The organism is Streptomyces sp. TP-A0356 (assembly GCF_001417775.1).
In the GTDB taxonomy this organism is placed as follows: Bacteria; Actinomycetota; Actinomycetes; order Streptomycetales; family Streptomycetaceae; genus Streptomyces.
This window is the reverse complement of the sequence record NZ_BBZJ01000022.1, coordinates 226626-283311: the sequence shown is the minus strand read 5'-3', so window position 1 is coordinate 283311 and position 56686 is coordinate 226626. Positions and strand designations below refer to the sequence as shown.

The window sequence follows — 56686 nt, the reverse complement described above, 5'->3', positions numbered from 1 at the left end:
GGCAACCTTAAGGCTGCCTCGTCCGAGGCGCCTGGCTCTTGCCCCCAACCGGCCTGTTCCCGCAGGCCAGTTGGGGTGTGAGAGGCCATGGCTTGCATATGGCATATGCCGCACGAATCGTGTGGAATATGCGGTTCCGGGGGGCGTATTCCGTGGTAATGCCGCGAGCAGCGCGCTGGACGGCCATGATGGTTGCATGGCGGGGCTGGAGGGTGTCGAACAGCCGCGGCGGCACGCGAGTGCGACCGCGGCACGCTGGTCGCCTGCGGTCGAGGACGAACGGGCGCTCAAGGCACTGGAGTTGTTCGGGAATCCCGCGGACGAAGAGGTTCCACTACCGTCCCGGCCCGAGTCGGCGGCCACCGCGCGCCGACTCGCCCAGGTCGTCATCCTGCGTCACTGGAAGCTCACCCCGAGGATGACCGAGGACGCGGTTCTGCTGGTCTCCGAACTCGTCGGCAACGCCGTGCGACACACCGGCGCACGCGTCTTCGGGTTACGTATGCGCCGTCGCCGGGGGTGGATCCGCATCGAGGTCCGCGACCCCTCCCGTGGACTGCCCTGTCTGATGCCGGTTCAGGAGCTCGACCTGAGCGGCCGTGGCCTCTTCCTCGTCGACAGACTCGCCGACCGCTGGGGCGTCGACCTGCTGCCGCGCGGCAAGACCACTTGGTTCGAGATGCGGGTCGCCGACCGTTGACCGCGCGACGTCGTGCGACCCGCGCCCTCCGTCTTCGGCCCAATCGTCGATTTCCGCGCCGTCCCGCCCTTAAATAGGGAGGGTGACCACGCCCGTCCCTTCCTTCCCACCGGACCACGAGGAGGGCGCCGCGAGGGCGGTGCCCGACCGCCGCACGGCGCTGCGCGCGGGCGCCGGGCTCGCCGCCGCCGGTGCCTTCGCCGCCGCCTGTGCCCCCTCCGGTGGCGTCGTCCATCCGGCCATCCCGTCCCGCACCGCCGGCCCGCGCGGCTCGCGTTCGCCGATCGCCGCGCCCGTGCCCCGTGCCTTCCCCCAGCAGCCCGCCCAGATCGCCAACGGCCCCCGAGACCGCAAGCAGGTGGCCCTGACCTTCCACGGCCAGGGCGACCCCTCCTACGCCGTGTCGATCCTCGACACGGCCGAGAAGGCGGGCGCGAAGATCACCGTGCTCGCGGTCGGCACCTGGCTCGACCAGCACCCCGAAGTCGCCCGCCGCATCGTCGACGGCGGCCACGACCTGGGCAACCACACCCTGCGCCATGTCGGCATCAACAGCATGTCCGAGGCGGACGCGCTCGCGGAGATCCAGGGCTGCGCCGATCGGCTGCGGCGGCTGACCGGATCCATCGGCGCCTGGTTCCGCCCCTCCCGTGCCCCGCGCGCCACCCCGCTCGTAGAGCGGCTGGCCCGTCGCGTCGGCTACCCGCACGTCCTGTCGTACGACGTCGACTCGCTCGACTACACCTCGCCGGGCGCGCCCGCGGTCACCCGCAAGGTGATGGGCGAGGTCCGTGGCGGGTCGGTGGTGAGCCTGCATTTCGGATACGCGGACACGGTCACCGCCCTGCCCTCCCTCCTGCACGAACTCGACCGCCGTGGTCTGACCGCGGTGACCACCACGGAGTTGCTGAGCTGATGCCCCTCACGACCGTCACGCGCGTACTGATCGCCGGCCTCGCTCTCGCGGCGCTCGCCGGCTGCAGCAGCGGATCCCCCCACAAGGACCAGGCGCTCGGCTCCAAGGCTCCCCTCAACCCCACCCAGCGGGCCGACCCCGCGCTGCCGGGCATGCCGCCCGTGCTCGACCGCAACGACGTCTACGCGGCCGACCGGCCCGGTCAGCTCTCCCCGGTGGTCAAGGACTTCCCCTCCCGGGTCTACGTCCCCAACACCATCTCCAACACCGTGTCCGTCATCGACCCGAAGACGTACGAGGTCATCGAGACGATCCCGGTCGGCCACCAGCCCCAGCACGTCGTGCCGTCCTGGGACCTGAAGACGCTGTGGGTCAACAACGACCTCGGCAACACCCTCACCCCCATCGACCCGAGGACCGGCAAGGCGGGCAAGCCGGTCGACGTCCATGACCCGTACAACCTGTACTTCACGCCGAACGGCAAGTACGCGATCGTGATGGCCTCCAAGGACCGCCAGCTGGTCTTCCGCGACGCGCACAGCATGAAGGTGGCCAAGGCCGTGCCGGTGAGGTGCTACGGCGTCAACCACGCCGACTTCTCGCTGGACGGCCGCTACTTCATCGTCTCCTGTGAGTTCAGCGGTGAACTGCTCAAGGTCGACACCGAGAAGATGGAGGTGATCGGCCAGCAGAGGCTGCCGGTCCACGGCGCCATGCCGCAGGACGTCAAGGTCTCCCCGGACGGCAAGAGGTTCTACATCGCCGACATGGTGGCCAACGGGGTGTGGATCCTGGACGGCGACACCTTCGGCAAGCCGGACTTCCTGCCCACCGGCAAGGGCGCGCACGGCCTCTACGTCAGCCGCGACTCCCGCGAGATGTACGTCTCCAACCGGGGCGAGGGCACCATCTCCGTCTTCGACTTCAAACAGGACCGGCTGACCAAGAAGTGGCGCCTGCCGAACGGCGGCAGCCCGGACATGGGCGGCGTCTCGGCCGACGGCAACGTCCTGTGGCTGTCCGGTCGTTACAACTCGGAGGTGTACGCCATCGACACCCGGACCGGCAAGCAGCTCGCCCGCATCAGGGTGGGCAGCGGCCCGCACGGCCTCGCCGTCTATCCGCAGCCGGGCCGCTACTCGCTGGGACACACGGGCGTCTTCCGCTGAGGTAGAGGCAGCGGTGGGCATAGTGGGACGGGTCTGGCGCACGACCTGCGGCACGCTCCACCGCAGCGACAGCCGCTCCCCGGCCACGATCTTCGCCGAGGGATGACGAGCGACTGCCGGGGCAATCCTTCTGCGAGCCGTGGCACTGAGCCGGCGCGGCGCTAGGCGATGAGCAGCGCCTCCGCCCCCACGGGCACGTAACCCGCGGCCTGGAACGCCCGCAGACTGCGGGCGTTCCCCGGCGAGATCTGGGCCCACACGGGCTCGGCGGCGATATGCCGGGCGGCCGTCACCAGCCGGCGCCCCAGCCCCGTGTGCCGTACCGCCTCATCAACCTCGACCGAGACCTCCAGCCGCCCGGCGACTCCGCGCCCCATCACCACCACACCGCCCTGCGCCGTCCACGCACGCACGTCGTCGCGCCGCTTCCGGGCATGGGCGACCCGGGAATGACCCGGATCCTCGATCTCCTCCAGCGCGAACGGCGGCCGACCGGGCAGGGGAGGGGCGACCAGCAGCGCGTCGATCGTGTCGTGCCTGCGCCCCGTCCGTTCCATGAAGGCCGTGACGAACCGTGGGTTCATCGTCGCGGCGAGCGCGTCGCAGCCGGCCGTCCCGACGGCCTCGGCCACCCACCGGGGATCCTCGTCCGTGAACACCACGGAGTGCGCCGTGAAGGCGACGACCCCCGCGTCCCGATGGGAATGCTGGGGCACGACGGTCGTGCCGCCGTCCGCCGGCGGGAAGAGCCCCCGTGCCGCCGCATCCAGAATGTCCCGCAGGGTCTCCGGCATGGCGCCCCGCCCCCCTCACTTGAGTCTCCACCCACTGGAAGGCCCAGACTCGCAGACATGATCGAAGACGGCACCCGCCTGTTCACCATCGGCGAGCTGGCCCGGACCTGCGGCCTGACGGTCCGCACCATCCGCTACTGGTCCGACGAGGGCGCCCTGCCCCCGGTGGCCCGCTCCTCGGGTGGCTACCGGCTGTACGACGCGGAGTCCGTGGCCCGCCTCGAACTGATCCGCACCCTGCGCGAACTGGGCCTCGGCCTGGACGACGTCCGCAGGGTGCTGGGCGGCGAGACGACCGTCGCCGAGCTGGCCGCCACGCATGTGGCGGCCCTGGACGCGCAGATCCGCGCGCTGAGGGTGACCCGGGCGGTGCTGTCGACCGTGGCGCGACGCGGTTCGACCGCAGAGGAGATGACGTTGATGAACAAGTTGGCGCGGCTGTCGGCCGCCGAGCGGCGGCGCATCATCGAGGACTTCATGGCGGAGATCTTCGAGGGCGTCGACACGGTGGACCCCGATATCCGCAACCGGCTCCGGTTCGCCGCGGCGCAGCTGCCCGACGACCCCACGCCCGAGCAGGTGGACGCCTGGGTGGAGCTCGCTGAGCTGATCCAGGACCCCGACTTCCGCGCGCTGATGCGGAAGATGATCGTGTTCAACGCGACCGACCGGGGACCGGATGTCCCGGCGGGGTCCTCCCTCTGGTTCATGAGCCGTCTGGTGCAGCTCGCCGGACAGGCGCTGCGGGAGGGCGTCGTCCCCGAGGCGCCTAAGGCCGATGAGGTGCTGCGCCAGTTGCTCGGCGACGCCGACCGGGCCGCCGTACTGGAGCGTCTGACGGCGGCGTCGAACCAGCGGGTCGCCCGCTACCGTCAGTTGACGGCCCTGGTGAACGGCCTTGAACCGCCGCCCGCGCCCGACGAGGAGCTCGCCTGGGTGGTCGCTGCGCTGCGGGCCTGGCCGGACCGCTAATCTGACCTGCGTCAGTGCGACGGCAAGACACGAGGAACGCGACACAAAGGGGCGGATCGGTGGCGGACATCGAGGAAGCACGCAAGCAGTTCGAGCGGATCGATGCGGACGGTGACGGATTCATCACCGCCGCCGAGTTCAAGTCCGCCCTGGCCCAGGGAGGCGACTGGAACGTCACCGAGGCGGTGGCCGAGTCCATCATCAGGACCCGTGACCTCAACGGCGACAAGGTGCTGTCGTTCGACGAGTTCTGGACCTACCTGAACAAGTGACGCGAACGCATGCGTGACGCGTGAAGGGGCGCCCGCCTCCGGGAGGCAGGCGCCCCTTCGCCATGTCCGCCGCCGGACCCGCACACGGCACAGACGCCGGCGCGCGGCGACGTAGGCTTCCGGCCCGTCGTCGGCGAGGTCCTCGACGGTCTGGACCACATCCGGGACGCCCACCGTCTGTTGGAGTCCAACCGGCACACGGGCAAGATCGTCGTACGGCTCTGACGGCCGTCAGCCGTTCGGCGCAGAGCCGGAATAGAGCGGGACGGTCCGGGGGTTGGTGTTGCGCACCTGCGGAGCCATCGGGCCCCGCGCGACACCGACCCCCGAAAGGCGAGGCGAGTCACATGAAGATCGGCATCATCGGCGCGGGCAACATCGGCGGCAACCTCACCCGGCGGCTCACCGCCCTCGGCCACGACGTCTCCGTCGCCAACTCCCGCGGCCCGCACACACTCACCGCACTGGGCGAGGAGACGGGCGCGACCCCCGTGCGGGTCGAGGACGCGGCCCGTGGCGCCGAGGTCGTCGTGATCGCCATCCCCGTCAAGGCGGTGGCGGACCTGCCCTCCGGACTGCTCGACGGGGCGGCCGAGGGCGTCGCGGTCATCGACACCGGCAACTACTACCCCCAGCGGGACGGAAGGATCGCCGGAATCGAGGACGAGGGCCTCACGGAGAGCCGCTGGACCGAGCGGCAGATCGGCCATCCCGTCGTCAAGGCCTTCAACGGCACCTACGCGCAGGACATCCTGGACGGTCCCCGCCCGGCCGGTGCCCCCGACCGCATGGCGCTCCCGGTCGCGGGCGACGACGAGACGGCCAAGCGGCGGGTACGGGCCCTGATCGACGAACTCGGCTTCGACACGGTCGACGCCGGCGGCATCGACGACTCCTGGCGCCAGCAGCCGGGCACCCCGGTGTACGGCCTGCGGGCGGGGCTCGACGCCGTCACCAAGGCGCTGGCGGAGGCGTCACCCGAGCGCAGCGCGGACTTCCGCGCATAGCGGCCGCCGGCTCAGGTGCTGGAGGCCCACTGCCGCAGCGCCGCCCCGCTGGCGAAGTTCGCGACGTCCTTGTCGATGGGGTCGGAGGTGTACTGGTGGAAGCGCCACGCCGCCTTGATGCGGGGCTGGCCCGCGGTGACGTAGTCGGCGATCCACAGGCCGTCTCCGGCGTACGACGTGGTGTCGATGGTGAGCCAGAAGGTGCGGTTGGTGTAGAGCACCACGCGGTGGTGCGGCCGCAGTTGCTTCACCGTGCGGATGAAGCTGTCCTTCTCGGCGTTGCTCGCGTGCGTGCCGTCGCCGGTCGTCTCCCAGTCCACGGCCAGCAGGTCGCCCGCCCGTTCGGGGGCCTTGCCGACGAAGTACTCGGCCTGGGCCGTGATGTTGCCGGGCCACAGGAAGTGGTAGAAGCCGACGACGCAGCCGGCGTCCCGGGCGGCCTTCGTCTGGGCGGTGAGTTTGGGGTTCACATACGAACGCCCCTCCGTCGCCTTGATGAAGACGAAGGAGAGGCCGCTCGTGTCGTACGCCGATGACTGGTACGGGCTGACGTCGACGCCGTGCAGCATGGGGGCTCCCTGATGTGCTCGTGGGGGGCAGGGATGGATGCCTGTCTCACCTTGGCACGGGTGATATGCCCCCTGAGCGCACAGGTCAGCCCCTGTCAGCCGTCGAACTGAGAACCGAGGCCGACTTCGCCGCCCAGTCGGAGGTGATCACGCTGGCGTGGTGGGCTGCCAGCAGCGACAGCCGGGCCGCCACCTCCGCGTCCGTCGGGTTCGTGGACGAGATCGCCGGCGACACCCCCGCCGCGTCCGTCATGATCAGGATGTAGTGGCCGGCGTCGTACCAGGACGTGTCGTAGCCGTTGTTGACGTACGTCGCCGCGTCGCCGTCGAAGAAGACGAACCACGGGCGGATCGAGGCGTCGTAGCGACTGGTGCGCGGATCGCCGGAGGCGGCGCCCAGGACGGCCGGGAACGCCTGGGCCTTGGAGATGTTCCCCGCGGCGTACAGGTCGCGCAGGTGGTCGCCGTACTCCTGGTCCGTCCAGTAGTGGTCGAACGGGTTGTTCATCTCCACGGTGCCGGGGATGAGTTCGAAGATGACCTTGCCCTTGAGGGCGTCCCGGGAGGGCCAGGCGTTCGCCTTCGCGGCCGAGTCGAGCGTGGAGTACGTGGAGCCCAGCAGGTCGGACGGCTTGTAGACCATGTTCCCGAGCTTCGAGGACACCAGTGCGTCGAACGCACCTGGTCCGAGACCGCGGTTGTTGTTGAATCCGGCCTTCATCTCCACCTTGAAGACGATCGGCCGGTGGTCGGGGTGCAGTTGGTGCCAGGCCGCGATGTTGTCGAGGCAGCTGCCGAGGTCCTGGTCGCGGGCCTTGCTGTACAGCTCGCCCGGGGTCTTCGCGGCCTCGCAGTTGTTGTCGTTGCCGAACGGATTGCTGTGGCTGACCCGCCAGCGCTTGCTGATGATGTCGGTGTAGACGTCCAGTTCCAGCAGTGAGGCCCCAGAGTCCAGGGCCTGAGCGAGGTAGGTGTACTTGTTCTTCTCGTACGCGTTGTGCGTCCCGATCGCGGTCACGTCCGAGAACGTGGGCGCCGCCGCGTGGGCGTTGCCCGGTACCGCCACCAGCATCGCGGCGGCGCCCAGCAGCGCCGCTAACCGTCTCATTGCCCGCACGTCTCAACTCCCCTTGTCCGTCGCCGAGTTGGCGGCAGCCTAGGGGTGATGGATTACCGTGCGGTAGCCCCAGGGGGAACATCGGCACCCCGTGCGGGATGCGGGCGCTTGCGTCCCCTCAGCACTCGATGATGTTGACGGCCAGCCCGCCCCGTGCCGTCTCCTTGTACTTCACGCTCATGTCGGCGCCGGTCTCCTTCATGGTCTTGATGACCTTGTCGAGGGAGACCTTGTGGGAGCCGTCGCCGCGCATCGCCATCCGTGCCGCCGTGACGGCCTTGACCGCCGCCATGCCGTTGCGCTCGATGCACGGGATCTGGACCAGACCGCCGACCGGGTCGCAGGTCAGGCCGAGGTTGTGCTCCATGCCGATCTCGGCGGCGTTCTCGACCTGTTCGGGGGTGCCGCCCAGCACCTCCGCCAGCGCCCCCGCCGCCATCGAGCAGGCCGAGCCGACCTCGCCCTGGCAGCCGACCTCCGCACCGGAGATGGACGCGTTCTCCTTGAAGAGCATGCCGATCGCGCCGGCGGCGAGCAGGAAGCGTACGACCCCGTCCTCGTCCGCGCCCGGCACGAAGTTGACGTAGTAGTGCAGGACCGCCGGGATGATGCCCGCGGCGCCGTTCGTCGGGGCCGTGACCACCCGGCCACCCGCGGCGTTCTCCTCGTTCACGGCCATCGCGTAGAGCGTGATCCACTCCATGGCACGGCCCAGCGGGTCGCCCTCGGCGCGCAGCTGGCGCGCGGTGACGGCCGCGCGGCGACGCACCTTCAGGCCGCCCGGCAGGATGCCCTCCCGGGACATTCCGCGCGACACGCACGCCTGCATGACCCGCCAGATGTCCAGCAGCCCGGACCGTATGTCCTCCTCCGTGCGCCACGCCCGTTCGTTGTCCAGCATCAGCGCCGAGATCGACAGACCCGTGTCCCGCGTCAGCCGCAGCAGCTCGTCGCCCGTGCGGAAGGGGTACTTGAGCACCGTGTCGTCCAGCTTGATGCGGTCCTCGCCCACCGCGTCCTCGTCGACGACGAAGCCGCCGCCGACCGAGTAGTACGTCTTGGTGAGCAGCTCGGTCCCCGAGGCGTCGTACGCCCACAGCGTCATGCCGTTCGCGTGGTACGGGAGCGTCTCGCGGCGGTGCAGGACCAGGTCGTCGTCGAAGGAGAACGCGATCTCGTGGTCGCCGAGGAGCCGGATCCGGCCGGAGGCCCTGATGTCCTCCACCCGCTGGTCGGCGCTCTCCACGTCCACCGTGCGCGGTGAGGCGCCCTCCAGGCCGAGCAGCACCGCCTTGGGCGTGCCGTGGCCGTGACCGGTGGCGCCCAGGGAGCCGTACAGCTCCGCCCGGACGGACGCGACCGCATCCAGCAGGCCCTCGTTGCGCAGCCTGCGGGCGAACATGCCTGCCGCGCGCATCGGGCCGACCGTGTGGGAGCTGGACGGGCCGATGCCGATCGAGAACAGGTCGAAGACCGAGATGGCCACGGTGACTCCTCAATACGGGGTGGTGCGGGGGGTGGGGCGCCGCGCACACCTTCCAGTGTGCGCGGCGCCCCGAAGGGACTTACTTGGTGAGACCCGGGTACAGCGGGTGCTTGTCGGCCAGGGCCTTCACCCGGGCCCCCAGGGCCCCCGCGTCGTACGACGGCTTCAGCGCCTCGGCGATGATGTCCGCGACCTCGGCGAAGTCCTCGGCCGTGAAGCCGCGGGTCGCCAGGGCGGGCGTGCCGATGCGCAGGCCCGACGTGACCATCGGCGGGCGGGGGTCGTTCGGGATCGCGTTGCGGTTGACCGTGATGCCGACCTCGTGGAGGCGGTCCTCGGCCTGCTGCCCGTCCAGCTCGGAGTTGCGCAGGTCGACCAGGACGAGGTGCACGTCGGTACCGCCGGACAGGACGTCCACACCCACGGCCTTGACATCGTCCTCGACCAGGCGCTCGGCGAGGATCCTGGCACCCTCCAGGGTCCGCCGCTGCCGCTCCTTGAAGTCCTCCGAGGCCGCGACCTTGAAGGCGACCGCCTTGGCCGCGATCACGTGCTCCAGCGGACCGCCCTGCTGCCCCGGGAAGACCGCGGAGTTGATCTTCTTGGCCAGCTCGGCCGTCGAGAGGATCACGCCACCGCGGGGGCCGCCCAGCGTCTTGTGGGTCGTGGTGGTGACCACATGGGCGTGCGGGACCGGGTTGGGGTGCAGGCCCGCCGCCACCAGACCGGCGAAATGCGCCATGTCGACCATGAGGTACGCGCCGACCTCGTCCGCGATCCGGCGGAAGGCGGCGAAGTCGAGCTGACGCGGGTAGGCCGACCAGCCCGCCACGATCAGCTTCGGCCGGGACTCCTTGGCCAGGCGCTCCACCTCGTCCATGTCCACGACACCGTCGTCGCCGACGTGGTAGGCGACCACGTTGTAGAGCTTGCCGGAGAAGTTGATCTTCATGCCGTGGGTCAGGTGCCCGCCGTGCGCGAGGTTCAGACCCATGATCGTGTCGCCGGGCTGCAGCAGCGCGAACATCGCGGCCGCGTTGGCCTGCGCGCCCGAGTGCGGCTGCACATTGGCGTGCTCGGCGCCGAAGAGCTCCTTGACGCGGTCGATGGCGATCTGCTCCACCACGTCGACGTGCTCACAGCCGCCGTAGTAGCGGCGGCCCGGGTAGCCCTCGGCGTACTTGTTGGTGAGGACCGAGCCCTGGGCCTCCATGACCGCGACCGGGGCGAAGTTCTCCGAGGCGATCATCTCGAGGGTGGACTGCTGGCGGTGCAGTTCGGCGTCGACGGCCGCGGCGACGTCCGGGTCGACCTCGTGCAGAGGCGTGTTCAGAAGCGACATGCGACGACTCCTCAGCCGGCGGAAAAGGTGGTGTACTCGTCGGCGGAGAGCAGGTCGTCCGGCACCTGTGCGACGCGTACCTTGAACAGCCAGCCGCCCTCGAACGGGGCGGAGTTCACCAGCGACGGGTCGTCGACCACGTCCTCGTTGATCTCCGTGACCTCGCCGGTGACGGGGGAGTAGAGGTCGCTGACCGACTTGGTCGACTCCAGCTCGCCGCAGGTGTCGCCCGCGGTCACCGTGTCACCGACCTCCGGGAGCTGGACGAACACGACATCGCCGAGCGCGTTGGCCGCGTGCTCCGTGATGCCGACCGTCGCGACGCCGTCCTCGGCGTCCGACAGCCACTCGTGCTCCTTGCTGTAGCGCAGCTGCTGGGGGTTGTTCATGGCCTGAATTCTCCTGTACGCGGGTCAATGGTGGTGAATGAGGGACTGCGGAGACGCTCGTGAGCAGGGAGGACGTGCGCGGGGTCACGTCCGGCCCGCGCTCAGTGTCTACTTCTGGCGCTTGTAGAACGGCAGCGCCACGACCTCGCAGGGCTCGTGGCTGCCCCGGATGTCCACCCCGACCCCGGGCGTGCCCGGCGCGGAGTGCGCGGCGTCGACGTACGCCATCGCGATCGGCCTGCCCAGCGTGGGGGAGGGCGCGCCGGAGGTCACCTCGCCGATCACCTCGCCGCCCACGACGACCGCGTACCCGGCGCGCGGGACGCGCCGGCCCTCGGCGACCAGACCGACCAGGACGCGCGGCGGGTTCTGCTCGGCGCGGGCGGCGGCCTCACGCAGGGCCTGGCGCCCCACGAAGTCGCCCTCCTTCTCGAACTTCACCACCCGGCCGAGCCCGGCGTCGAAGGGGGTCAGGGAGGTGCTGAGCTCGTGCCCGTACAGCGGCATGCCCGCCTCCAGGCGGAGCGTGTCCCGGCAGGACAGCCCGCAGGGGACGAGACCGACGGGCGCGCCCGCCTCGGTGAGCGCCTGCCACAGCTTCTCGGCGTCGGGCGGCGCGACGAACAGCTCGAAGCCGTCCTCGCCGGTGTAGCCGGTGCGCGCGATCAGCGCCGGGACGCCGGCGACCGTGCCGGGCAGACCCGCGTAGTACTTCAGACCGTCCAGGTCGGCGTCGGTGAGGGACTTCAGGATGCCGGGGGACTCGGGGCCCTGGACGGCGATCAGCGCATAGGCGTCCCGGTCGTCGCGCACCTCGGCGTCGAAGCCGGAGGACCGCTCCACCAGCGCGTCCAGCACCACCTGGGCGTTGGAGGCGTTGGCGACGACCATGTACTCCCGCTCCCCGAGGCGGTAGACGATCAGGTCGTCGAGGATGCCGCCGTCCTCCCGGCAGATCATCGTGTAGCGGGCGCGGCCGACGCCGACGGAGGCGATGTTGCCCACCAGGGCGTGGCCGAGGAGCCGGTCCGCCTCGGGTCCGGTCACGGTGATCTCGCCCATGTGCGAGAGATCGAAGAGGCCCGCCTTCGTGCGGACGGCCACGTGCTCGTCGCGTTCGGAGCCGTACCGCAGGGGCATGTCCCAGCCGGCGAAGTCGGTCATCGTCGCGCCGAGCGAACGATGCAGGGCATCGAGCGCGGTACGGCGCACAGGGGGGCTACTGCTCATCGGTGGTGCTCCCAGGGCAGGACGGGCGAGGTCGTTCCTCCCCATCTGTCATCGGAACCTGAGAGGTTCGCCGTGACTCCCGTGGCGGGTGGTCACGGCTTGCACCTTGGGTGGAGCCACCGGAGGCGGCCCGCTTTCCAGATGTGCCTCGCCCGCGCGGTATCGGGGCCTGAGAGATTCAAGGGAGGGACTTGCTCCTTCGGCGTCCGGGCGGCACGTACGCACGTACGTACCCGGAACTCTCCCGCGCGGATTCAAGCGGCCGGTATGCAGTTGGCGCGCACATCATCGCACGCATCGCCCGATCGTGGCAGGCCGCATCCGTAACCGGTCTGTGGCGGTTCGAGGACGAAAACGCGAGACCGTCACATTACCTTCTCTTTACATTCGGCGGGGATGGGGACTACCTGAACCCAGGGAACCAGGGGAGGGCGATGACGGTGAACAGGACCACGGCGTACGCCACGAGCGCGGGCATCGCGGTGCCCCAGCGGCCGGGATCCCCGGCGCGCGAGGCCTGCGGACCACCGCGGCCGGCCGTGGTGCGCGACCTGCGCGACCGCCGGGGCCGCAGTCCGCACGGGCTCAGCTTCGGCGCGAGCGACCTCGTCGTGATCACCGGTCTGCCCGGCAGCGGCAAGTCCACGCTCATGCGGCGCGCCGTCCAGGGCGTCCGGGTCGACTCCCAGGACGCCCGCGACCGCTGGGACGCGCGCCTGGCCCGTTTCCTTCCGTACGCGGTCTACCGCCCCCTCGTCCGCCTCGCCCACTACGCGGGCCTGTGCCGCGCCCTGCGCACCGGCACCGGAGTCGTCGTGCACGACTGCGGTGCGCAGAGCTGGGTGCGCGGCTGGCTGGCCCGGGAGGCCCGCCGCCGTGGCGGCACGCTCCATCTGCTCCTGCTCGACGTCACCCCCGAGACGGCCCTGGCGGGCCAGCGCCGACGCGGCCGGGGCGTCTCGCGGTACGCGTTCCTCAGGCACCGCCGGGCGACCCGGGGCCTGCTGCGCTCGGTCGAGGGGGGCACCCTGCCGGAGGGCTGCGGTTCGGCGGTGCTGCTCGACCGGGACGCGGCGGACGCGCTGCGCCGCATCGACTTCGCGGGCTGAGTGACCCCGCGCGTACACCCGTTAGCCTTTCAGCCACAGCAGTGGTTCTGAGCAGACGGTGAGCAGATGGACTTCCCGGCGGACCTTCCCGCGGACTTCCCCGCACAGGCACACCCCCATCCGCACGGCGGATGGCCGGGCAACGAACTGGAGGAGGTGCTCTCCGCCTCCCTCGGCGTCCCCTCGGCCGGCGGCCGGATCATCGAGGTCCTCGGCCGCAGCTTCCTGTGGGTGCCGCTGCCCAACGACGGCGGCCCGCACAGCGGTCCCCTTGACCTGCCGACCCTGGAGATCGAGGGCCAGGCGTACGTCCCGGTGTTCAGCTCGGAGGAGCAGTTCCGCCGGGTCGTCGGCAACCACATGTCGTACACGATCGCGCCCGCCGTCGAGTTCGCCCAGGGGCTGCCGCCGCAGGTCGGCATCGCGGTCAACCCGGACGGCGTGGTGGGCGTCCCGCTGCCCCCGGAGGCGGTGGCCGAGCTGTGCCGGGCCGGGCGCACCCCGCTGGACGGGGCCGCGAGCGGCGGCCGGGTCCGCCTCTTCGAGCCCGACTGGCAGGACGATCCGGTGGACTTCCTCGCCGCCGCGTCGGCCGAGTTCGCGGCGACCGGCGTGGTGCTCAGCGCGCGGCGCTGCCTGGCCGCGATCGAGACCGCCGAACCGGTGATGTTCATCGGCGTCGAACTCTCCTCCTGGGAGGCCGACGCGCGCACACTCCCGCTGGACGCGCTCGGCCGGGCGCTCGGCAGGGCGCCGGTGGGCACCCCCGTGAACATGGTCTTCATGGACGCGGCCCAGGACCCGGTGGGGGACTGGCTGCGGGCGCGGGTGCGGCCGTTCTACCAGCAGGGCCACTGAACCGCCCGGGACCGGGGCGCGCCACCCCCGGGTGATCCCGGGGCGGCGCGCGTCAAGCCGCTGTCGGTGGGGCGCCTTAACCTGGTTTCATGGCCGGGGCGGGGCAAGCCCGTCTCCGGTCGGGGGTCCGGCACGCGGCGAAGCCGCCGGGGCTTCCCGGACAGGGGAGAATGGCTCGGTCGGGGTGGTGCGGCTGGAATCCGCCCGCAACGCACCGGAGAGGTCCATCGGGGTTGTCAGGTCTGTCGTGAAGGGGCGGTAGAGGGTGAGCGCGTCGGGCACGGCCGCGGCCGGGCAGGTCGAGCACATGCTGCGCCAGGTGACGCCCGGGCGTCACGACGCCTACGAGGCGCTCCTTCGCGCGCTCGCGACCCCGTCGTCCGGCCAGGTCTGGATGCTGCTCTGGCACGGCCAGGCCGGCTCGCCCGACGCCCAGTACGGCACCATGGAGGTGGCCGGCTACGGCTACGCGCCCTGCGTCACCTCCGCCCAGGAACTCTCGGCCAGCGGCTGGAACCGTTCGTACGAGGTGGTCGACGGCCTCGACGTGGCCCGCACCCTCTACCCGGACCACTACGGCCTGTGGCTGAACCCGCACGCGCCGGGCGGCGGCGTCGGAATCCCCTGGCTGGATCTGCGCCGTATCGCCACCGGACTGGAGCGCCAGCCGGCGGGGCCGCTGAGGCTGTCCGAACCGGCCGTCCAGATCCCGCAGTTCTACGCCCTCCTCACGCAGAACGCACACCGCACGCCCGCCGTGCGCTCGCTGCGTCGCGCATGGGTGCACCCCGCTCTCGGCGCGCCCTACCTGGCGATCGGCCTCGACGTGTACGACACCTCGCCGCCCGCCGTCGACTCGGTGCGCGCGATGATGCAGCAGTCCATCGGTGCCGTCCCCGAGGGCCTGCCCGTGTCGACCGTCGCGATGTCCGACGAGTACGACCCGGTGGTGATGTGGCTCCGCGCCAACGCCCGCCCCTTCTACGACCGTGAGGCCCACGCGGCCCCCGCCCAGGCCCCCGCGATCGGCGGATACGGCTACCCGCCGGCCCGCGGCGCCTACTGACCCCCGGAGCACGGGGAACGGGACCGGCCGCCGGGGAAGGTCCGTCTGCCCTGTCGGTGCGGGGGAGTTCCTCTCCGCGCGTAGATAGGCCCTGAACATCCGTTCTGCCCCCATACGCACCCTTGTGTCCCAACTCCCTCGCGTCCGACGGCTGTTACCCCGTGTTCGGATAACGGAATCCCCCAGACAGCATCACGGTTGCGCATACTTTCGCCGTCAGATCTGGCACGTGATCGAGGACTCACTGAAGACTCGCCTGTCAGACACGGGGTCGTCGATCCTGTGAACGCGTCGAAGTCGACGGATCAGCCGGAAGTCGGGCCGCATCATCTGCGGCGGGCCCCGGCACGCAAGCGAACCAGGCCGCGCACAGCGGCGGCGTACGCCGGTCACCACCGGCGAGAGGGGTCGGGTCACTGTGACCGCACCGATCGAGACCACCGGGGCGGCAGCCGAGGCGCAGCCGGAGGCTGTGCTGGCCGGTGTCGGCAAGGGGCAGATCGAGGGCCGTTCCCTGGGGCAGATCGCCTGGTCCCGGTTCAAGAAGGACAAGGTGGCGGTCGCCGGCGGTGTCATCGTCGTGCTGCTGATCGTCATCGCGGTGCTGTCCCGGCCGCTCCAGCACCTCCTCGGACTGGACCCGAACGCGCTCCACCAGGACCTGATCGACTCCAGCACCACGCTGCCGAAGGGCGGCTGGGGCGGGATGACGGCGGATCACCCGCTCGGGGTGGAGCCGAAGTTCGGGCGCGACATCCTCGCCCGCATCCTGGAGGGCTCCTGGGTCTCCCTTGTCGTCGCCTTCGGCGCCACCGTCCTGTCGAACGTCATCGGGGCCGTCCTGGGCGTCGTCGCCGGCTACTACGGCGGACGGGTCGACTCGGTCATCAGCCGTCTGATGGACACCTTCCTCGCCTTCCCGCTCCTGCTGTTCGCCATCGCCATCTCGGCGACCCTGCAGGGCGGCGCGTTCGGCCTCGACGGACTCCCGCTGCACATCAGTGTGCTGATCTTCGTCATCGGCTTCTTCAACTGGCCCTATCTGGGCCGCATCGTGCGCGGTCAGACGCTGACCCTGCGCGAGCGCGAGTTCGTGGACGCCGCCCGTGGCATGGGCGCCCGCGGCCCGTACATCCTCTTCAAGGAGCTCCTGCCCAACCTGGTCGGCCCGATCATCGTGTACTCCACGCTGCTCATCCCGACCAACATCATCTTCGAGGCCTCGCTGAGCTTCCTGGGCGTCGGCATCCAGCCGCCCCAGGCGTCCTGGGGCGGCATGCTCAACCAGGCGGTCGACTACTTCCAGGTCGATCCCCAGTACATGATCGTTCCGGGTCTCGCCATCTTCATCACCGTCCTCGCGTTCAACCTGCTCGGCGACGGTCTCCGCGACGCTCTCGACCCGCGCAGCCGCTGACCGCAGCGCCCGCGAGCCACAAGTTTCCGACAATGGAGGGGAATTCGCTCATCATGCGAAGGTCAACACTTGCCGCTGTGGCGGTGGCCGGTAGTGCGGCACTGCTGCTCGCCGGCTGCAGCAAGGCCGACAACAGCACCGACGGCACACCCAAGTCGGCCGGCGCGGACGCCGCGACGAAGGGTGTCGTCAATGCCTCCACGCAGAAGGGTGGCACGGTCACCTACGCGATGTCGGACGTCCCGGACTCCTTCGACCCGGGCAACACGTACTACGCGTACATGTACAACTTCAGCCGGCTCTACGCCCGCCCGCTGATGACCTTCCAGCCCGGCGCGGGCGAGAAGGGCAACACCCTGGTCCCGGACCTCGCGGAGAGCAAGGGCGTCTCCAGCGACGGCGGCAAGACCTGGACGTACAAGATCCGCAAGGGCCTGAAGTACCAGGACGGCAGCCCGATCACGGCCAAGGACGTCAAGTACGCCGTGGAGCGCTCCAACTTCGCGCGTGACGTGCTCTCGCTCGGCCCGAACTACTTCCAGCAGTTCCTGCAGGGCGGCAAGGACTACAAGGGTCCCTACAAGGACAAGAACCCCAAGGGCATCGCGGCCATCGAGACGCCGGACGACTACACGATCGCCTTCCACCTCGACCGTGCGTTCCAGGAGTTCGACTACCTGGTCGCCACGCCGCAGACGGCCCCGGTTCCGCAGGCCAAGGACACCGGCGTCGACTACGTGAAGAACATCGTGTCCTCCGGCTCCTACCAGTTCCAGAGCTACCAGGACGGCAAGCAGGTCGTCCTGGTCCGCAACAAGAACTGGGACGCGAAGACCGACCCGCTGCGCCAGCAGAACCCGGACAAGATCGTCGTCAACCTGAAGGTCAACCAGTCGACCATCGACAAGGACCTGCAGTCCGGCGACACCCTGATCGACCTGCAGGGCAAGGGCGTCGAGACCCAGACGCAGGCCCAGCTGGTCAACGACCAGCAGAAGAAGGGCAACACCGACAACACCTACGGTGGCCGTCTCGTCTACGCGGCGCTGAACACCAAGGTCAAGCCCTTCGACAACGTCGAGTGCCGCAAGGCCGTCGAGTACGCCATCGACAAGGTCTCCGTGCAGACCGCCGAGGGCGGCACGATCCGCGGTGACATCGCCACCACCGTGCTGCCGCCGGACATCACCGGCTACCAGAAGGCCGACGTCTACGCGACGCCGGGCAGCAAGGGCGACGTGGCCAAGGCCAAGGAGCACCTGAAGGCCTGCGGACAGACGTCGATCACGACCTCGATCACCGCGCGCAGCGACCGTCAGGAAGAGGTCGACGCGGCCACCGCGATCATCGCCTCGCTGAAGAAGGTCGGCATCAACGCCACCCTCAAGCAGTACCCGTCGGGCAAGTACTTCACCGACTACGCGGGTGTGCCGAAGTTCACCGAGAAGGAGAACGTCGGCATCATGATGATGCAGTGGGGCGCCGACTGGCCCTCCGGCTACGGCTTCCTGCAGCAGATCCTGAACAGCCAGGCCATCAGCCAGTCCGGCAACACCAACCTGTCGCAGTTCGAGAACAAGGACGTCGACGCCAAGCTGGCCCAGGCGATCGCCGCTCCGGACGTCAGCGAGCGCAACAAGCTGTACGCCGACATCGACAAGACCACCATGGACCAGGCGGTCATCGTCCCGCTGACCTACTTCAAGGTCCTGCTGTACCGCTCGCCCTACGCCACCAACGTGGTGTCCACGGCGGCCTTCAGTGGTCAGTACGACTACCTCAACATCGGCACGACGAAGAAGTAGCAGCCCCGGAAGGCAGGTGAAGGCATTGGTGCCCGCGGGCCGCGAGGCCCGCGGGCACCAGCGCCGATCCCCGTGATCTCGTACATCCTCCGCCGGACGCTCGCGGCAGTGATCCTGCTGCTGGTCGTCACCGCGGTCACCTTCGGCATCTTCTTCCTGCTGCCGAGGCTCGCCGGCCAGACCGCCGACCAGCTGGCGCAGCAGTACATCGGGAAGAGCCCCTCGGCCGCGGACATCGCCGCCGTCAAGCACAACCTCGGTCTGGACCAGCCGGTCTACGTCCAGTACTGGCAGTTCCTCAAGGGGATCGTCGCCGGCGCCACCTACAACCTCGGACCCACCACGGTGCATTGCGACGCACCGTGCTTCGGCTACTCCTTCAAGAACCACGTCGCCGTCTGGCCCGAGCTGACCGACCGGCTCCCGGTCACCATCTCGCTCGCCGCCGGCGCCGCCGTGATCTGGCTGCTGTCGGGTGTGACGGTCGGCGTCATCTCGGCCCTGAAGCCGGGCTCGATCTTCGACCGGGCGTTCATGGGCGTCGCCCTCGCCGGCGTCTCGCTGCCCATCTTCTTCACGGGTCAGCTGGCGCTGCTGCTCTTCACCTATCAGTGGCCGATCTTCGGCCGCACCTATGTCCCGTTCACCCAGAACCCCTCGCAGTGGGCCAACACCCTGATACCCGCGTGGTGTTCGCTGGCGCTGCTGTACTCCGCCATCTACGCGCGGCTCACCCGCTCGGGCATGCTGGAGACGATGAACGAGGACTTCATCCGTACCGCGCGCGCCAAGGGCCTGGCCGAGCGCCGGGTGGTGGCACGGCACGGTCTGCGGGCCGCGCTCACCCCGATCATCACCGTCTTCGGCATGGACCTCGGTCTGCTGCTCGGCGGTGCTCTGATCACCGAGCGGGTGTTCTCGCTGCACGGCATCGGTGAGTACGCGGTGCAGGCGATCACCGACAACGATCTGCCCCCGATCCTCGGCGTCACCCTGCTCGCCGCCTTCTTCATCGTGATCTGCAATCTCCTGGTGGACCTGCTGTACGCGGCCGCCGACCCGCGGGTGAGGCTCTCGTGACCGAACTGTCCAAGACTGGTGCCGCGGTGGGCGAGCCGGTGAGCACGCCCTCCGGTCCGCCGACGTCCTTCCTCGAAGTCCGCGATCTGAAGGTCCACTTCCCGACCGACGACGGTGTGGTCAAGTCCGTCGACGGGCTCAGCTTCCAGCTGGAGAAGGGCAAGACGCTCAGCATCGTGGGCGAGTCGGGCTCCGGTAAGTCCGTCACCTCGCTGGCGATCATGGGTCTGCACCGGCTGGGCGCGCGGGGCAAGAACGTGCGGATGACCGGCGAGATCTGGCTCGACGGCAAGGAACTGGTGGGCGCCGACCCGGCCGAGGTGCGCAGGCTGCGCGGCCGCGAGATGTCGATGATCTTCCAGGACCCGCTGTCCGCGATGCACCCGTACTACACGGTCGGCAGCCAGATCATCGAGGCCTACCGCGTCCACCACGGCGTCAGCAAGAAGGCCGCGCGCACGCGTGCCATCGAGATGCTCGACCGGGTCGGCATCCCCGAGCCGGCCAAGCGCGTCGACGGTTACCCGCACGAGTTCTCGGGCGGCATGCGCCAGCGGGCGATGATCGCCATGGCGCTGGTCAACAACCCCGAGCTGCTCATCGCCGACGAGCCGACCACCGCCCTGGACGTGACCGTCCAGGCGCAGATCCTCGACCTGATCCGGGATCTGCAGAAGGAGTTCGGCTCCGCGGTCGTCCTCATCACCCATGACCTCGGTGTGGTCGCCGAGATCGCCGACGACGTCCTCGTGATGTACGGCGGCCGGTGCGTGGAGCGCGGTGCGGTCGACGACATCTTCGAGCGCCCCCAGCACCCGTACACCTGGGGACTGCTCGGCTCGATGCCGCGCATCGACCGGGAGACCTCGGACCGGCTCATCCCGGTCAAGGGACAGCCGCCGAGCCTCATCAACGTCCCCTCGGGCTGCGCCTTCCACCCTCGCTGCCCGTACGCGGACATCCCCAAGGGCGATGTGACCCGCACCGTGCGCCCCGAGCTGCAGCAGGTCGGCACCGGACACTGGTCCGCCTGCCACCTCTCCGCGGAGGACCGCACGCGGATCTGGACCGAAGAGATTGCGCCGAAGCTGTGAGTGAGACGAACAAGACGGATGCCGCGGCCGGGGCCGCGGTGCCGAAGCAGGCGTCGGCCCTCGAGGACCGCAGCCAGGCCGCCAAGGGCTCCGAGGACGGCGAGGTGCTGCTCAGGGTCGAGGGGCTGACCAAGCACTTCCCCGTCAAGAAGGGTCTGCTGCAGCGCACGGTCGCGCAGGTCAAGGCCGTCGACGGGCTCGACTTCGAGGTGCGCAGGGGCGAGACGCTGGGCGTGGTCGGCGAGTCCGGCTGCGGCAAGTCGACCATGGGCCGAGTGATCACCCGGCTGCAGGATCCGACCGGCGGGACGATCCACTTCGAGGGCCAGGACATCACGAGGCTGAGCACGGCCGGGATGCGCCCGCTGCGACGGGACATCCAGATGATCTTCCAGGACCCGTACGGCTCGCTGAACCCGCGGCACACCATCGGCTCGATCGTCTCGGCGCCCTTCCGGCTGCAGGGCGTGGAGCCCGAGGGCGGGGTGAAGAAGGAGGTCCAGCGGCTGCTGTCGCTGGTCGGCCTGAGCCCCGAGCACTACAACCGCTACCCGCACGAGTTCTCCGGCGGCCAGCGTCAGCGCATCGGTATCGCCCGGGCGCTCGCGCTGAAGCCGAAGCTGGTCGTGGCGGACGAGCCGGTGTCCGCGCTCGACGTGTCGATCCAGGCGCAGGTGGTCAACCTGATGGACGACCTCCAGGACGAGCTCGGCCTGACGTACGTGATCATCGCGCACGACCTGTCCGTGGTCCGCCATGTCTCGGACCGGATCGCGGTGATGTACCTCGGCAAGATCGTCGAACTGGCCGACCGCACCTCGCTGTACGAGGCGCCGATGCACCCGTACACCAAGGCGCTGATGTCGGCGGTGCCGATCCCGGACCCGAAGCGGCGCGGCGGCAAGGCCGAGCGGATCCTGCTCAAGGGCGATGTGCCCTCGCCGCTCAACCCGCCGAGCGGCTGCCGCTTCCACACACGCTGCTGGAAGGCGACGGAGATCTGCCGGACCACGGAACCGCCGCTGCTGGAACTGAAGCCGGGCCAGCGGGTGGCGTGCCACCACCCCGAGAACGCGGAGGACCAGGCACCCCAGGACACGGTGCTGCTCTCGGCGGCACGGGAGGCGGTGGAACTGGTGACGGAGCCGGGGGCCGCCGAGGAGCCTGGTGGGGCCGCGGTTGCGGAGCAGGCGGACGCGGAGGCCGCTGCGGAGAAGGCCGACGTCGCCGATTCGCTGGGGGCGGCTGCCGGGAAGGCTGGTGCCGACACCGACGAGGCTGCCGGTGCCGAGAGCGCCACGGACGTCGAGGAGGCCGAGGACGGCGAGGGCGCCGAGGACACTTCGGCGCCCGAGAAGACCGACGCGGAGGAGCCCGCGGCGGCCGAGGGGTCGGTGGCTTCGGATGAGTCCGCGGCGGCCGAGGGACCGGTGGCTTCCGAGGATGCGGCGGCCGGGGGGTCGGTGGCTTCCGAGGAGTCCGCGGCTGTCGATTCCGAGGAGTCCGCGGCTTCCGAGCCGTCCGGCAACGCCGGGAACTCCGCGGAGCCCGACAACGCCGGGAACTCCGCGGAGCCCGGCAACTCCGAGGCCCCGGTTGCGGCGTCCTCGGAGAAGCCCGCGCCCGAGGCGTCCCCGGCGTCGAAGACCACCAAGGGCGCCAAGCCCGCCGAGGAGTGACTCCCAGCCTTCGAAACGGGCCGCCGCGGCGGCCCGTCAGGAGTTACACACGGCGTCGCGCATGACAAGGTGGCAAAGTCATGTACATGCCGGAGCGGGAGAGTGCAGAGTCTGGCGTGTCCGTCTGATCGACAGCACGCCTCGAAGGGACGACTCATGGCACTCTCCCGCTCGGCACGTTCAGGAGTCCTCGCCACCGCCGCGGCCTCCTTACTCGTCATCGCCGCCTCCTCCGCCCCGTCCCCCGGCGCCCCCGGCATCGGCGATTCCTACTTCCCGCAGCTCGGCAACGGCGGCTTCGACGCCCGCCACTACGCCCTGGACGTCGCGTACAACCCGGCGACCGCCCGCCTCGACGGCCGTACGACGATCACGGCCCGGGCCACCCAGAGCCTGACCTCCTTCGACCTCGACCTGCAGAAGCTGGAGATCACGAGAGTCGAGGTGGACGGCAGGCAGGCCCGGTTCACGCGCGAAGGCGACGAGATCCGCATCACCCCGCGCGGAGTCCTCCGCAAGGGACGGGACTTCACGGTCACGGTCACCTACGGCGGCGTCCCCGAACCCCTCGGCGGCCCCATAGTCTTCGGCTCCAACTACGGGTGGATGAAGACCACCGACGGCGTCTTCGTCGCCTGCGAGCCCAACGCCGCCTCCACCTGGTTCCCGTCCAGCGACCACCCCGCGGACAAGGCCACCTACGACATCCGCATCACGGCGCCCAAGGGCCTGACCGCGGTCTCCAACGGCCGTCTGGTCTCGACGTACGACAAGGGCGACAAGACCGTCACCCACTGGCGGGAGTCCAAGCCGATGGCCACGTACCTGGCGACGGCGACCATCGGCAAGTTCGATGTGAGGACCGGGAAGACCCCGTCGGGGATTCCGATCTATGTCGCCATCGACCCCGTTCTGGCGAACAGCAACGCCGTCGACGTCTACGCCGTCACCGCGGAGGCCACCGACTACTGGTCGCAGGTCTTCGGCCCGTACCCCTTCGAGGAGACCGGCGCCATCGTCGACGACATGCCGGAGGCCGGCTTCTCCCTGGAGGTCCAGACGAAGCCCGCGTACTCGGCCGTCCGCTCCGAGTCGACGATCGTGCACGAGCTGGCCCACCAGTGGTTCGGTGACTCGGTCTCGGTGGAACGCTGGAAGGACATCTGGCTCAACGAGGGCTTCGCGACCTACGCCCAGTGGCTGTGGGCCGAGCACAAGGGCACCCGCTCGGCGCACGACTCCTTCCTCGCCGCGTACAACGCCCGCCCGGCCGACAACGCGTTCTGGCAGATCGAGGTGGCCGACCCGCAGCGCGACACGATGTTCTCCTCCGCCGTCTACCAGCGGGGCGCGATGACGCTCCAGGCGCTGCGCGAGCGCATCGGTGACACCGCGTTCTTCAGGCTCCTGCCGGAATGGACCAGGCTCCACCGGTACGGCAACGCCAACACCGGCGACTTCATCCGGCTCGCGGAGAAGGTCTCGGGACAGCGGCTGGACGACCTGTTCCAGAAGTGGGTCTTCACCACCGGGAAGCCCGCTCTGTAACCTCGGCGTACTGAGGCTCAAGCCTTGGTTTGTAAGGCAGGCACCCTTCGATAGGTGAGAATGTAAGGGTGCTCCAGCAACTCTTCAGCCCCTCCGTCCAGCACACGCTCGACGTCGTCGGCATCTTCGTCTTCGCGATCTCCGGCGCGCTCCTGGCCGTCCGCAAGAACTTCGACGTCTTCGGCATCGCCGTGCTCGCCGAGGTCACCGCGCTGGGCGGAGGGCTGTTCCGTGATGTGATCATCGGGGCCGTGCCACCGGCCGCGTTCACGGATCTGGGGTACTTCCTGACCCCGCTGTTCGCCGCTCTCCTGGTGTTCTTCCTCCACCCGCAGGTGGAGCGCATCCAGGTCGCCGTGAACGTCTTCGACGCGGCCGGTCTCGGTCTGTTCTGCGTCGCCGGGACGACGAAGGCGTACGACTACGGGCTCGGCCTCACGGCGTCCGCCGCCCTCGGCCTCGCCACGGCCGTGGGCGGCGGCGTCCTGCGCGACGTCCTCGCCAACGAGGTGCCCTCGCTGCTGCGCTGGGACCGCGACCTCTACGCGGTCCCCGCGATCGTCGGTGCCACGATGGTCGTGCTCTGCATCCGCTGCGGCGTGCTGACCCCGGTCACCTCCGGGCTCGCGGCCCTCACCGCTTTCGTCCTGCGCCTCCTTGCGATGCGCTTCCACTGGCGAGCGCCGCGCGCTTGGAACCGGCGCTCCAATGTGGCTGAGGAAGAGCTCCCTTAGTCTGGCCGGTCAGCTGCTGGCTCAGCCAGGTGAACACCGTCGGGATCTGCGGCCGCCACAGGGCCATGCTGTGCCCGCCCGCGCTGCGCGGGATGAGCACGGTGTGCACCACCGTCGGCGGCTTCGCGATCTGCTGCAGCGCCGCGGCCGCCTGGTAGCCGTCACCGGACTCCCCGGAGAGGTAGAGCGAGACCCGGGGCGGGGTGCGGTAGCCCTTGAGGATGAAGTAGGGGTTGTTCTCCCGCCGCAGCTGGACGCTCTGCGCGGCCAGGGAGCTGCGTTCGCCGATCGGGTCGTTGTAGCCGGACAGGCTGATGGCGGCCCGGTAGCGGTCGGGGTGCGCGACGGCGAGCTTCGCCGCGCAGTGCGCTCCCGCTGAGTAGCCGGCCGTTGCCCAGCCGTCCGGCGCGGGCTGGGCGCGGAAGTTGTCCGTCACCATCTTCGGCACGTCGATGCTGAGCCAGGTGTCGGCGTTCACGGCGCCCGGGATGTTCGCGCAGCCGGTGTCCACCTTGGCGATCAGGTTGGTGCGCGGCGACACCAGGATGAACGGTTCCACCTTCCCGCTCTTCATCAGCGGCAGCAGTTGCTCATGCACCTTCAGCGACCCGAACCACGCCTTCGCGGAGCCCGGGTAACCCGACAGCAGCTCCACGACCGGGAACTTCTTGTCCTTGTAGGCGGGGTCGTTGTACTGCGGCGGCAGCCACACGTAGACCTCGGCCTCGACGCTCGACACCCGGCCCTTGAGCTGGGTGACCTGCACCCCGCCGGCCGAGTGCATGCCGGGCCCGTCGGCCTGGGTGAACGTCTGGTGGACCTTGGGCAGGGCCTTCACCTGGATCCCGCCGGTGCCGTCCTTGCCGAGGTCGGCGGCCTGCTGGACGTGGTTGCCCGTGCCGAGCAGGTCGGACCAGTTGTCGTACAGGTTGTTGGCGTTGTTCACCAGTACGAAGACCAGTGTGATCGCGGTGACCTGCGCGAAGAGCAGCATCGCCACTCGGGCGACATTGCGGACGACCACCGGGCCGCGGACCCGGCCCCACAGGAACAGCGGCAGGATGAGGGCGACCGCCACGAGGACGATCGACAAGAGGAGGAACGGCGTCCCGGTCAGGCTCATCGGCTATGCGGCTCTTCCTGTGAACGGCTGAATCAAGCTGTACGTCTTCTGAGAGGGGAACAGAGGCCTGTCGGTCACGGACGAGTGGGGACACTTACCGAGAAATTGCCTAAACCTCACCTAAGGATGGCTGGATCCGTATGGGGGTTCGGCGGGGCATCATACAGTCGGACCAGTAAAAGCTACTGCTTAGTAGTTTCCTGTTGTACCGTTCAGGTATGCCAGAAGCAGCTACCGCACCGGCCGCGCGGGCCACGATCGGCGACAGCGAGTTCGATCGCGACACCGCGGTCACCCTTCGCGAGCCCGGTGTCTACGACATCGACCTCTCCGCGGGCTGGACGATCATCAACGCCGTCAACGGCGGCTATCTGCTGGCCGTCCTGGGCCGTGCCCTCGCGGACGCCCTGCCGCACCCCGACCCGTTCACGATCTCCGCGCACTACCTCACCGCGTCCCAGCCGGGGCCCGCGGTGATCCGCACGGATGTCGTCCGCACCGGCCGCTCCCTCTCCACGGGCCAGGCCTCCCTCTTCCAGTACGACGACGAGGGCCGCGAGGTCGAACGCATCCGCGTCCTCGCCTCGTACGGCGATCTGGACGCCCTGCCCGACGACGTCCGTACGAGCGCGGAGCCGCTGGTCCTCCCGCCGATGAACCAGTGCCTCGGCCCCCAGGACGGCCCGGCGCCCGTCCCCGGCAGCTCGGCCATCACCGACCGGCTGATGCTCAAGCTCGACCCCGCCACGCTCGGCTGGGCGCTCGGATCGCCGTCCGGGAAGGGTGAGATGAGGGCCTGGTTCGGGCTCGCCGACGGCCGCGACGCGGACCCGCTCTCGCTGCTCCTCGCGGTGGACGCGCTGCCGCCCACCGCCTTCGAACTCGGGATCGCCGGCTGGGTGCCGACCGTCGAGCTGACCGTGCATGTGCGCTCGCGCCCGGCGCCGGGACCGCTGCGGGTGTCGATCACCACGCGCAACCTGGCCGGCGGCTTCCTGGAGGAGGACGCCGAGGTCTGGGACAGCGCCGACCGTCTGGTCGCCCAGTCCCGCCAGCTGGCTCGGGTCCGGCTGGGCTGAGCGTCAGACGCCGCCGAGCGGCTCGCGCCCCAGCCAGGCCGCGAGCCGAACGTAGGCGCCGGCCCCCTCGGGGGCCGGCAGTGCCGACGCGAAGGGCACCTCGTCGCCGCGCTCCGGCTCCGGCAGCAGGACCTGGGCCACGGAGAGCGCGAACTCGGCCAGTTCCGGGTCGAGCTGCGCGGGGCGGCCCAACGCCTCCCACAGGTCCCAGGTGTGGGTCACGCTCTCCATCACATACCCGGACAGCGCGTTGCGGCCGGGCACCTCGCCCCAGGGCACGCGCACCGGCGCCGCCAGGCGCGCGTCCTCGGCCCAGGCCCGCTCGGCCTCGGCCCTGGCCTCGTCGTACGCCGTCGGCCAGCCGTCGTCCGCGACGCCGTCCACGAACGGGTGTACAGCCAGACCGTCGCCGCCCGCGCCGACCACCGCGATCCGGCGTGCGCCGCCGACGAGGTGCGACAGCAGCGTCCGTACGTCGAACCCGTCGCAGGGCGTGGGACCGGCGAGCTGCTCCGGCCGGACGGTCCTGACCAGCGCGGCGGCCTGGTCGGCGGCACGGGTGTACAGGGGGCGGGGGTCGGTGTTCATGGTGGTCCTCTCCGTGAGTGGGTGCCATGAGAGTCGCTCCATAACCTGACAGCTTCCGTCAACATTTGCGCGACCCCTCACGCCGCCGCGATGCTGGGCGGGTGAAGTCCGACCGCCTGCTGTCGATCCTCCTGCTGCTGCAGACCCGCGGCCGGGTCCCCGCCCGTGACCTCGCCTCGCGGCTGGAGGTGTCGGTACGCACCATCTACCGCGACATCGAGGCCCTGTCGGCGTCCGGCGTCCCGGTGTACGCGGAGCGCGGACGGCACGGTGGGATCGAACTGCTCGCCGGATTCCGTACGGACGTCACCGGATTGACCGCCGACGAGTCCCGCGCGCTGTTCATCCTGGCCGCGCAGGGCGCGCACGCCGCGCTCGGCCTGGACGCGGCCCTCGGCTCCGCACTGCGCAAGGTGATGGCCGCGCTGCCCGCCCCGCACCGGCCCGCCGCCGAGGCCACCAGCCGCCGCATCCTGGTGGACGCGACGCGCTGGAAGGGCGGCCCGCAGCCCGCCGTCGACCTGGAGGTGCTCCAGGACGCCGTGTTCGCCGACCGACGGCTGCGGCTGCGCTACCGGCACGGCGGGGACACCGCACCGCACACGTACACCGTCGACCCCTACGGTCTGGTATCCAAGGCGGGCGTCTGGTATCTGGTCGCCGACCGGCGCGGCCGACCGCAGCTGTTCCGCGCGGACCGGGTGCGCTCGGCGACCCTGCTGCCGGATGTCGTCCAGCGGCGCCCCGGCGTCGAGCTCGCCGACGCCTGGGAGGCCCTGCGCCGGCAGGTCGAGGAGCGTCCGGGCGGTCTCGAGGTCACGGTGCGGGTGCGCCGCGACGTCGTCGACATGTTCCAGCGCCTGACCGCCTCCGCGCTCGTCGCCCTGCCTCGGGACGACGGCGGGAGCCCGTGGGTCACCGCCCGGCTGTCGTACGGCTTCGTCCCCGAGGTCCGCCAACTTCTCATGTTCGCCGACTGGGTGGAGATCGTGGAGCCGCCCGAAGCGCGTGAGGAACTGGCGCGGGCGGCGGCCTCCGTCACGGAGCTGTACCGGCGCGAGAGCTGAGCGGCGAGACGAACAGGCAGGTCGGCGAGGTGCCTTGAGGTTCCCTTTGCCCGGCGCAGGAAGGGGACAGGGCGGCGGCTGCGGCGGTCCCGGCGGGTGCCGGGCGGCCAGGGGCAGCAGGCACCGGGCTGACTCTCTCCCGGGGCGGTGGGTGGGCGGCGCGTCCGGTGGACGGGCTGCCCCCCGCTGTCGCGGATGAGGCCGGTGCGGTCAGTCCCGCCAGTGGTGGCGGCCGATGCTGATCAGCCGCAGCCGCTGGGCCGCCGTCCGGGCCACCCGGTCCCGCTCCTCGGGGGAACCCTCCTGCGCCTCCAGGAACTGGGAGGCCGTCACCAGCATCTGGTCGACGTACAGCCCGGCGAGCATCAGCAGGTCCTCGTCGCTCCATCCGCCTGACTCCGGGTGTTCGGCCAGCGCGACCTTCACTTCTTCCGCGAACCGGGCCAGTTGCTGCCGGATCGCCTCCCGCACCGGCTGGACACCGCCGTGCCGCTCGCGCGCGATGAACCGGACGTGCGCCGGGTACGCGTCCACGTGGTGGGCGATCAGTTCCACGGCGCGGGCAATGCGTTCGTCGCTGTCACCCGCCTCGGAGACCGTTGACTCGATCATCGGGTGGAGGCTGCCGAGGGCCTCCTCGACCAGTTCCGCGCCGAGGTCCGCGATCGAGCGGAAGTGCCGGTAGAAGGCGGTCGGGGCGACACCGACCGCACGAGTGACCTCGCGCAGGCCCAGGCTGCTCAGGCTCTGCTCCTCCAGCAGCCCCAACGCGGCGTCCAGGAGCGCCTGCCGGGTCTTCTGCTTCTGGGCCTGCCGGATGCCGAGAGTGTGACTCATGCCATGCAGTTAACAACTGTTCGCTGGAATTGAAAAGACATCGGGCGCGCTAGACTGGGAAGTCAGTAAACAAGTGTTACCACAACCGTTCACCGAATCGTAACGAGATGTAACGGGCTTCTCGGAGGGGATCTCGTCCCATGCTGTTCCTCGTCGCCGCACTTCTGCTGCTGGGCGCCGTCCTGGGCACGGTGGCCCACGCCCCGCTCTCCGTCACCCTCATCGCCGCGGCCGTCATCGCGGTGTGGCTCGTGGTCTTCGCGGTCCGCGAGCGGCACGGGCGCCGTCGCAGCACCTCGGCCCACTGAACCGCCGTATCCCAACCGACCGTCGGGAGCTGACCGTCATGCAACTCACCGTCGCACGAACCGAGAACACCACCGAACCGGCCCGCAGCACCGGAGTGCGCGACGCGGACGGCATGGCCGTCGCGTCCTTCATCCTGGGCCTGCTCGGCCTCCTCGTCCTGAACGTCTTCCTCGGCCCGATCGCCGTCGCCCTGGCGGCCGTGGCCCTGTGGCGCGGCACGGAGCGCCGGGGCCGCGCGCTCCTGGGCCTGGGTCTGGGCATCGCGGACCTGGTGGTCCTGGTGGCCTTCATGGAACTGGACAAGACGGTTTCCTGGGGCTTCTAGGGCGCTTCCCCACGGAGATCCGTCAAAAGCGCCCTGGGCGCCGTCCCCGCCGACCGCGAGGGCCCGAGGACGACGGGCCGCAGGCGGAGTGCGCAGAACGCGGAGCCCCGCCGGGGCCGAGGCCTGAGACGGTCGGCCCGTAGAATCGGCCCCACCATGGCATACCTCGACCACGCCGCGACCACCCCGATGCTCCCCGAGGCGGCAGAGGCTCTGACCGCACAGCTCGGCACCACCGGCAACGCCTCCTCACTGCACGCATCCGGCCGCCGCGCGAGGCGCACCGTCGAAGAGGCCCGCGAAACCCTCGCCGAAGCGCTGGGCGCCCGCCCCAGCGAGGTCGTCCTCACCTCCGGCGGCACCGAGGCCGACAACCTCGCCGTGAAGGGCCTGTACTGGTCCCGCCGCGACGCCGACCCGGCCCGCACCCGCGTCCTGGCCAGCCCCGTCGAACACCACGCGGTCCTCGACGCCGTCCACTGGCTCGGCGAACACGAGGGCGCCACCGTCGAGTACCTGCCCGTCGACTCCTACGGCCGTGTCCACCCGGAGGCCCTGCGCGAGGCCATCGCCCGCAACCCCGACGACGTCGCCCTCGCCACGGTCATGTGGGCCAACAACGAGATCGGCACGGTGCTGCCGGTCCACGAACTCGCCGACGTGGCGGGTGAGTTCGGAGTCCCGCTGCACTCCGACGCGGTCCAGGCCTTCGGCCAGGTCCCGGTCGACTTCGAGGCCTCGGGCCTGGCCGCGATGACCGTGTCCGGCCACAAGATCGGCGGTCCGTACGGCATCGGTGCGCTGCTCCTCGGCCGCGAGTACAGCCCCGTCCCGGTGCTGCACGGCGGTGGCCAGGAGCGTCATGTGCGCTCCGGCACCCTCGACGTGCCGGCCGTCGCCTCCTTCGCGGTCGCCGGACGGCTCGCCGCCGAGCAGCGCGCATGGTTCGCCCGGGAGATCGGCGCCCTGCGGGACGAGCTGATCGCCGCGGTCCGCGCGGCCGTCCCGGACGCGATCCTGGGCGGGGACCCGGTGGACCGGCTCCCGGCCAACGCCCACTTCACGTTCCCCGGCTGCGAGGGCGACTCCCTGCTCCTGCTGCTGGACGCGCAGGGCATCGAGTGCTCCACGGGCTCCGCCTGCACGGCCGGTGTGGCCCAGCCGAGCCATGTCCTCCTCGCCACCGGCGCGGACCCGGACCTCGCCCGCGGCACCCTGCGCTTCTCCCTGGGCCACACGTCCACGGAAGCCGACGTCGAGGCGGTCGCGAAGGCGATCGGCCCCGCGGTCGAGCGTGCCCGCACCGCCGGGCTGACCTGACGCCGCCCCGCCGGGCCGACCTGAGGGCGCAGCCGCCACGCCGTCGCCGTCCGGGCCGCGCTACGAGCCGTAGGCACCGGTCCCAGGCCCAGTGCGGCCCCGGACCGGTGTGGTCAGTGCCCGGCACCTCCCCAGGCGCCCGACGATGTGCCCGCGGTCCACGGGTATGGTCCACGGGCATCCGCGCGCCGGAGGTCGGCCGGCGACGCCGCCCTCGAGCGCGAGCTCTAAGTCGACCGCACCCTCCGACCGCGGCCTCCGGATGCCCGGCGGCCGCCGTCACAGATGCGCCGGCTCGTCGGGTGCCGGCGCGGCCGTGCCCACCGCGGCCGCCGTGCCGCCGATCGGCAGCTCCCGCCGTCCGAGCCGGCGGTCGCCGTCCGCCCCCGCCTCTCGATCCCCCAGGTGATCGTCAGCGGATACGCGCGGGCCCTGGTTCCCCGCGCCCCGTACTCTTGAAGGGCTATGACTGACACCCCGCAGCGCCCCCTCCGCGTCCTTGCCGCCATGTCCGGCGGAGTCGACTCCGCCGTCGCCGCCGCCCGCGCCGCCGAAGCCGGCCACGACGTGACCGGCGTCCACCTCGCGCTGTCCGCGAACCCGCAGTCGTTCCGCACGGGCGCGCGCGGCTGTTGCACCATCGAGGACTCGCGCGACGCCCGCCGCGCCGCGGACGTCATCGGCATCCCGTTCTACGTCTGGGACCTCGCCGAGCGGTTCCGCGAGGACGTGGTCGAGGACTTCATCGCCGAGTACGAGGCCGGACGCACCCCGAACCCGTGTCTGCGCTGCAACGAGAAGATCAAGTTCGCGGCACTGCTCGACAAGGCCCTCGCGCTCGGCTTCGACGCGGTCTGCACGGGCCACTACGCCAAGATCGTCACCCTCGACGACGGCACGCGCGAGCTGCACCGCGCCTCCGACATGGCCAAGGACCAGTCGTACGTCCTCGGCGTGCTCGACGAGAAGCAGCTGGCGCACGCGCTGTTCCCGCTCGGCGACACGGTCACCACGAAGGACGAGATCCGCGCGGAGGCCGAGCGCCGGGGCCTCGCGGTCGCCAGGAAGCCCGACTCGCACGACATCTGCTTCATCGCGGACGGCGACACCCAGGGCTTCCTCGCCCGTCGGCTCGGCGCGGCGGAGGGCGCCATCGTCGACGAGTCCGGCGCCAAGCTCGGCACGCACGACGGGGCGTACGGCTTCACGATCGGCCAGCGCAAGGGCCTCAGGATCGGCACCCCGGCGCCCGACGGCAAGCCGCGCTACGTCCTTGACATCTCTCCGGTCACCAACACGGTCACGGTGGGCCCGGCGTCCGCCCTGGACGTCGCCGCGCTGACCGCCGTCAAGCCCCGCTGGTGCGGCGCGGCCCCGGCCGGCCCCGGCACCTACACCGCCCAGCTGCGCGCCCACGGCGGCGAGACGGAGGTGACGGCGGAGCTGGTCGACGATGAGCTGCGCGTGCGCTTCACCGAGCCGGTCCGGGGCGTGGCACCCGGCCAGGCGATCGTCCTGTACGACGGCACGCGCGTGGTGGGCTCGGCGACGATCGCGTCGACGACGCGGGCGACGACCGCGGTGGCCTGACCGCCCGGCGCGAACGCGTGACCGCCCGGCGCTACCGAGCGAAGAACTCCGCCAGCACCGGCGCCAGCACCTGCGGTTCCACCACGTGGTTCTGGTCCTTCAGGACGCGATAGGCGCCCTGGGGCGCCGCGTCCGCGACCGCCTCGGTCGCCCTGCGCAGCCACTCGGGGCTCGCGCCGCCCGCGACGGCCAGGACGGGGACCGTGACCGACGCCAGCCGGCGCCGGGGCACCAGCCCGTCGCCCATCACCGCGTTGTCGTACGCGAGGGTCGGCGCGATCGCCTCCATGTCGGCCCACATGGGGGACTGGCGGGCGGTCGCGATCACCTCCGGGGCCAGACCGGTGAGCCTGAGGAACAGCTCCACGGCATCCCCGCGCCGCCCCTGTTCGAGCGCCTCGCTGAGGTTCACGGTGTACTCCGCGCGCTCCAACTCACCGCCGGGCGAGTAGTCCGCGTACGGCGGCTCGTAGACGGCCACCCGACGCACCGACAGTCCGCTCGCCGCCGCCTCCAGCACCAGCGCGCCGCCCGACGAGACGCCGTACAGCGCGGCCTCTCCGCCCGCCACCTCGATGAGCGCAGCGAGGTCCTCCACCTCGCGGGCCACCGCGTACGGCTGCGTGTCGCCGCTCTGCCCGCGGCCCCGGCGGTCGTACACGATGGCGCTGAAGCGGTCCGAGAGCTGCGCGGCCAGAGGCGCCACCGTGGCACCCGTGGACATCGCGCCGCTCACGAGGACGACGGCCGGGCCCTGTCCGATGCGTTGGTAGGCGATGGGGGTGCCGTCGCGCGAGATGGTCTGCTTGTCCATGTCTGTGAGACTGCCCCAGAGGGCCCCGTTAATCGGTTACGACACCTCCACTTCGTAGAAGCAGAGGTGGTCCTTGATCCGGGCGACGTCCGGCTTGGGGTCGGGATACGCCCAGACGAGGTCCGCCGCGTCCGGCAGGGACCAGTACGACGCCGTGCCCTTGAAGGGGCAGTGCGTGTGGGTCGCGGAGGGAGTCAGCAGGTCCAGGCGCACGTCCTCGGCGGGGATGTAGTACCGCACGGGGCAGCCGGTCTCGCGCAGCACGAGGGGCCGGTCGCTCTCCGCCAGCACCTGTCCGCCGTGCACCACGCGCACGTGCCGGCCGCCCTGCTCGATGGTGATGGTGTGTCCTTCGGTCATATCGGAAGAGCGCTCGCGGGGCCCCGGTTCTTCCCGCGTACGGTGAACGGCATGAACATCTGCGTCTTCCTCTCCGCCGCCGACCTCGCCGACCGCTACACCCGCCCCGCCCGTGAGTTCGCGGAACTGCTGGGCAAGGGCGGGCACACGCTGGTGTGGGGCGGCTCCGACGTCGGCCTCATGAAGGTGGTCGCCGACGGGGTGCAGAAGACGGGCGGCAGGCTGCTGGGCGTCTCCGTGGAGTTCCTGTCGGCCAAGGCCCGGGCGGGCGCCGACGAGATGGTGATCGCCAAGGACCTCGCCGAGCGCAAGAGGCTGCTCCTGGAGAAGGCCGACGCGATCGTGATCATGGTCGGCGGGACCGGAACTCTCGACGAGGCGACCGAGATCCTCGAGCTGAAGAAGCACGGGCACACCGACAAGCCGGTGGTCCTGCTGAACACGGAGGGCTTCTACGACGGCCTGAAGGAGCAGTTCCGGCGCATGGAGGACGAGGGCTTCCTGCCGAGGCCGCTCACCGACCTGGTGTTCTTCGCCCAGGAGCCGGTCGGGGCGCTCGCGTATCTGGAGGAGTCGCTCGGGATCGGCTAGCGCCGTGGTGCGAGCATGGCGGACATGGCTACTCATGTGATCACCGGGGCCGGTTCCGGCATCGGCGCCGCCGTCGCCCGCCGCCTGCACGCGCGCGGGGACGATCTCGTGCTGCACGCGCGCGACGCGGGGCGGGCGAAGGAGCTGGCGGCCGACTTCCCCGGGGCCGGGACCCTGGTGGGCGACCTCGCGGACCCCGACAAGCTGTCGTGGGCGTTCTCCCACCAGACCCTGCCGGACCGGGTGGACTCCCTCCTGCACATCGCGGGAGTGGTCGACCTCGGCCGGGTGGCGGAGCTGACCCCGAAGTCCTGGCGCCACCAGCTGAACGTCAACCTGGTCGCCCCGGCGGAGCTGACCCGCCACTTCCTGCCCCAGCTGCGTGCCGCCCGTGGCCACGTCCTGTTCGTGAACTCCGGCTCGGGCCTGAACGCCCACGCGGACTGGTCGGCGTACGCGGCCTCCAAGCACGGCCTGAAGGCCCTCGCGGACTCCCTGCGGCAGGAGGAACACCCGAACGGCGTGCGGGTCACCTCGGTCTACCCCGGGCGCACCGCGAGCCCGATGCAGGCCAAGGTCCACCAGCAGGAGGGCAAGCAGTACGACCCGGCCCGGTGGATCGACCCCGAGTCGGTGGCGACGACGATCCTGATGTGCCTGGACCTGCCGAGGGACGCGGAGGTCAACGATCTGACGGTACGACCGGGACCGGGCCGCTGACCGGACGGCACCTCCACCACCGGGCACCCCTCGGCGGACGACGCCCCCGGTCGGCCCCGTCCCCGGAGGGCCTACGCTTCCGGGGTGAGCGAAAACAGCCAGTTCAGGTTCGGTGCCGCGACCGGCGTCGGTTCCCTGCCGGGAGGCGACGCGCGGGAGGCGGCCAAGACCGCCACCGGGACCTTCGAGGACTTCCCCTTTCTCGCCGAGCTGCCGGCCCGGGGGCCCGGTGCGGACATGATCGGGCGGACGGCCGGGATGCTCGTCGATCTCTACGCGCGCGTGGAACCCAGCGGCTGGCGGTTCGGGGACCGGCCGGGGCGGGACACCCGGCGGGCCCGCGCCTGGCTCGGCGAGGACCTCGACGCGCTGGAGGAGTTCACCCAGGGCTACGAGGGGCCGCTGAAGGTGCAGGCGGTGGGTCCCTGGACGCTGGCCGCCGCGCTGGAGCTGAAGAACGGCGAGGCGGCGGTCTCCGACCCCGGCGCCTGCCGCGATCTCGCCGGTTCGCTCGTCGAGGGGCTGCGGCTCCACCTCGACGAGGTACGCCGACGGGTGCCCGGTGCCCGGCTGGTCCTGCAGCTGGACGAGCCGTCCCTGACCGCCGTCCTGCGCGGGCGGGTGAGGACCGCGAGCGGCTACCGGACCCACCGGGCCCTCGACCGGGGGACCGTCGAGGCCACGCTGAGAGACGTCGTCGGGGTTCACGCCGACGGCCCGGTCGTGGTCCACTCGTGCGCACCGGACGTCCCGTTCGCCCTGCTGCGCAGGGCCGGAGCGGCCGGGATCTCCTTCGACTTCTCGCTCCTCACCGAGCGTGACGACGAAGCGATCGGCGAGGCGGTGGAAGGGGGTACCCGGCTCTTCGTCGGCGTCGTCCCGAGCACGGACGGCCCATTGTCAGACCCGGCCGGTAGCGTCATGGGTGTCAGGACGCTGTGGCGCAGGCTGGGGCTGCATCCGGGGCTTCTCGGGGAGGCCGTCACGGTCACGCCGGCGTGCGGGCTCGCGGGGGCTTCCCCGGACTACGCCCGCAGGGCGCTCGCCCACTGCGTCCGGGCGGCGAGATCCCTCGCGGACAACCCAGAGTAACGGGAGGACGACACGGTGGCCGGCGACAAGCAAGCGGAGACGACGGTGCCCACCGAGGCACGGGAGCAGCACGCGCAGCTCGCTGAGCAGATCGAGGAGCACCGCTTCCGGTACTACGTGAAGGACGCTCCCGTCATCAGCGACGCGGAGTTCGACCGGCTGCTGCGCTCGCTGGAAGCGCTTGAGGAGCAGTACCCCGAGCTGCGCACCCCCGACTCACCCACCCAGAAGGTCGCGGGGGCGTACGAGACGGAGTTCACGGCCGTCCAGCACCGCGAGCGCATGCTCTCCCTCGACAACGCGTTCGACGAGGCCGGGCTCGCCGCCTGGGCCGACCGTGTCGCCAAGGAGGTCGGCACCTCCGACTACCACTTCCTGTGCGAGCTGAAGGTCGACGGCCTCGCGGTCAACCTCACGTATGAGCACGGCCGCCTCACGCGCGCGGCGACCCGTGGCGACGGCCGCACCGGCGAGGACATCACCCCCAATGTCCGTACGATCGCGGAGATTCCGGACCGCCTCGAGGGCGACCGCGTCCCCGACCTCGTGGAGATCCGCGGCGAGGTCTACTTCCCGATGGAGAAGTTCGAGGAGCTGAACGCCCGCCTGGTGGAGGGCGGTGACAAGCCCTTCGCCAACCCGCGCAACGCGGCGGCGGGTTCCCTGCGCCAGAAGGACCCGCGCATCACGGCCACCCGTCCGCTGCACATGGTGGTGCACGGCATCGGCGCGCTGGAGGGCTTCCAGGGCCTCACCCGCCTCTCCGAGGCCTACGACCTGCTGCACTCCTGGGGCCTGCCCACCGCCAGGCACAACAAGGTCGTCGACGACCTCGACGGCGTACGCGAGTTCATCGCGTACTACGGCGAGAACCGCCACTCCGTGGAGCACGAGATCGACGGAGTCGTCGTCAAACTCGACGAGATCCCGCTCCAGGGGCGCCTGGGATCCACCTCACGTGCCCCGCGCTGGGCCATCGCGTGGAAGTACGCGCCCGAGGAGGTCAACACCAAGCTCGTCAACATCCGCGTGGGCGTGGGCCGTACGGGCCGGGTCACGCCGTACGCGCAGGTCGAACCGGTCACGGTCGCGGGCTCGGAGGTCGAGTTCGCCACCCTGCACAACCAGGACGTCGTCAAGGCCAAGGGCGTGCTCATCGGCGACACGGTGGTGCTGCGCAAGGCGGGTGATGTCATCCCCGAGATCCTCGGCCCGGTCGTCGACCTGCGCGACGGTACGGAGCGCGAGTTCGTGATGCCGTCCGAGTGCCCCGAGTGCGGTACGCCGCTGCGGCCCATGAAGGAGGGCGACGTCGACCTCCGCTGCCCGAATGCGCGGACGTGCCCGGCTCAGCTGCGCGAGCGTCTGTTCTATCTCGCCGGCCGCAAGGCCCTCGACATCGAGCACTTCGGCTATGTGGCCGCCGCGGCCCTCACCAAGCCGCTGGAGCCGGGGGAGCCGCCGCTGAAGGATGAGGGCGACCTGTTCGACCTCACCGTCGAACAGTTGCTGCCCATCAAGGCGTACGTCCTCGACCAGGACAGCGGCCTGCCCAAGCGTGACCCGAACACCGGCGAGGAGAAGGTCGCCACGGTCTTCGCCAACCAGCAGGGCGAGCCCAAGAAGAACGCGATCGCGATGCTGGAGAACATCGCGGCTGCCAAGGAGCGCCCGCTGGCCCGCATTCTGACCGGCCTGTCGATCCGTCACGTCGGTCCGGTGGCGGCCGAGGCACTGGCCCGTGAGTTCCGCTCGATCGAGCGAATCGATCAGGCGACCGAGGAGGAGCTCAAGGACACCGACGGCGTCGGTCCGATCGTGGCCGCCGCGGTCAAGCAGTGGTTCGCGGAGGACTGGCACCGCGAAATCATCCGTAAGTGGAAGGCCGCGGGCGTCCGAATGGAGGAGGAGGGCTCCGGCGAGGACGAGGGGCCGCGCCCGCTGGAGGGGCTCACGGTCGTCGTCACCGGGACACTCGCCCACCACACACGGGACGGCGCCAAGGAGGCCCTGCAGAGCCGTGGAGCAAAAGTGACGGGTTCTGTTTCGAAGAAGACGTCCTTCGTTGTCGTGGGTGACAATCCTGGCTCTAAGTACGACAAGGCTATGCAGTTGAAGGTCCCGGTTCTGAATGAGGACGGATTTGCCGTCCTGCTGGAACAAGGGCCGGAAGCCGCTGCGGAAGTGGCAGTTCCGACCGGGGAGTAGCGGTTGAAGGTCACCCGTTCGGCGCATACCAGATGCATACGGGTGGCCGGGTCGCATTCGGGCAACCGTCGACGACGCTGCCCGTGAAAGCCTTCTGCGGCCTACTGTTGAGGTGTGCGCCTGCCGTGCCCGGACGCGTGGTGGGTTTCAGACGCGGTGCCGTTGACGGTTCGTCGGGCATCGGGCCGCGTGGTGTGGGCACCGCCGGCTGTGAGAGGGACGGGAATGGAACCGACCAAGAGCGTCGCCCCGGACTCACGGCTGCGCCTGCGCCGGATGTGCGGCGTCTGGCGAGCCGCCCGCCGGACAGCGCGGCCGTCGGGGCACACGGGCGCGGACGGCCGCACCGCCGTGCCGAGGGCCCCGCACGGGTCGACCTCCGTGCCGGGCGCCCTCCCCGGCGCCGGACTCCCACCGGGCGGCGCCCCGGCCGCCGGAGCGGTACCGGCACTCGCGCCCGGAACCGCTCCGCTCGCCGCCGGGCACACGTCCGGACTGCCCGGCCCCGAGGGCGAGCGGCACTTCTCCTGGCCCGCGCTGCCCGCGCTGGTCGTCGCGGCCGCCGGGTTCGTCCTCGGCGCCGGCTTCTACCGCGCGTTCGGCGGACAGCACGCCCTCTTCCCGTCCGGCACCGTCGGCTGGTCCCTGGCCGTGCTCACCGGCATCATCGTCGGCCACCTGGTCGCACTCGGCCGCGCCCGCTGGTGGGGCGGCACCGGCTCGGGCGCCGCCCTGACCCTCGCCGTGCTGCTGCTGTACGGCTGGGTGCCCGCCGGGATGGTCAGCCTCACCGTCGTCGTACTGGTCGGCATAGCCCGGCTCGGCCGCTGGCGGCAGGGTGTCCTGCACGGCGCGGTGGACATCCTCGGCATCGGCGCCGGAGCGCTCGTCCTGGCCCTCTTCGGGCGCGTCCCCACCGTCGAAGCGCCCTGGAACCCGCAGAGTTGGACCCTCTACGCCGCGCCCCAGGTCGTCCTGGCCGCCACCGCGTACCTCGCGGTCACCAGGCTGCTGCTGTGGTACCTGCACGCGCCCCGCACCGGTGGGTTGCCCACCGTCGCCCGCACCGCCCTGGTCAGGCAGGGATTCGTCGCCGTCGCGCTGCTCGGGATCGCGCCGCTGGTCTGTGTCGTCGCCGTCGCGCTGCCGATCCTGCTGCCGCTGTTCGCGATCCCGCTCATCGCCCTCGACTCCACCCTGTGGATGGCCCGCGCCCGGGCGGAGGAGCAGCTGCGCGACCCGCTGACCGGTCTGCCCAACCGGCAGTGGCTCCTCGAGCGCACCTGGACCGCGCTCGACGACGCCGAGCGGATCGGCGCGCGGGCCGCCCTGATGCTGATAGACCTCGACCGCTTCCGGTCGGTCAACGACACGCTCGGCCATCTCGCCGGCGACCGGCTGCTCCTCCAGATAGCCGAGCGACTGCGGCTGGCGCTGCCGCGCGGGGCGGAGGCCGCGCGGCTCGGCGGCGACGAGTTCGCCGTGTTACTCCCCGTCGCGGACTCCACGACGTCCGCGTCACGCGCGGCCCGCAACCTGGTCGCCGCGCTGAGCTCGCCGCTCGACCTGGACGGCCTCACGCTCGTCCTGGAGGCCAGCGCCGGGGTCGCCGTCTTCCCCGACCACGCGCTCGACGCGGAGGGGCTGCTGCGGCGCGCGGACGTGGCGATGTACCAGGCGAAACGGGACCGTACGGGGGTGGAGGTGTACGAGTCCAAGCGGGACTCGAACACGCCGGACCGGCTCGGGCTGCTGGGGGATCTGCGGCGGGCGCTGGACGCCCACGAGGTGGAGCTGCACTACCAGCCGAAGGTCCGCTTCGACGGACAGGTCGCCGGGCTGGAGGCGCTCGTACGGTGGGTGCACCCCGAGCGCGGGAAGGTGCCTCCGGACGAGTTCATCGCGATCGCGGAGTCGTCCGGGCTGATGCCGCATCTGACGGAGTACGTGCTGGAGACGGCGCTCGGGCAGGTGGCACGGTGGCGGGCGCAGGGGCTGCGGGTGCCGGTGGCGGTCAACGTCTCACCGCGGGACGTCCACACACCGGGCTTCGCCGGCGCGGTGGCCGCACGGCTGGCGCGGCACGGGGTGCCCGCGGGGGCGCTGCAGCTCGAGATCACGGAGCATGTGCTGCTGGAGGATCCGCAGCGGGCCGCGGACACGCTGGCCGGGCTGGCCGGTCACGGCGTGAAGATGTCGCTGGACGACTTCGGTACCGGCTACTCGTCGCTCGTGCATCTGCGGCGGTTGCCGGTGAGCGAGCTGAAGATCGACCGCTCGTTCGTGGCACGGCTGGCGGTGGACGCGGTGGACGCGGAGATCGTGCGCTGCACGGTGGACCTCGCCCACTCGCTCGGGCTGCTCGTCGTCGCGGAGGGCGTCGAGGACGACGAGACGTGGGAGCGGCTGCGGGACCTCAGGTGCGACGCGGTGCAGGGATGGCTGGTCGCCGCCGCGATGCCGGCCGAGGAGACCACGACCTGGCTGCGGGCCCGTGGCTCCCGTGGCTGGCAGCGCCCGGCGGCGGCGCTCCCGGCCGCGTCCGCGGACGACCCCGGACGGGTCGGTTAGGGGCCCCCTCGTCCCGAGCCCTGCGCTCCCCGGATCCGGTCAGCCGGCCTGTGCCGTGAAGTTCCCGATCGGCAGGACGAGCCGACGTTCGTATGCCTGTTCCAGCAGACGTCCGCTGCGCAGCAGCGTGACCAGGCCGTGCGGTCCGGCCCAGTAGGTCTCCGTGAGCAGCCCAGGGTCCTCGCCGTCGGCCGCGCTCGGCTCGACGGCCGTCGCCGACTCCCCGAACGCCTCGCGCAGCGCCTGAGCGCCCTGACAGTGCTGCGCCACGGCGGCACCAAGGTGCTGGCCTTCGGGATCAACTTCGCCACGGCCGTCGTTGTGCTGATCAGTGCCGCACCACTCTTCGCCGTCCGATCACGTCCGCACCGCCTCGAGGGGGCCCCGTATGTCGCTGTTCGTTCCCAAGTTCGACGAAACCGTGATCGTTCGTGATGCCGAGGCGGAGGTCATGGGCCGCGACGCCCCCGTCGCCGTGAAGCTGCTGGCCGACAGCAGTGCCACCGGAGGCGCGCTGTCCACCGTGCGCGTCACCCTCACCGACGGCGCCGACGGAGCGCGTCCGCACCTGCACAACAACTCCGCCGAGATGTTCTACCTGCTCGACGGCGCCGCCGAGCTGCTCTCCGGCGACGACGTCGTGACCGCCGAGCGCGGCGACCTCGTCGTCGTCCCGCCGGGCAGGCCGCACGCCTTCGCCGCCACCCCCGGGGCCGACGCCGACATCCTCATCGTCATCACCCCGGGCGTCGAACGCTTCGAGTACTTCCGCCACCTCCAGCGCATCCGCCTCGGTGAGGTCACCCCGGAGAGCCTCCTGGAGGTGCAGGACCTGTACGACAACCACTTCCTGCGGAGCACGGCCTGGGAGGGGCGCCGCTGACCTCTGGGGCGCTGCTGCCGGATCTCCATGGCCGCGGAGATCCGGCAAAGGGCCCGGGGAGCGTACGGCCCCCGAATCCATTTCACGGGCACAGGGCCCCGCGCCATAGGATTGGCCCAAACCACACACACTCACCCCAGAGGATCGCTGCATGCCTGGCATCACGCGCGAGGAGGTCGCCCACCTCGCTCGGCTGGCGCGTCTGGAGCTGAAGGGCGAAGAGCTCGATCACTTCGCCGGCCAGCTCGACGACATCATCGGCGCGGTCGCCCGCGTCAGCGAGGTCGCCGACCAAGACGTACCGCCGACCTCCCACCCGCTGCCGCTGACCAACGTCATGCGCCGGGACGAGGTCCGTCCCTCGCTCACCCCCGAGCAGGCGCTGTCCGGCGCCCCGGCCCAGGAGCAGCAGCGTTTCAAGGTGCCGCAGATCCTGGGGGAGGAGTAGCCCGTCATGACGGACAAGAACAGCATCATCCGGCTCACCGCCGCCGAGACGGCCGCGAAGATCGCCTCCGGCGAGCTCACCGCCGTGGAGGTCACCGAGGCCCACCTCGCCCGTATCGAGGCCGTCGACGAGAAGGTCCACGCCTTCCTGCACGTCGACCGCGAGGGCGCGCTGGCACAGGCCCGCGCCGTCGACGAGAAGCGCGCGCGGGGCGAGGAGCTCGGCCCGCTCGCCGGTGTGCCCCTGGCGCTCAAGGACATCTTCACCACCAAGGGCGTGCCGACCACCGTCGGGTCCAAGATCCTCGAGGGCTGGATCCCGCCGTACGACGCCACCGTCACCAAGAGGCTGAAGGACGCCGACGTCGTCATCCTCGGCAAGACCAACATGGACGAGTTCGCCATGGGGTCGTCGACGGAGAACAGCGCCTACGGGCCGACCGGCAACCCCTGGGACCTCACCCGCATCCCCGGCGGCTCCGGTGGCGGGTCGAGCGCCGCGCTCGCCTCCTTCCAGGCCCCCCTCGCCATCGGCACCGACACCGGCGGCTCCATCCGCCAGCCGGCCGCCGTCACCGGCACGGTCGGCGTCAAGCCGACGTACGGCGGCGTCTCCCGCTACGGCATGGTCGCCTTCAGCAGCAGCCTCGACCAGGGTGGCCCCTGCGCCCGCACGGTCCTGGACGCCGCCCTCCTGCACGAGGTCATCGCCGGACACGACCCGCTCGACTCCACGTCCATCGACGCCCCGGTCCCGTCGGTCGTCGAGGCCGCGCGCAACGGCAGCGTGGAAGGCATGCGCATCGGTGTCGTCAAGCAGTTCCGCGGCGAGGGCTACCAGGCCGGTGTCGTGCAGCGCTTCGACGAGGCCGTCGCCCTGCTGAAGGAGCTGGGCGCCGAGATCGTCGAGCTCGACTGCCCCTCCTTCGACCTGGCGCTGGCCGCGTACTACCTGATCGCGCCGAGCGAGTGTTCGAGCAACCTCGCACGCTTCGACGGGCTGCGCTACGGCCTGCGCGTCGGCGACGACGGCTCGCACTCGGCCGAGGAGGTCACCTCCCTCACCCGTGAGGAGGGCTTCGGCCCCGAGGTCAAGCGCCGCATCATGCTCGGCACGTACGCGCTCAGCTCCGGCTACTACGACGCCTACTACGGCTCCGCCCAGAAGGTCCGTACGCTCATCACTCGCGACTTCGAGAAGTCGTTCGAGAAGGTGGACGTGATCGTGTCGCCCACGACCCCCACCACCGCGTTCCCGATCGGCGAGCGCGCCGACGACCCGATGGCCATGTACCTGGCGGACCTGTGCACCATCCCGGTCAACCTGGCCGGCAACGCCGCCATGTCGCTGCCCTGCGGCCTCGCGCCGGAGGACAATCTCCCGGTCGGGCTGCAGATCATCGCCCCGGCGATGAAGGACGACAGGCTGTACAACGTCGGCGCCGCCGTCGAGGCCGCCTTCGTGGAACAGTGGGGGCACCCGCTTCTCGAGGAGGCTCCGTCGCTGTGAGTAAGGCACTGTCCAAGGCCAAGGGCTTCAAGAAGTCCAAGTCCGGTACGTACCTGTCCATGGCCACCACCGCGTTCGGCGCGATCGGTGTCGCGAAGCAGGTCAAGAAGGCCCGCCTCGAACACGACACGCTGCGCCTGCTCGACGCCGCCGTGTCCGCCGCCGCCATCGTCACCGGCCTCGCTCTCCTCATCCGGGAGCTCAAGCGCCTGGGCGACGACGACGTCCTGCTGGGCTGAGAGGGAAGTTTCACCGTGACCACCATGACCGACCTGGTGTCGTACGAGGACGCGCTGGCGTCGTACGACCCCGTCATGGGCCTTGAGGTCCATGTCGAACTCGGCACCAAGACCAAGATGTTCTGCGGCTGTTCCACGGCGCTCGGCGCCGAGCCGAACTCGCAGACCTGCCCCACCTGCCTCGGCCTGCCCGGCTCGCTCCCCGTCGTCAACGCGACCGGCGTGGAGTCCGCGGTCAGGATCGGTCTCGCGCTGAACTGCGAGATCGCCGAGTGGTGCCGCTTCGCCCGGAAGAACTACTTCTATCCGGACATGCCGAAGAACTTCCAGACCTCCCAGTACGACGAGCCGATCGCCTTCAACGGCTACCTCGACGTGCAGCTGGAGGACGGCGAGACCTTCCGTGTGGAGATCGAGCGCGCCCACATGGAGGAGGACACCGGCAAGTCCACCCACGTCGGCGGCGCCACCGGCCGTATCCACGGCGCCCTGCACTCGCTGCTCGACTACAACCGCGCCGGCATCCCGCTGATCGAGATCGTCACCAAGCCGATCGTCGGAGCCGGTGAGCGCGCCCCCGAGGTGGCGAAGGCGTACGTCCGCGAGCTGCGCGAGCTCATCCGGGCGCTCGGCGTCTCCGAGGCCCGGATGGAGATGGGCCAGATGCGCTGCGACGTCAACCTGTCGCTGATGCCCAAGGGCGCCGACAAGTTCGGCACCCGCTCCGAGACGAAGAACGTCAACTCGCTGCGCTCCGTCGAGCGTGCGGCCCGCTACGAGATCCAGCGCCACGCCGCCGTGCTCGGCGGCGGGGGCACGGTGACCCAGGAGACCCGCCACTTCCACGAGGACAGCGGCACGACGACCTCGGGCCGTACCAAGGAAGAGGCCGAGGACTACCGGTACTTCCCCGAGCCGGACCTGGTGCCGGTCGCGCCCCCGCGCGAGTGGGTCGAGGAACTGCGCTCCGCGCTGCCGGAGCTGCCCCTCGTACGCCGCAGCCGGCTGCGCGAGGAGTGGGGTGTCTCCACGACCGAGATGCAGGCGATCCTCAACGCGGGCGCCCTGGACCCGATCGTCGCCACCATCGAGGCGGGCGCCGACGCGGCCTCCGCCCGCAAGTGGTGGATGGGCGAGCTCGCCCGTCACGCCAACGAGTCGGGCAAGGCCCTGGACGAGCTGCCCATCACAGCCGAGCAGGTCGCCCGTGTCGCCCGGCTCGTGTCCTCCGGCGACCTGAACGACAAGCTGGCGCGCCAGGTCATCGAGGGCGTGCTCGCGGGCGAGGGCACCCCGGACGAGGTGGTCGACAAGCGCGGTCTGAAGGTCGTCTCCGACGAGGGCGCGCTGACCGCCGCCGTGGACGACGCCATCGCGGGCAACCCGGGGATCGCGGACAAGATCCGCGGTGGCAAGGTGGCCGCGGCCGGCGCCCTGGTCGGCGCGGTCATGAAGGCCACCCGCGGCCAGGCGGACGCCGCCCGGGTGAAGGAGCTGATCCTGGAGAAGCTGGGCGTCAGCGAAGGCTGAGCACCCCGCCATCCGGCGCTTGGGGGCGGTGCATCGCATCCGATGTGCCGCCCCTCGGTGTGTGCACGGACACCTGTGCGACGACAGAGTTGCTGGGAATGTCGTGTGAACTGGCTCCCACTCCTGTGAGTAACCCCACGAAAGCGGCAAATGATCTCTTCGGGCTGCAAGAGTGTTGGGGATTGCTCATACGTTCTTTGCGGGCTGTTCAGTTCCATTAGCGGCTGTTCCCGGTCAAAGATCCACGAAACACCCCAGGGAGCACGTCCGTGGCAGCCCTCGCACGCTGGTGTGTACGCCACCGCCTCGTCACCGTTCTGCTCTGGCTGATCGCCTTCGGCGGTGTCACAGCCGCCGCGTCCGTCACGGGGTCCGCCTACTCGAACAACTACGAGGCTCCCGGCACCGAGTCCGGCCGCGCCGCTCACCTGCTCAAGGACGCCTTCCCGGCTCTCGCCGGCGACAGCGACACCGTCGTCTGGCACACGGACCCCGGCAGTGTGCGCGAGGCCGATGTCGAGCAGACGATGACCCGCACCCTGGACCGGATCGCCGTCCTGCCCGGCATCGCCTCGGTCACCAGCCCCTACCAGGGCAGCCACAGTGGCCAGATCAGCCGCGACGGCCACACCGCGTACGCCACGATCACCTTCGACCAGCAGACCGAGAAGATCAGCAAGGACGAGGCGCGGGCCGTCGTCGACACCGCGAAGGCCGCCGAGACGGGCGGCCTGAAGGTCGCTCTGGGCGGCAGCGCCATGGGGCTCACCCAGTCGAAGGGCGGACACCTCGCGGAGGCCGTCGGCGTGCTCGTCGCCGCCGTGGTCCTCTTCCTCGCCTTCGGTTCCCTCGCCGCCTCCCTGCTGCCCATCGCGACCGCGCTGATCGGCGTCGGCACCGCCTACGAGGGCATCGGACTGCTCGGGCACGCGATGACCGTCGCCGACTTCGCGCCCATGCTCGGCCTGCTGATCGGGCTGGGCGTCGGCATCGACTACGCGCTGTTCATCGTGACCCGGCACCGCAGAAGCCTCAAGCGCGGCATCCCGGTGGCGGAGGCCGCCGTGGGCGCCGTGGCCACCACCGGACGGGCCGTCGTCTTCGCGGGTGCGACCGTGTGTATCGCGCTGCTCGGCATGCTGATCCTGCGGCTCGGCTTCCTCAACGGCGTGGCGGTCGCCGCCTGTCTGACCGTCGCCCTCACCGTCGCGGCCTCCGTGACCCTGCTGCCGGCCCTGCTCTCCTTCATCGGCCCCCGCGCCCTCAGCAGGCGCGAGCGGCGCCGGCTGTACGAGCACGGACCCGAACCCGAGATGCCGACCGGGTTCGCCGCCCGCTGGTCCGCGTTCGTCGAACGCCACCCCAAGAAGCTCGGCGCCGTCGCCGTGGTCGTCATGGCCCTGCTGGCGCTGCCCACGCTCTCCCTCCACCTGGGCACCTCCGACCAGGGCAACGACCCGAAGTCGGCGACCACCCGGCAGGCGTACGACCTCATCGCCGACGGCTTCGGGCCCGGTGTCAACGGCCCGCTCACCCTGGTCACCCGCGTCGGCGGGGCCGAGGACAAGCTCGCGCTCGACAACCTCGACAGCACCCTCGCGGCCACCAGGGGCGTCGCCTCCGTGACCCCGGTGACCTACAACAGCGGCGGCGACACGGCCTACCTCACCGTCGTCCCGGACACCGCCCCGCAGTCCCGGCAGACCAGCGACCTGGTGAACCGGCTGCGCTCCGATGTGCTGCCGCGGGCCGAGCGGGGCACCACGCTCGATCTGTACGTCGGCGGGGTGACGGCCGGCTACGACGACTTCGCGGGAGTGATCGTCGGCAAGCTGCCCCTGTTCGTGGGCGTGGTGATCGGCCTGGGCTGCGTCCTGCTCCTGCTCGCCTTCCGATCCCTCGGCATCCCGCTGAAGGCCGCCGCGATGAACGTCGCCGCCGTCGCCTCCGCGTTCGGCGTGGTCGTCGCCATCTTCCAGTGGGGCTGGGGCAGCGAACTGCTGGGCATCGGCCGGGCCGGGCCGATCGAGCCCTTCCTTCCCGTGATCATGGTCGCCGTGCTCTTCGGCCTCTCCATGGACTACCAGGTGTTCCTGGTCAGCCGCATCTACGAGGAGTGGCTGGAGACCGGTGACAACCGGCGCGCCGTCCGCGTCGGCCTCGCCGAGACCAGCCGGGTGATCAACTCGGCGGCCGTCATCATGATCTCCGTCTTCCTCGCCTTCGTGCTCAGCGGCGACCGTGTGATCGCCATGTTCGGCATCGCGCTCGCCTCGGCCGTCGCCCTCGACGCCTTCGTTCTGCGCACCCTCCTCGTCCCCGCCCTGATGCATCTGCTCGGCGGCGCCAACTGGTGGCTGCCGTCCTGGCTGGAGCGCCGACTGCCGCGCCTCAGCATCGAGCCGCCCGAGTGCCGTGCGAGGATTCCGGGGCGGCGCGCGGAAGAGGACGCGCTGGTGGACGCACTGGTGAAGGAGCGGCAGCAGGATGTACGCGATATCCCTGGGTGACGACGCGGCCGAACTGCGGCCCCTGGAGCCGTGGCACGCCGAGGAGTTCCTGGCGCACCTCGACCGCGGGCGCGAGTTCATCACCCAGCACATCCCGTTCGGGGCGAACGCCACGGACGTCGACTCCGCGCGGGCCGTCCTGCGGTCCTACGCCGACAAGCGAGCCGCCGACAGCGGCAGCCTGCACGGGCTGTGGCTGGAGGGGAAGCTGGTCGGCGGTGTGCTCTTCCGCGTCTTCGACGCGGCGGGCGGCAACTGCGAGGTCGGCTGCTGGCTGGAGCCCGCCGCGACGGGGCGGGGACTGGTCACGCGCGCGATGCGGGTGCTGATCGACTGGGCGTTTGACGAGCGGGGCATTCACCGTGTGGAGTGGTATGCGTCGTCCGCCAACCTGGCGAGCGTCAACGTGGCCCGACGGCTGGGCATGAGCAGGGACGGCGTACTGCGGGAGAGCTATCTGTACCGCGGGGTGCGCCAGGACACCGAGGTGTGGTCGGTGCTCGCCCCCGAGTGGCGGGCGGCACGCGCGCGTAGCGCCCGCGACGATCATTAAGAGGCCTCTCAGACAGCGTCCGTACGGTGCGAGGCATGGGAACCAAGACAATGGACGAGACCAGGGCCGGGAACGGCGCCGAGGCGACGAACGACGAGGAGAAGGCGGACGTCACCAAGGCCGGGAAGACGGCTGAGGAGACGACCGGACACACGGCCGAGGGATCGGCCGGACACACGGCCGAGGACACGACCGGACCCACGGCCGGGGAGCCCGCCGAGGAGGCCCGGACCGAGGGCGAGGCCGAGGAGAGCGCAATCGAGCGCCCGTCCGGGGTCGGCCAGGGAGCCGGGGCGGTCGTCTCTGCCGCGCTCGGCATCGTCTCCCTCACCGGCAACTGGGTCGGCACCGTGGCCGCCGCGCGCCAGACCCTCATCGGCCAGCTCCAGACCTCTTCGTCGGCGAGTGTGGCCAAGCAGATCAAGGCGGTGTACGGAGACGCCTGGCACACCACCGCGCTGTGGGGCGGCCTGTTCGCCCTGGCCGCGCTCCTCGTGGGCGTCGTGGTGCTGGTCCGCCCGGCGTTCGGTGCGCCCGGGAAGCCGCAGGACACGTGGGTGAAGTCGGTCGCCTGGGCCGGTGTCTCGCTCGGTGTCGTAGGCCTGCTGCTGGCCGTCCTGAAGTACAGCGACGTCCTGCTCGCGCTGCCGTCCGGCGGCTGAATGCGCGCGGTCACTGAGGGGTCTCAGGGCTTCCGGAAGTTCTTTGCGGAAGCCCTGAGACCCCCTTCGCGCGTCTAAGGCCCCGCCCGCCGCGGAAGACGCGCGAGTGCGGCGGCGAGTGCGGCGGGGTGAGGCAGGCGGCCCTACGACACCCGCACCTCCAGGATCCGGTCGTCGGTCTTCGACGGCTCGCCCCGGCCGTCGGTGTTGCTCGTCGTCAGCCACAGCCTGTCGCCGCCTCCCGACACCACGGTACGGAGGCGGCCGTAGGCGCCCTTCAGGAACGCCTGTGGGGGCGCGGAGGCCACCGTGCCCTTCAGCGGGATGCGCCACAGCCGCTGCCCGCGCAGGCCCGCCATCCAGATCGAGCCCTTGGCGTAGGCGATGCCACTGGGGGACGCCTCGTCGGTGTGCCACTGGGCGATCGGGTTGTGGTACCGGGGGTTGGCGGACTTCCCCTCGGCGTCCGGCCATCCGTAGTTGTCGCCCGGCTTGATCGCGTTCAGCTCGTCCCAGGTGTCCTGGCCGAACTCCGAGGCGAGCAGCCGCTGCTTGGTGTCCCAGGCAAGACCCTGGACGTTGCGGTGGCCGTAGGAGTAGACCGCCGACGCACCGAAGGGATTGCCGGGGGCGGGTGCGCCGTCCGGAGTCATCCGAAGGATCTTGCCGCCGAGCGACTTGAGGTCCTGGGCCAGACCCCGGTCGCCCGATTCGCCCGTGCCCGCGTACAGCATCCCGTCCGGGCCGAACGCGATCCGGCCGCCGTTGTGGATCATCCCCTTCGGAATGCCCTTGAAGACCGTGTCCGGTGCGCCCAGTTGCTGACGTGCGGGCTTCTTCGGGTCGTACAGCATCCGCACGACGCGGTTGTCCGAGTCGGTCGTGAGATACGCGTAGACCAGATGGTCCGAGGCGTAGGCGGGGGACAGGGCGATGCCGAGCAGACCGCCCTCGCCCAGGGCCGCGACACCGGGTACCGCGCCGAGGACCGTCGTCCGCCCGGTCTTCTCGTCGACCCGAGCGATCGTTCCGTCGTCCCGGGAGGAGACCAGCAGCCCGCCGTCGGGCAGCGGGGCGAGACCCCAGGGTGTCCTGAGGTTCGCGGCGACCGTACGCACCACCTGGACCGACCCCTTGGCCGGCGGGGTCTGTTCGGCCGCCTCGCCGGAGGAGGGCGACCCCGGTGCCGTACGGCGCGAGGTGACGCTCTTGCCGCCACCCGGCCCGTCCCCGCCCCCGGAGGTGCAGCCGGCCGTCAGCAGGAGCACGGTCGCGGCCAGCACGGCGGTCGCAGCTCGACGTTGCACGATCCAGGTCCCTTCGACGTGGGGCTTCGTCCCTTCCTACACCGCCTGGGTGCCGCGGGTTCCCGATCTCCGGCCGGGAATCCACCGTCCGTCGCATGCGAGCCGGGTTTCGAAGCCTTCCGCGTTCAGTCCCACGATCCCCGCGCGGCAGGCAGCTCCGCCAGTTCCGTCAGATCCTGAGGTGTCAGTCGCAGGCCGGTCGCGCCCGCGTTCTCCGAGACCCAGCGCTCCCGCTTGGCACCCGGCACCGGGACCACGTGCCGTCCCTGTGCCAGCAGCCAGGCCAGCGCCACCTGGGCGGGCGTGACGCCCTCGCCGTGTCGGCGGGCCACGCGCCGCAGCCCGGCCACGATCGGCTGGTTCGCCGCCATCATCTCGGCGGTGAAGCGGGGGTGGCGGGCGCGCAGGTCGTCCGGCTCGAAACCCTCACCCGGGGTCAGCGTGCCGGTCAGGAAGCCGTTGCCGAGCGGCATCGCCGCCAGGAAGCCGACCCCGCGCGCCGCGCACCAGGGCACCAGCGCGTCCAGCGCCTCCGTCGACCACAGCGACAGCTCGGCCTCCACCGCGCTCACGGGGAACACCTGCTGCACCCGCTCCAGTTGCCGGATCGTTCCGTCGTGCAGTCGTGCCCCGGTCCGCCGCCCGCCCCGGGCGCCCACCGCGCACAGCCCCAGCGCCCGTACCTTGCCCGCCCGCACCAGCTCCGCCATGGCGCCCCAGGTCTCCTCGACGGGCACCTCGGGGTCCGCGCGGTGCAGCTGGTAGAGGTCGATGACGTCCGTCTGCAGCCGCCGCAGCGACGCGTCGCAGGCGCGCCTGACATAGCCCGGGCGGCCGTTGGCCACGATGTGCTGCTCACCCACCAGCAGACCGACCTTGGTCGAGACGAACGCCTCGGCGCGCCGCTCCTTCAGCACCCTCCCCACCAGCAGCTCATTGGTGAACGGCCCGTACATGTCGGCCGTGTCGAGCAGCGACGCCCCCAGGTCGAGCGCCCGGTGCACCGTCCGCAGCGACTCGTCGCCCCGCTGCCGGGAACCGGAGTACCCCCAGCTCATCGGCATGCATCCGAGTCCTACGGCCCCCACTTCGAGCGTCGCCGCGCCGATCGTCCTGCGCTCCACCTGGCCGTGTCCTCCCTCTCCTGGCACCCCAAACTAACCAATGCGGCGGTGGATCCTTCGCATAGCCTCCTGACCATGACTGTCGACGTTTGGCTTCCGTTCCGCAGTGACGAGATAGAGGGTCTTCCCGAGGGCCTCACCTACCGCTTCTGGGACGGCGACCAGGAGTTTCCCGCAGACCCGGCCGACTGCGCGTTCTACGCCGTGCCCTATATGAAGGGCGGTGAGATCGCCGTGCGTCCCATGGCCGCGATGACGTCCGTCCGCGTGGTGCAGACGCTCTCCGCAGGCGTCGACCACGTGCAGCCGGGCCTCGGCCTGCTGCCCGAGGGGGTGCGGTTGTGCAACGCCCGCGGGGTGCACGAGGCCAGCACCGCCGAACTCGCGCTGACCCTGATCCTCGCCTCGCTGCGCGGCATCCCCGACTTCGTGCGGGGGCAGGACCGCGAGGAGTGGCGAGCCGGGTTCCGTCCGGCGCTCGCCGACAAGACCGTCCTCATCGTCGGGTACGGGGCCGTGGGCGCCGCCATCGAGGACCGGCTCGTGCCGTTCGAGCTCGCGCGGGTCGCACGCGTCGCGCGCCATGAGCGCGAGTCGGTGCGCGGTCCTGTGCATCCCCTCTCCCGATTGTCGGAACTTCTTCCCGACGCCGATGTCGTCGTCCTTGTCACGCCCCTCACGGAAGGGACGAAAGGCCTGGTCAACGAGGGCTTCCTGGCCCGGATGAAGGACGGGGCGCTGCTGGTCAACGTGGCGCGCGGCGGAGTCGTGGACACCAAGGCGCTGCTGGCCGAGCTGGAGACCGGCCGTATCACGGCGGCCCTGGACGTCACCGACCCCGAACCGCTGCCCCCCGGACACCCCTTGTGGCACGCGCCGGGCGTGCTGATCAGTCCCCATGTCGGCGGTGCCACGTCGGCGTTCTGGCCCCGTGTCAAGCGCCTTCTGAGCACCCAGCTGAACCGTTTCGCGCTGGGACAACCACTGCAGAACGTCGTACTGACGACCGGTGACCGGTAGTCGCTCGGGCGCGGGCGAAGGGGGGCCCGGCCCACCCGGATGTGAGGCCGGTACGGCGCACGATTCGAGCCACCTCCGCCGCCCAAGTCCGAGCCCGCGCACGCGCCGCCGTGGTGATGACCTACCGTCGCACCACCGGCGCACTCGTCGTCTACGGTTCGCTCCCCATCAGCTTCCGGCACACTCCGCAGTCCCTCGTGCGCGTTACGTGCACACATCCTCGGTGATCGTCACTGAGCGTAGAGGAACTATGTCCCTGAGTGACGAGACTGGTGTATCGTCCCGACAGGGGCTGCGCCGCGCACCGTTCGGCGCCGGGGACGGAACTTTGAGACATGCGAGGGGGGCGACGGGCGATGCACGGCCTATGGACGGACCATCCGACGCGGCGGGGCCGCGGGCGGCGACCCTGGCGAGCGGCGACGACGCGCAGACGCGGTCACAGCGGTCATCACCACCACCGCAGGCACAGCGGCCGCAAGAGGCACGCGCACCCAGCGCGCCGCGACCCGGCGGCTCCCCGGACCGGGAGGATCCGGTGAGCTCCCCCGGAGCGCTGCCGGCCCGCCGTCCGTCGCCAGGCGGCCGGACGAGCCTCGTTCCGCAACTGGTCCTGGCCCTGGTCTGCGCGGGATACGCCGTCGGTTCCGCGATCGGCTGGGGCTCCCGGAGCGTCGCGCTCTGCATGGGCGACTTCGGGCTGAGCGCAGCGGCCGGCACCGCGTCGGTCTCCTGCTTCCTGTACGCCCGCACCAGCCGCAGCCGCTTCCGGCCCGCCTGGCTGCTGTTCGCGCTCTCCTCCGCCATGGCGGCGCTGGGCAACGGGATCTGGGGCTGGTACGAGGTCGTCCTCGACAGCCCCGTCCCCTCGCCCAGCTCCGCCGACCTCTTTTTCCTCTGCTTCGCTCCACCCGCCATCGTAGGACTGCTCGTGCTCGCCAAAAGGCCCGTCACCAAGGCGGGTTGGGTATGCCTCGCGCTCGACGCCTGGCTGATCGGCGGCTCGCTGCTGACGCTGTCGTGGAGCCTCGCGCTCGCCCAGGCGGCGAAGTTCGACGGGCCGAGCGTCGCGCACACCGCGCTGTCGCTCGCGTACCCGCTGCTGGACATCGCCTTGATCAGCATGGTGGTCGCGCTCCACTTCCGGCGTTCCGCGGTGAACCGCTCCGCGGTCAACACCGCCATCGGCGCACTCGCCCTGACCGTGGTGTGCGACGCCCTGTTCACCTCGCCGCTGCTGCACAACAGCTACCACTCGGGCCAACTGCTGGACGCGGGCTGGTTCTCCGGCTCGCTGCTCCTCGCCTACGCCCCCTGGGCCGGCGCCCGGCCCGGACAGCCGGGCGCCGACCGGCACGCGCGCGTGGTGCACGAGCACGCGCCGGAGCAGCGGGAGACCGAGCCGCAGCCGGCCGACCATCAGGGAGCCCATCCGCACGCGCTCCCCGAGGACCCCGGCCATGGGCTCCCGCCGGACCCGGGCCACGGGCTCCGGCCGGACCCCGGCCTCGGACTCCCGCACGACCGGTACCCGGCCGGGCTCCCCCAGGACCCGGACCGCGACCGGTATCCGGCCACGCCCCCGATCTCGGGATCCCTGGCCGCGCTCACGCCCTACCTGGCCGCCGCCGTCTGCACGCTGGGGATCCTCTACAACGTCCTCAACGGCCACAGCGTCGACCACGTCGTACTGATCACCGCGGGCGCCGTGGTGCTCGCGCTCGTCGTGCGGCAGGGCATCATGCTGCTCGACAACATCACCCTCACCCAGGAGCTGGCGCAGAAGGAGAACCACTTCCGCTCCCTGGTGCAGGGCTCCAGCGACGTCATCATGATCGCCGCGCCCAACGGCATCCTCAGATACGTCTCCCCGGCCGCCGCCGGCGTCTACGGGCGGTCCGCCGAGGAGCTCGTGGGGACCGAACTGGCCGCGCTCATCCACCCGGAGGACCTGGGCTGCGTGGTGCACGAGGTGCGCCGCTTCCTCGCCGCCAGCCACACCGCGGAACCCACCACCCGTATCGAGTGCCGTTTCAGGTCCGGCGCGGGCGGCTGGCTCAACGTCGAGTCCACCGTCAACCGCCACCAGGGCGGTCTCATCTTCAACAGCCGGGACGTCACCGAAAGAGTGCGCCTGCAGGCACAGCTGCAGCACAACGCCGAGCACGACCCGCTCACCGACCTGCCCAACCGCGCCCTGTTCACCAGGCGCGTCCAGCAGGCACTGGCCGGCCGCCGTTCCTCCGACCGCGGCACCGCCGTGCTCTTCATCGACCTCGACGGCTTCAAGGCCGTCAACGACACGATCGGGCACCAGGCCGGCGACGAACTGCTCGTCCAGGCGGCCCGCAGACTCCAGGACTCGGTCCGCCAGGGCGACACCGCCGCCCGCCTCGGCGGCGACGAGTTCGCGGCCCTCATCGTGGGCGACGGCACCCGTGACCGCACCGCACGCGAAGGCCACATCCTCGAACTCGCCGACCGGCTCCGGGTCACCCTCTCGCAGCCCTACGACATCGAAGGCAACGATGTCCGGGTGGCCGCGTCCATCGGCGTCGCCTTCTCGGAACCGGGCCTGGGCGCGGGTGAACTCCTGCGCAACGCCGACCTGGCCATGTACCGCGCCAAGGCGGCCGGCAAGGGCCGTGTCGAGCTGTACGCGCCCCAGATGCAGCAGGACGTCGTACGCAAGGCCGAGCTGGCCACCCGGCTGCGGGCCGCGCTGCACGACGGCGAGTTCACCCTGCTGCACCAGCCGGTGGTCTCGCTCCAGGACGGCCGGATCGCCTCGGTGAGTGCCCAGGCACGCTGGCGCTCCTCCCAGGGCGTGCTCTTCACGCCCGCGGAGTTCCTGCGGGTCTCCGAGGACAGCGACAAGGCCGCCGAGCTCGGCCGCTGGCTGCTGGAGGAGGCCGTCGAGCAGGCCGCCGAGCGCACCGCCACCGGGTTCGCCGTGCCCGTCGCCGTGCGGATGGGCGCCCGCCGCCTCCTCGACCGCTCCCTGCCGCTCGGCTCCGTCGAGGCCCTGCTCACCCGGCACGGGCTGGCGTCGGGCGCCCTGGTGATCGAACTCTCCGAGATCGATCCCCGGATCTCCCTGGACGAGCTGGAGCGCAGACTCGCCGCCCTGCGCAGGATCGGCGTACGGATCGCCCTGGACGGCCTCGGCAGCGGCTACGCGGCCATCACGGCGCTGCGCCGGCTCCCCGTCGACGTGCTGAAGCTCGACCGCAGCCTCGTCGAGGGGGTCGTCGAGTCCGCGCGGCTGCACAAGATCACCAGCGGACTGCTGCGGATCGCCACCGACCTGGGTCTGCCGTCCGTCGCCGATGGCGTGGACCTGCCCGAGCAGGTCGTCGCCCTGCGTGCGATGGGCTGTACACACGGGCAGGGTGTGGCGTTCTCCGGACCGCTGGACGAGTACCGGCTGCGCCGGGCGCTCACGTCCGGCCACTATCCGGTGCCGCACGGCCCGGTGGAGCCGGCGTTCGCGGGCGGCGGCGCGGGGGTGTACACCAGTGGTGTGACCGCCGTTCTCGGAGGCGGTACGGCCCTCCGCTCACATAATGAGACTCCCGTCCCACCCACTTGACAGTGATGGCGTGCCGGGGGGAGGGTCAGTGCCATGCGCACCCGAATTCTCGTACTTGGACAGCGCGTCGGCTGAGCTGGGACCCACCGGAAATGAACCGGAAAGCCCAGCGACCACACCCGGCGCGCTCCCCTCGCTTGCCTCACGGCACGAGGGGTTTTTTGTTGCACAGGCACCAGTCGAACAACGCTCAAACCTCGCAAAAACCCTCAGCATCGAGAAGAGAATGCCGATGACCGAGCAGGCCACCGGGGCCCACCATCCGCAGCCGCGGCCCCGATCCGGAGGACATCAGTCCGCACCCGAGCACGTCACGGGTGCGCAGTCCCTCATCCGCTCTCTCGAGGAGGTCGGCGCCGAGA

Annotated in this window: 53 protein-coding genes, 1 pseudogene and 1 riboswitch (1 of these 55 running past the window's edge); of the genes and pseudogenes, 39 read left to right on the top strand and 15 right to left on the bottom strand. The window is 70.8% G+C overall.

The features are described 5' to 3' along the window. Positions 1-196: 196 nt before the first annotated feature. From ASC56_RS24195 to ASC56_RS24185, 3 genes are all read left to right on the top strand, one after another. Positions 197-700, top strand: coding sequence for an ATP-binding protein (locus tag ASC56_RS24195; protein ID WP_055493618.1), 504 nt, complete (start codon positions 197-199; stop codon positions 698-700). A 73-nt stretch (positions 701-773) separates the two neighbouring features. Then, positions 774-1616 carry a polysaccharide deacetylase family protein gene (locus ASC56_RS24190; protein ID WP_079102677.1) on the top strand — a complete coding sequence of 281 codons (843 nt, stop codon included), beginning with the start codon at positions 774-776 and terminating at the stop codon, positions 1614-1616. After that, entirely contained in the window at positions 1616-2785 is a 1170-nt protein-coding gene (locus ASC56_RS24185) for a beta-propeller fold lactonase family protein (RefSeq protein ID WP_055493617.1), read from the top strand. The genes ASC56_RS24190 and ASC56_RS24185 overlap by 1 nt, the downstream gene beginning before the upstream one ends. Before the next feature lie 161 nt (positions 2786-2946). Here the strand turns inward: ASC56_RS24185 and ASC56_RS24180 are convergent, their stop codons facing one another. Beyond that, entirely contained in the window at positions 2947-3579 is a 633-nt protein-coding gene (locus ASC56_RS24180; protein WP_055493616.1) for a GNAT family N-acetyltransferase, read from the bottom strand. Between the two features lie 57 nt (positions 3580-3636). On the opposite strand from ASC56_RS24180, the gene ASC56_RS24175 reads away from it, so the two are divergent. The 4 genes and pseudogenes from ASC56_RS24175 (at position 3637) to ASC56_RS24165 (ending at position 5830) form a co-directional block, all read left to right on the top strand. Further along, a complete protein-coding gene (locus ASC56_RS24175) occupies positions 3637-4551 on the top strand; it encodes a MerR family transcriptional regulator (RefSeq protein WP_055493615.1) in 915 nt (304 codons plus the stop codon). Positions 4552-4610: 59 nt separating this feature from the next. After that, positions 4611-4823 carry an EF-hand domain-containing protein gene (locus ASC56_RS24170; protein WP_055493614.1) on the top strand — a complete coding sequence of 71 codons (213 nt, stop codon included), beginning with the start codon at positions 4611-4613 and terminating at the stop codon, positions 4821-4823. A gap of 129 nt (positions 4824-4952) precedes the next feature. Continuing rightward, positions 4953-5048 (top strand): annotated as a pseudogene (locus ASC56_RS42100) (zinc-binding dehydrogenase); the annotation flags it as partial. Beyond that, a complete protein-coding gene (locus ASC56_RS24165) occupies positions 5045-5830 on the top strand; it encodes an NADPH-dependent F420 reductase (RefSeq protein WP_079102682.1) in 786 nt (261 codons plus the stop codon). The pseudogene ASC56_RS42100 and the gene ASC56_RS24165, both read left to right, overlap by 4 nt. An 11-nt stretch (positions 5831-5841) precedes the next feature. On the opposite strand, the gene ASC56_RS24160 is transcribed toward ASC56_RS24165, so the two are convergent. From ASC56_RS24160 to gcvT, 6 genes are all read right to left on the bottom strand, one after another. After that, on the bottom strand, positions 5842-6399 hold the full coding sequence (locus ASC56_RS24160) for a glycoside hydrolase family 25 protein (RefSeq protein WP_055493612.1): 558 nt from the start codon (positions 6397-6399) through the stop codon (positions 5842-5844). An 85-nt stretch (positions 6400-6484) separates the two neighbouring features. Further along, positions 6485-7507 carry a phosphatidylinositol-specific phospholipase C domain-containing protein gene (locus ASC56_RS24155; RefSeq protein WP_055493611.1) on the bottom strand — a complete coding sequence of 341 codons (1023 nt, stop codon included), beginning with the start codon at positions 7505-7507 and terminating at the stop codon, positions 6485-6487. A gap of 127 nt (positions 7508-7634) precedes the next feature. Continuing rightward, positions 7635-9002, bottom strand: coding sequence for an L-serine ammonia-lyase (locus ASC56_RS24150; RefSeq protein WP_055493610.1), 1368 nt, complete (start codon positions 9000-9002; stop codon positions 7635-7637). Between the two features lie 79 nt (positions 9003-9081). Continuing rightward, on the bottom strand, positions 9082-10344 hold the full coding sequence (gene glyA / locus ASC56_RS24145; protein ID WP_055493609.1) for a serine hydroxymethyltransferase: 1263 nt from the start codon (positions 10342-10344) through the stop codon (positions 9082-9084). An 11-nt stretch (positions 10345-10355) separates the two neighbouring features. Further along, entirely contained in the window at positions 10356-10733 is a 378-nt protein-coding gene (gene gcvH, locus ASC56_RS24140; RefSeq protein ID WP_055493608.1) for a glycine cleavage system protein GcvH, read from the bottom strand. 108 nt (positions 10734-10841) lie between these two features. Beyond that, positions 10842-11963, bottom strand: a complete 1122-nt coding sequence (gcvT, locus tag ASC56_RS24135; RefSeq protein ID WP_055493607.1) for a glycine cleavage system aminomethyltransferase GcvT — start codon at positions 11961-11963, stop codon at positions 10842-10844. A 147-nt stretch (positions 11964-12110) separates the two neighbouring features. Next, a riboswitch (glycine riboswitch) is annotated at positions 12111-12220 on the bottom strand. A 177-nt stretch (positions 12221-12397) separates the two neighbouring features. On the opposite strand from gcvT, the gene ASC56_RS24130 reads away from it, so the two are divergent. The 10 genes from ASC56_RS24130 (at position 12398) to ASC56_RS24085 (ending at position 24353) form a co-directional block, all read left to right on the top strand. Next, positions 12398-13072, top strand: coding sequence for an AAA family ATPase (locus ASC56_RS24130; protein WP_055493606.1), 675 nt, complete (start codon positions 12398-12400; stop codon positions 13070-13072). A gap of 66 nt (positions 13073-13138) precedes the next feature. Then, positions 13139-13930, top strand: coding sequence for an enhanced serine sensitivity protein SseB (locus ASC56_RS24125; protein ID WP_055493605.1), 792 nt, complete (start codon positions 13139-13141; stop codon positions 13928-13930). Positions 13931-14195: 265 nt separating this feature from the next. After that, a complete protein-coding gene (locus ASC56_RS24120; protein WP_055493604.1) occupies positions 14196-14996 on the top strand; it encodes an enhanced serine sensitivity protein SseB C-terminal domain-containing protein in 801 nt (266 codons plus the stop codon). A gap of 418 nt (positions 14997-15414) precedes the next feature. After that, positions 15415-16413 carry an ABC transporter permease gene (locus ASC56_RS24115; protein ID WP_055493603.1) on the top strand — a complete coding sequence of 333 codons (999 nt, stop codon included), beginning with the start codon at positions 15415-15417 and terminating at the stop codon, positions 16411-16413. 32 nt (positions 16414-16445) lie between these two features. Then, positions 16446-18218, top strand: coding sequence for an ABC transporter substrate-binding protein (locus ASC56_RS24110; protein WP_055493602.1), 1773 nt, complete (start codon positions 16446-16448; stop codon positions 18216-18218). A gap of 72 nt (positions 18219-18290) precedes the next feature. Further along, positions 18291-19298 (top strand): ABC transporter permease, encoded by a 1008-nt coding sequence (locus tag ASC56_RS24105; RefSeq protein WP_055493601.1) that lies wholly within the window; start codon positions 18291-18293, stop codon positions 19296-19298. Further along, on the top strand, positions 19295-20392 hold the full coding sequence (locus tag ASC56_RS24100) for an ABC transporter ATP-binding protein (RefSeq protein WP_055493600.1): 1098 nt from the start codon (positions 19295-19297) through the stop codon (positions 20390-20392). Before ASC56_RS24105 ends, ASC56_RS24100 begins: the two co-directional genes overlap by 4 nt. Further along, positions 20389-22071: a dipeptide ABC transporter ATP-binding protein gene (locus ASC56_RS42095; protein WP_371330264.1), complete on the top strand. Its 1683-nt coding sequence runs from the start codon at positions 20389-20391 to the stop codon at positions 22069-22071. Before ASC56_RS24100 ends, ASC56_RS42095 begins: the two co-directional genes overlap by 4 nt. A gap of 156 nt (positions 22072-22227) precedes the next feature. Further along, positions 22228-23619 carry a M1 family metallopeptidase gene (locus tag ASC56_RS24090; RefSeq protein WP_055493599.1) on the top strand — a complete coding sequence of 464 codons (1392 nt, stop codon included), beginning with the start codon at positions 22228-22230 and terminating at the stop codon, positions 23617-23619. Positions 23620-23687: 68 nt separating this feature from the next. Then, positions 23688-24353 carry a trimeric intracellular cation channel family protein gene (locus ASC56_RS24085; RefSeq protein ID WP_055493598.1) on the top strand — a complete coding sequence of 222 codons (666 nt, stop codon included), beginning with the start codon at positions 23688-23690 and terminating at the stop codon, positions 24351-24353. On the opposite strand, the gene ASC56_RS24080 is transcribed toward ASC56_RS24085, so the two are convergent. After that, on the bottom strand, positions 24253-25476 hold the full coding sequence (locus ASC56_RS24080; protein ID WP_055493597.1) for an esterase family protein: 1224 nt from the start codon (positions 25474-25476) through the stop codon (positions 24253-24255). The genes ASC56_RS24085 and ASC56_RS24080 overlap by 101 nt on opposite strands. Before the next feature lie 218 nt (positions 25477-25694). Here ASC56_RS24080 and ASC56_RS24075 point away from each other — a divergent pair, with 218 nt between their 5' ends. Beyond that, positions 25695-26555: a thioesterase family protein gene (locus ASC56_RS24075; RefSeq protein WP_055493596.1), complete on the top strand. Its 861-nt coding sequence runs from the start codon at positions 25695-25697 to the stop codon at positions 26553-26555. A gap of 3 nt (positions 26556-26558) precedes the next feature. Here ASC56_RS24075 and ASC56_RS24070 read toward each other — a convergent pair whose 3' ends face one another. Beyond that, a complete protein-coding gene (locus ASC56_RS24070) occupies positions 26559-27143 on the bottom strand; it encodes a TIGR03086 family metal-binding protein (protein WP_055493595.1) in 585 nt (194 codons plus the stop codon). A 101-nt stretch (positions 27144-27244) separates the two neighbouring features. On the opposite strand from ASC56_RS24070, the gene ASC56_RS24065 reads away from it, so the two are divergent. Continuing rightward, positions 27245-28210, top strand: a complete 966-nt coding sequence (locus tag ASC56_RS24065; RefSeq protein ID WP_055493594.1) for a YafY family protein — start codon at positions 27245-27247, stop codon at positions 28208-28210. Between the two features lie 210 nt (positions 28211-28420). Here ASC56_RS24065 and ASC56_RS24060 read toward each other — a convergent pair whose 3' ends face one another. Beyond that, positions 28421-29047 carry a TetR family transcriptional regulator gene (locus ASC56_RS24060; RefSeq protein WP_055493593.1) on the bottom strand — a complete coding sequence of 209 codons (627 nt, stop codon included), beginning with the start codon at positions 29045-29047 and terminating at the stop codon, positions 28421-28423. 140 nt (positions 29048-29187) lie between these two features. Between ASC56_RS24060 and ASC56_RS39920 the strand changes: the two genes are divergently transcribed. The 4 genes from ASC56_RS39920 (at position 29188) to mnmA (ending at position 32591) form a co-directional block, all read left to right on the top strand. Continuing rightward, positions 29188-29355 carry a hypothetical protein gene (locus ASC56_RS39920; protein ID WP_107309336.1) on the top strand — a complete coding sequence of 56 codons (168 nt, stop codon included), beginning with the start codon at positions 29188-29190 and terminating at the stop codon, positions 29353-29355. A 38-nt stretch (positions 29356-29393) separates the two neighbouring features. Next, the gene (locus ASC56_RS24055; RefSeq protein WP_055493592.1) at positions 29394-29681 is read left to right on the top strand and encodes a hypothetical protein; all 288 of its coding nucleotides are present in this window, start codon (positions 29394-29396) and stop codon (positions 29679-29681) included. 156 nt (positions 29682-29837) lie between these two features. Continuing rightward, positions 29838-31001 (top strand): cysteine desulfurase family protein, encoded by a 1164-nt coding sequence (locus ASC56_RS24050; RefSeq protein WP_055493591.1) that lies wholly within the window; start codon positions 29838-29840, stop codon positions 30999-31001. 465 nt (positions 31002-31466) lie between these two features. Next, entirely contained in the window at positions 31467-32591 is a 1125-nt protein-coding gene (gene mnmA / locus ASC56_RS24045; RefSeq protein ID WP_055493590.1) for a tRNA 2-thiouridine(34) synthase MnmA, read from the top strand. Between the two features lie 31 nt (positions 32592-32622). Here mnmA and ASC56_RS24040 read toward each other — a convergent pair whose 3' ends face one another. Both ASC56_RS24040 and ASC56_RS24035 read right to left on the bottom strand, forming a co-directional pair. Next, positions 32623-33405: an alpha/beta fold hydrolase gene (locus ASC56_RS24040; RefSeq protein WP_055493589.1), complete on the bottom strand. Its 783-nt coding sequence runs from the start codon at positions 33403-33405 to the stop codon at positions 32623-32625. A 36-nt stretch (positions 33406-33441) separates the two neighbouring features. Further along, positions 33442-33765 carry a DUF427 domain-containing protein gene (locus ASC56_RS24035; protein ID WP_055493588.1) on the bottom strand — a complete coding sequence of 108 codons (324 nt, stop codon included), beginning with the start codon at positions 33763-33765 and terminating at the stop codon, positions 33442-33444. A 51-nt stretch (positions 33766-33816) separates the two neighbouring features. On the opposite strand from ASC56_RS24035, the gene ASC56_RS24030 reads away from it, so the two are divergent. The 5 genes from ASC56_RS24030 to ASC56_RS24010 all read left to right on the top strand — a co-directional run bounded on the left by ASC56_RS24030 (position 33817) and on the right by ASC56_RS24010 (position 40947). Next, a complete protein-coding gene (locus ASC56_RS24030) occupies positions 33817-34356 on the top strand; it encodes a TIGR00730 family Rossman fold protein (RefSeq protein WP_055493587.1) in 540 nt (179 codons plus the stop codon). 24 nt (positions 34357-34380) lie between these two features. Next, the gene (locus tag ASC56_RS24025; RefSeq protein WP_199836055.1) at positions 34381-35076 is read left to right on the top strand and encodes an SDR family oxidoreductase; all 696 of its coding nucleotides are present in this window, start codon (positions 34381-34383) and stop codon (positions 35074-35076) included. An 84-nt stretch (positions 35077-35160) separates the two neighbouring features. Next, entirely contained in the window at positions 35161-36168 is a 1008-nt protein-coding gene (locus ASC56_RS24020) for a methionine synthase (protein ID WP_055493585.1), read from the top strand. A gap of 15 nt (positions 36169-36183) precedes the next feature. After that, a complete protein-coding gene (ligA, locus tag ASC56_RS24015; protein WP_055493584.1) occupies positions 36184-38376 on the top strand; it encodes an NAD-dependent DNA ligase LigA in 2193 nt (730 codons plus the stop codon). 225 nt (positions 38377-38601) lie between these two features. Then, entirely contained in the window at positions 38602-40947 is a 2346-nt protein-coding gene (locus ASC56_RS24010; protein ID WP_055493583.1) for a bifunctional diguanylate cyclase/phosphodiesterase, read from the top strand. A gap of 39 nt (positions 40948-40986) precedes the next feature. Here ASC56_RS24010 and ASC56_RS24005 read toward each other — a convergent pair whose 3' ends face one another. Next, positions 40987-41217, bottom strand: a complete 231-nt coding sequence (locus ASC56_RS24005) for a TetR-like C-terminal domain-containing protein (protein WP_055493582.1) — start codon at positions 41215-41217, stop codon at positions 40987-40989. 118 nt (positions 41218-41335) lie between these two features. On the opposite strand from ASC56_RS24005, the gene ASC56_RS24000 reads away from it, so the two are divergent. The 8 genes from ASC56_RS24000 to ASC56_RS23965 all read left to right on the top strand — a co-directional run bounded on the left by ASC56_RS24000 (position 41336) and on the right by ASC56_RS23965 (position 49281). Further along, the gene (locus tag ASC56_RS24000) at positions 41336-41830 is read left to right on the top strand and encodes a cupin domain-containing protein (RefSeq protein ID WP_055493581.1); all 495 of its coding nucleotides are present in this window, start codon (positions 41336-41338) and stop codon (positions 41828-41830) included. Positions 41831-41981: 151 nt separating this feature from the next. Continuing rightward, positions 41982-42278: an Asp-tRNA(Asn)/Glu-tRNA(Gln) amidotransferase subunit GatC gene (gene gatC, locus ASC56_RS23995; protein WP_055493580.1), complete on the top strand. Its 297-nt coding sequence runs from the start codon at positions 41982-41984 to the stop codon at positions 42276-42278. Positions 42279-42284: 6 nt separating this feature from the next. Further along, a complete protein-coding gene (gene gatA / locus ASC56_RS23990; RefSeq protein WP_055493579.1) occupies positions 42285-43787 on the top strand; it encodes an Asp-tRNA(Asn)/Glu-tRNA(Gln) amidotransferase subunit GatA in 1503 nt (500 codons plus the stop codon). Then, positions 43784-44026, top strand: coding sequence for a hypothetical protein (locus tag ASC56_RS23985; protein ID WP_055493578.1), 243 nt, complete (start codon positions 43784-43786; stop codon positions 44024-44026). The genes gatA and ASC56_RS23985 overlap by 4 nt, the downstream gene beginning before the upstream one ends. Before the next feature lie 15 nt (positions 44027-44041). After that, positions 44042-45556 (top strand): Asp-tRNA(Asn)/Glu-tRNA(Gln) amidotransferase subunit GatB, encoded by a 1515-nt coding sequence (gene gatB / locus ASC56_RS23980; protein ID WP_055493577.1) that lies wholly within the window; start codon positions 44042-44044, stop codon positions 45554-45556. 269 nt (positions 45557-45825) lie between these two features. Next, positions 45826-48066, top strand: coding sequence for an MMPL family transporter (locus ASC56_RS23975; RefSeq protein ID WP_055493576.1), 2241 nt, complete (start codon positions 45826-45828; stop codon positions 48064-48066). Beyond that, positions 48044-48619, top strand: a complete 576-nt coding sequence (locus ASC56_RS23970; protein ID WP_055493575.1) for a GNAT family N-acetyltransferase — start codon at positions 48044-48046, stop codon at positions 48617-48619. Before ASC56_RS23975 ends, ASC56_RS23970 begins: the two co-directional genes overlap by 23 nt. Before the next feature lie 35 nt (positions 48620-48654). Beyond that, on the top strand, positions 48655-49281 hold the full coding sequence (locus ASC56_RS23965; protein ID WP_055493574.1) for a hypothetical protein: 627 nt from the start codon (positions 48655-48657) through the stop codon (positions 49279-49281). Positions 49282-49424: 143 nt separating this feature from the next. On the opposite strand, the gene ASC56_RS23960 is transcribed toward ASC56_RS23965, so the two are convergent. Then, positions 49425-50588 (bottom strand): sorbosone dehydrogenase family protein, encoded by a 1164-nt coding sequence (locus ASC56_RS23960; RefSeq protein WP_055493573.1) that lies wholly within the window; start codon positions 50586-50588, stop codon positions 49425-49427. Positions 50589-50713: 125 nt separating this feature from the next. Next, positions 50714-51712: an aldo/keto reductase gene (locus ASC56_RS23955; RefSeq protein ID WP_055493572.1), complete on the bottom strand. Its 999-nt coding sequence runs from the start codon at positions 51710-51712 to the stop codon at positions 50714-50716. Between the two features lie 75 nt (positions 51713-51787). Here ASC56_RS23955 and ASC56_RS23950 point away from each other — a divergent pair, with 75 nt between their 5' ends. From ASC56_RS23950 to ASC56_RS23940, 3 genes are all read left to right on the top strand, one after another. Further along, positions 51788-52732 (top strand): 2-hydroxyacid dehydrogenase, encoded by a 945-nt coding sequence (locus ASC56_RS23950; RefSeq protein WP_055493571.1) that lies wholly within the window; start codon positions 51788-51790, stop codon positions 52730-52732. Between the two features lie 538 nt (positions 52733-53270). After that, positions 53271-56324, top strand: coding sequence for an EAL domain-containing protein (locus tag ASC56_RS23945; RefSeq protein WP_055493570.1), 3054 nt, complete (start codon positions 53271-53273; stop codon positions 56322-56324). Positions 56325-56550: 226 nt separating this feature from the next. After that, positions 56551-56686: the start of an acetolactate synthase large subunit gene (locus ASC56_RS23940; RefSeq protein WP_055493569.1), read on the top strand. Its footprint extends 1739 nt past the window's final position; the window shows 136 of its 1875 coding nt (coding positions 1-136); its start codon is at positions 56551-56553; its stop codon lies off the right edge, out of view.

Bases quoted from the DNA above. Each gene is read 5' to 3' on its own strand.
- ASC56_RS24040 (WP_055493589.1), bottom strand. From the start codon at position 33,405: ATGGACAAGCAGACCATCTCGCGCGACGGCACCCCCATCGCCTACCAA.
- ASC56_RS23965 (WP_055493574.1), top strand. From the start codon at position 48,655: ATGGGAACCAAGACAATGGACGAGACCAGGGCCGGGAACGGCGCCGAG.
- ASC56_RS24070 (WP_055493595.1), bottom strand. From the start codon at position 27,143: ATGAACACCGACCCCCGCCCCCTGTACACCCGTGCCGCCGACCAGGCC.
- ASC56_RS24000 (WP_055493581.1), top strand. From the start codon at position 41,336: ATGTCGCTGTTCGTTCCCAAGTTCGACGAAACCGTGATCGTTCGTGAT.
- ASC56_RS39920 (WP_107309336.1), top strand. From the start codon at position 29,188: ATGCTGTTCCTCGTCGCCGCACTTCTGCTGCTGGGCGCCGTCCTGGGC.
- gcvH (WP_055493608.1), bottom strand. From the start codon at position 10,733: ATGAACAACCCCCAGCAGCTGCGCTACAGCAAGGAGCACGAGTGGCTG.
- ASC56_RS24195 (WP_055493618.1), top strand. From the start codon at position 197: ATGGCGGGGCTGGAGGGTGTCGAACAGCCGCGGCGGCACGCGAGTGCG.
- ASC56_RS24125 (WP_055493605.1), top strand. From the start codon at position 13,139: ATGGACTTCCCGGCGGACCTTCCCGCGGACTTCCCCGCACAGGCACAC.
- ASC56_RS23970 (WP_055493575.1), top strand. From the start codon at position 48,044: ATGTACGCGATATCCCTGGGTGACGACGCGGCCGAACTGCGGCCCCTG.
- ASC56_RS24185 (WP_055493617.1), top strand. From the start codon at position 1,616: ATGCCCCTCACGACCGTCACGCGCGTACTGATCGCCGGCCTCGCTCTC.
- ASC56_RS24050 (WP_055493591.1), top strand. From the start codon at position 29,838: ATGGCATACCTCGACCACGCCGCGACCACCCCGATGCTCCCCGAGGCG.
- ASC56_RS24080 (WP_055493597.1), bottom strand. From the start codon at position 25,476: ATGAGCCTGACCGGGACGCCGTTCCTCCTCTTGTCGATCGTCCTCGTG.
- gcvT (WP_055493607.1), bottom strand. From the start codon at position 11,963: ATGAGCAGTAGCCCCCCTGTGCGCCGTACCGCGCTCGATGCCCTGCAT.
- ASC56_RS24010 (WP_055493583.1), top strand. From the start codon at position 38,602: ATGGAACCGACCAAGAGCGTCGCCCCGGACTCACGGCTGCGCCTGCGC.
- ASC56_RS23950 (WP_055493571.1), top strand. From the start codon at position 51,788: ATGACTGTCGACGTTTGGCTTCCGTTCCGCAGTGACGAGATAGAGGGT.
- ASC56_RS24035 (WP_055493588.1), bottom strand. From the start codon at position 33,765: ATGACCGAAGGACACACCATCACCATCGAGCAGGGCGGCCGGCACGTG.
- gatA (WP_055493579.1), top strand. From the start codon at position 42,285: ATGACGGACAAGAACAGCATCATCCGGCTCACCGCCGCCGAGACGGCC.
- glyA (WP_055493609.1), bottom strand. From the start codon at position 10,344: ATGTCGCTTCTGAACACGCCTCTGCACGAGGTCGACCCGGACGTCGCC.
- ASC56_RS24030 (WP_055493587.1), top strand. From the start codon at position 33,817: ATGAACATCTGCGTCTTCCTCTCCGCCGCCGACCTCGCCGACCGCTAC.
- gatC (WP_055493580.1), top strand. From the start codon at position 41,982: ATGCCTGGCATCACGCGCGAGGAGGTCGCCCACCTCGCTCGGCTGGCG.
- ASC56_RS24110 (WP_055493602.1), top strand. From the start codon at position 16,446: ATGGAGGGGAATTCGCTCATCATGCGAAGGTCAACACTTGCCGCTGTG.
- ASC56_RS24160 (WP_055493612.1), bottom strand. From the start codon at position 6,399: ATGCTGCACGGCGTCGACGTCAGCCCGTACCAGTCATCGGCGTACGAC.
- ASC56_RS24175 (WP_055493615.1), top strand. From the start codon at position 3,637: ATGATCGAAGACGGCACCCGCCTGTTCACCATCGGCGAGCTGGCCCGG.
- ASC56_RS24055 (WP_055493592.1), top strand. From the start codon at position 29,394: ATGCAACTCACCGTCGCACGAACCGAGAACACCACCGAACCGGCCCGC.
- ASC56_RS24130 (WP_055493606.1), top strand. From the start codon at position 12,398: ATGACGGTGAACAGGACCACGGCGTACGCCACGAGCGCGGGCATCGCG.
- ASC56_RS24090 (WP_055493599.1), top strand. From the start codon at position 22,228: ATGGCACTCTCCCGCTCGGCACGTTCAGGAGTCCTCGCCACCGCCGCG.
- ASC56_RS24025 (WP_199836055.1), top strand. From the start codon at position 34,381: ATGGCTACTCATGTGATCACCGGGGCCGGTTCCGGCATCGGCGCCGCC.
- ASC56_RS24180 (WP_055493616.1), bottom strand. From the start codon at position 3,579: ATGCCGGAGACCCTGCGGGACATTCTGGATGCGGCGGCACGGGGGCTC.
- mnmA (WP_055493590.1), top strand. From the start codon at position 31,467: ATGACTGACACCCCGCAGCGCCCCCTCCGCGTCCTTGCCGCCATGTCC.
- ASC56_RS24060 (WP_055493593.1), bottom strand. From the start codon at position 29,047: ATGAGTCACACTCTCGGCATCCGGCAGGCCCAGAAGCAGAAGACCCGG.
- ASC56_RS24155 (WP_055493611.1), bottom strand. From the start codon at position 7,507: ATGAGACGGTTAGCGGCGCTGCTGGGCGCCGCCGCGATGCTGGTGGCG.
- ASC56_RS24075 (WP_055493596.1), top strand. From the start codon at position 25,695: ATGCCAGAAGCAGCTACCGCACCGGCCGCGCGGGCCACGATCGGCGAC.